Here is a 54,803-nt window from a genome sequence, read left to right as displayed (position 1 = left end):
TGGAAGCGCCGCGCGAGCGCCGCGTCCTTCTCGAAGTATTTCTTGTACTCGCCCCAGGTGGTGGCAGCGATCGTGCGCAGCTCGCCGCGTGCGAGTGCAGGCTTCAAGAGGTTGGCCGCATCGCTCTGCCCGGCCTGGCCGCCCGCGCCGATCATGGTGTGGGCCTCGTCGATGAAGAGCACGATCGGATGCGGGCTCTTCTTCACTTCGGCAATCACGTTCTTCAGGCGGTTCTCGAACTCGCCCTTCACGCTCGCACCGGCCTGCAGGAGGCCCATGTCGAGCGTGTGCAGCGCCACCGCGCGCAGCGACTCCGGCACGTCCTGCGCGGCGATGCGCAGCGCCAGCCCCTCGACCACCGCCGTCTTGCCGACGCCGGCCTCGCCGGTGAGGATGGGGTTGTTCTGGCGACGGCGCATCAGGATGTCGATGACCTGGCGGATCTCGGTGTCGCGGCCGATCACCGGGTCGAGCGCGCCGTCCTTGGCGCGCTGCGTGAGGTTGGTGGTGAACTGGTCGAGCGCGGGTGTTTTGCCTGGAACGCCCGCTGCCAGCGCATCGGCCGGCGCTTGCTGCGCGTCACCTTCCGTGGCCGCACCGCCCGATGCACCGGCCTCTGCCGCTTCGCTCGAGCCGTCGGTGAGCTTGTCGAAGTCGTGCTTCAGGTCTTCGAGGCGGATCTTTGCGAAGAGCGGCGAGCCGCGCTGCGCGAGTTGCGCGAGGTCGGGCTCGGTCAGGAGCGCCAGCAGCAGGTGGCCCGAGCGGATCTGCGCCACGTGCGCATCGAGCGAGGCGAGCAGCCAGGCCTGCTGGAACAGCTGCTGCAGGTGCTGCGAGAACACGGGCGTGCGCGTATTCCCGTTCTTGAAGGTCTGGATCTCGCGCTCCAGGTCCGACTGGATCGCCGTTGCGCTGATGCGGTTGGCGCGCAGCACGCGCGCGAGGTCGTTGTCGGTCTGCTCGAGCAGGGCCAGGAACAGGTGCTCCAGATCCACTTCGTAGTGGCCGTTGGCAAGGCACAGGTTGGCGGCGCGCTGCGTGGCCATGCGTGCGCTCGCATTGAGCTTGGTGATCAGTGTTTTCAGCGATGTGCTCATGAACGGTGGTTGTCTTCTGTCGGTCTTCTTCGTTGAAAGGTCGCTGCCAATTGCTGCTGAACTACTGCAGGGGCTGGAGTTCGTACTGGGTGTCGCTGCGGTCGCTCTCGGCCTCGCCGGTGGCGATGAAGCTGTCCCACCCGAGGTGGCTGCCGCCGCCGTCGCTCAGCTGCACGGCCGCGACTTCCTCGCGCGCGAGGATCAGGCGCACCTCGTATTCGCAGGTCACGCCGGCCAGCAGCGCCAGCATTTTTTCGAGCGCCTTCGCATGCGCGCGGCCCGGGAAGAACTCGCGCAGCGCGCTGCGCTTGAGCGGGCCGATCCACAGGCGGATGCGCAGGTCGCGCTGCCAGATGCGCTCGCCCGCCATCGCGTTCTGCCCGAGGCTCACGTTGCCTTCGCCAAGGCGAGAGCGCTGCTGCACCGGCATGTCGTACCACTTGCCCAGGAACTGCTCGATGCGGATGTTGCTGCGAAAGTAATCGGACAGCACGCGCTGCAGGTAGGCCGCCGACATCGGCCGGTGGCGCACCGCCGCCGCATAGCCGGCCACGGTTTCGTCGAACACCGTGCCGGTGCCGTCGGTGAGCGGATCGCGCTGCGCCGTGTGCTCCAGCCCCGCCATTGACAGCAGCACCGGCAGGTAGGCGCGGCTGCGTTCGTGCTCGTAGTGCAGCGGCAGCCGGTACTTGCGCCAGGCCGCGTAGAAGAGCGCGGTGGCGCGGTTGGTGAACACGTCGAGGAACGCGCGCGCCGAGCTGTCGCGCAGGTGCTGCTCACGGCGCATCAGCATCTCGGTGTAGACGATCGGCAAGGCGCCCGACACGCCCAGCATGCCGAAGGAAGCGGGGGTCAGCTCGATGCGGCCGAGGCCATCACCGTCGTCTCCCACGGTGGGCTCGCACAGCTCGGCGCTCGACACCAACTGGCCCACCGCATCGCGCACCGCCAGCGCCTCGATCTCGCTGGGCGGAAACGTGAGGCTCATCGAGCTGCGAAAGCGCAGCCAGCGCGGCACCATGCGCTCGCCGGGCACGAGGCGCTGGTGCACGTCGCGCTCCTGCCGGCGCAGCAGCACGAGCTCGATCAGCCGCACCGCCTGGAAGAACTCGAAGCGGTACGGTTCGCGCAGCAGCCGATCGGCTACAGAAGGATCGATTCGCCGCTGCGGGGTTTGCATCGCACCAGCTCCTCCTTGTCGCGCGCCGAAACGATCACCAGCTGGGTGAAGCTGTTCAGGTGCACATAGAGACCGAAGAAATGATCCATCACGCGCGCGAAGGCCTGCAGGCTGCTGCCCACGAAGCCGGCCTCGTCGACCGTGAGCTTGAGCTCGATGCCGCGCACGAAGGTCGCAAAGGGCTTGCCAGGCAGCCACTGCGTGGTGGCCTGCTGCTCGATGCCGGTGATGGCCTCGATCTGCCGCGCCGACACGGCCGAGCGGCCGAGGTCGTACAGCCGCAGCATCTCCTTCAACGCCGGCAGCCCGCTGGTGGCCAGCGACAAATGGTTGAGCGACAGGTGCGACACCAGCCGCCACTGCACGCCCTTGCCGCGCGGCATGCGCAGCGTCTGCGTCGGGCGGCGCAGCATGCGGATCGAACGCGCCACCGAGTTGCCCTCGATGAAGAGGTCGCCGCCCGGCAGGCCGAAGGTCAGCGAATGCGGCAGGTCGCGGTTGGTGCAGGTGAGGTCGATGCTCAGGGTTTCGGTTTGCGGCAGCGAGGGCTGGAAGTCGATGTCCACGATCGAGAGTTCGGTCTCGTAGCCCGGGCTGCGCTGCGCGACGAGCTCGTTGCGCCTCGCGAACCAGTAATGCTCGGCCTCCTTCGGATGCTCGCCGTGGTGCAGCGAATAGAAGGGCCGGAACTCGATGTAGGCGTCGCCCTCGGCGGTCTGCTTCACGAGCTTGACCGAGTCGATGCTGTAGACCTCGAAGCCGAAGGCCCGGCGCGCATCGGCCACCACCGGATAGGCGGCGGCGGCATGCGTGACGCGAATGGGGTCGCTGCGCTGCTTGAAGAGGTTGATGACGGGGGTGCAACCCAGGCGCAGGTTGCGGCTGGAGACGCCTTCGAGCAGCCGCGCCGCGGGTGAGTCGGCGCGCACGCCGGTCATCACCAGGTGCAGCGTGATCGAGCGGCACGAGCCGATGTGGCGCAGCGCGTTGGCCAGGTCGATGTCGACGAAGTTGAATTTCTCGGGGAACGCGAAGTACTCGCTCAAGAGGCGGTAAGCGGGGTGCGAACGCGCCGGCAGTTCGATGAGCGCATCGGCCTCGTCGAAGCCGACGGGGTGCAGCGTCTCGCCCTGCACCAGCGTCCACTTGCCGCTGCGCTCGGGCTCCACGAACACGGCGGCCGTCTTCAGGAAGATGGCGTCGGCCAGCGCGGTGGCGAGCGAAGGCTCGGCGTCGATGAAGGTGCGAAGGCGCGCCATCGTGAGCGCGAGCGTGCCAAGTGATTTCTGCTCGCCGGTGGCTTCGAGCGTGACCGAGAGGCATCCGGTGGCGTTGCGCGGCAGCGAAGCATGCGCCGGCGCGTTGACCACCGAATGGAACACCACGTTGGACACCTGCACGGCTGCCAGCGTCACGTCGTAGACGCTGCGAAAGCGGCACGCGCCGCCGCGCACCGGTTGCGAGGTGAGCTCGGTGCCGCGCGAAATGGTGACGGGCTTGCTCAGCTTGGCGAGCGCCGCGCCGCCGGCATCGAACTGCGCGATGGAGCACGAGGGAAAGGGCCGCAGGTAGTGCGGATAGAGCACCTCCAGCAGCGCTTCGGTGAGCTCGGGGTAGTCGTCGTCCAGCTTCTTGCTGATGCGCGCGGTGAGCAGCGCGAACGACTGGATCATCCGCTCGACGTGCGGGTCTTCGCTGCTGTCGGCGGAGATGGCCAGGCGCGCGGCGATCTTCGGGTAGCCCTTGGCGAACTCCTGCGAGTAGCTGCGCAGGAAGGCGAGCTCGCGTTCGTAGAAGGGCAGCAATTCGTCCATGGTGTCCTAGGCGGGGAAGCGGCTCTTGCCGGTGCCGCGCGTGATCGAGTACTGCAGCGTCGTGGGCTGCAGCATGGCATCGAAGTTCACCGGCTCGGCGAGCTCGGGCAGCACGAGCAGGGCGGTGATTCCGAAATAGAGCATGTTGGTGCTGGTCTGGCCGTCGACCTCCAACGTCACCGCGACATCGCGCAGCCGCGACTCGTGGCGGGCAATGGCCTGCTCCAGCGAGCGGCAGATGAACGAGCGGTCGTAGTGGCTCGCCAGGCTCAGGCCCGAGAAATCGCTCAGGCCGTAGGTCATGACGGAACGCCTGCACTCGGGAAACGCGGCGAGCTTGGCGTCATCGAAGACCATGCGCGTGTTGAGCAGGGATTCGAGGTCGCGCGCGACCATGTTCTTGACCTCTTCGAGCGACAGGTGGCGAAGCACCGGCGAAGCCGGTCCGCGCCAGTCGTCATCGAAGAGTTTGTCGAGCAAGCCCGGTTCGAATCCATTCATGGGTCTGCCGCCTCGTGCTTTGGATATCGGGCAAGGGGCGGCGCGCGTGGGCGCGGCGCCAAAAAGAAACCGCGGCCTCCCGCCGCGGTCGACATTGCCCGAAGGGCGTCAGACCGAGTAGGTCTTGTCGTTCTTGGTCAGGCTCCAGGCGCCTTGCGAGTTGCCGCCCTGGTTGCCGCCGATCTTCTGTTGCGTGTACTTCCACTGCACGGCTGCGTACTTCAGCGAGAAGGTCTCGCTCGGCACGCTGGCCACGTCGGTGCTCATGACCTTGGGGTTCACGCTGGCGATCAGCACGTACTTGAGCTTGATCTCCATGTACTGCACGCGCTTGCCTTCGCCGTCGGCGCGATAGAACTGCACCGTCACCTCGTCGAACGTCGTGCCGCCCGAGGCGTGCTGGTAGAGCAGCGGGCTGACCACGTCCATGTCCTTGGTGAAGATCATTTCGCCGTGCTCGCAGCGCTCGGCGGTATGGCCGCCGGCGGTCGATGCGGTGGCCGAGCGCGGCTGCACGATGCTGTGCTGCCAGGAGCTCACTTCGACCCAGTCCTTGTGGTCCTTGTCCTGCGACTCGCCATTGATGGCCGGGCTACCGAACTTGACGTAGATATCTTTCATGTTTCTTCCCCTTCTTGATTGATTGAATTGACAGTTAACGTGTTGATGCGCGGCCCCTCGGCCGCGCTTCCGATCCGCCTTCTTCTTACTTATTCACTGACTTCGGCAGATCGGCGACCAAGCGCAGTGAAATCGACAGCTCATCCAGTTGAAAGTGCGGACGGAGAAAGGCGACCGCACGGTAGACACCAGGCCGGCCGGGCACTTCGCCCACTTGGATGGACGCTTCCCGCAGGGGGAATTGCGCCTTCTGTTCCTGCGTCGCGTTGTCGTCGAGCAGCACGTACTGCGCGATCCAGCGGTTGAGGAACTGTTCAACGTTGTGTGCCGAGGCAAAGCTGCCGATCTTGTCGCGCATCATGGCCTTGAGGTAGTGCGCGATCCGGGACACGGAGAAGATGTACTGCAGCTGCGCCGAGAGCACCGCATTGGCGTTGGCGCTGTCGGTGTTGTACTTCTTGGGCTTTTGCAGCGACTGCGCGCCGAAGAAGGCCGCGTAGTCGGAGTTCTTGCAATGCACGAGCGGAATGAAGCCCAGGTCGCTCAGTTCCTTCTCGCGCCGGTCGGTGATGGCGATCTCGGTCGGGCACTTCAGGGCGATCTCGCCCTCGTCGGTCTTGAAGGTGTGCGTGGGCAGGTCTTCGACCAGGCCGCCGCCCTCCACGCCGCGGATCGCGGCGCACCAGCCGAAGTCGTCGAACGCGGCCGTCAGGCGCGTGGCGAACGCCCAGGCGGCGTTGCACCAGAGGTACTTGGAGTGGTCGGTGCCGTCGACGTCTTCCACGAAGTTGAAGCTGTCGACCACCGTTCCTTCGCGCGGGTGATACGGCAGGCGGCCGAGGAAGCGCGGCAGCGTGAGGCCCACGTAGCGCGAGTCTTCGGAGTCGCGGAACGACTTCCACTTGGCGTATTCGACGGTGTCGAACACCTTGGCCATGTCGCGCGGCTTGCCCAGGTCGTCGAAGCTCTCCAGGCCCAGCAGCTCGGGCGATGCGGCGCCGATGAAGGGCGCGTGCGCGGCAGCGGCCACGTGCGCCATCTGGTCCAGGAAATACATGTCTTCGGGCTGGCGCGTGACGGCGAAGTCGCCGACCAGCGCGCCGAACGGCGCACCGCCGAAGGTGCCGAATTCTTCTTCGTAGACCTTCTTGAACATCGCGCTCTGGTCGAACTCGACGGCGGCCTTGAAGTCGCGGATCAGGTCGCGCTTGGTGGCGTTGATGACCTTGATCTTGAGCATCGTGCCGGTCGGCGTTTCCTTCACGAGGTATTCGAGGCCGCGCCAGGTGCTCTCCAGCTTCTGGAACTCGGGCGCATGCATCACGGCGCTCAGCTGCGCGGAGATGAGGGCATCCAGGTCGGCCACGCGGGCGTCGATCATGGCGGAGACGTTGTCCGAGACGATCACCGAGCCTTCGAGCACCTGGCTGACCAGTTCGCCAATGAGGTCCTTGGCGCGCGTGTGCTCGGCGTCGGACTTGGCGACCTTGCTCTTCTCGACGATCTGGTCGAGCAGGTCGACCGAGGCCTCGGGCGAGGCGGCACCGCTCGATGCCGAAAGTGCTTGCGCAGTCATGTTCAGCTTTCGTCCTTCTTGCCGGCGCCGTTGCCCAGGCGCTGGAGTTGCTCGGTGTTGTTCAGCACGTCGGCCAGCAGGTCTTCCAGCTTGCTGTTGCCGGCCATCTTGTTGCGCAGGTCCGCCAGCTTGGTGCGCGCGTCGAGCAGGCGCTTGAGCGGCTCGATCTGGTCGACCACGGCCTCGGGCGAGAAGGCGTCCATCGAGTTGAAGGTCAGGTCCACGGCGAAGGTGCCGCCGCGCTGGTCCAGCTTGTTTTCCACCTGGTAGGCCGCGCGCGGGGCCAGGCCCTTCATCACGTCGTCCAGGTTGTCGCGGTCGACATTGACGAACTTGCGGTCCTTCAGCTTGGGCTGCTCCACCTCGGACTGGCCGGCCAGGTCGGCGACCACGCCGACGACGAACGGCAATTCCTTTTTCTCGATGGCGTCACCGAGTTCGACGTCATATGTGAGCTGCACGCGCGGCGGGCGCACTTTCTGGAGGCGCTTTTGCACGCTCTGTCTTTTGGTCGCCATGGCTTCGATACCTTCCGAATAAGACTGCAAGACGAATTAATACTTTGTGCGTCCGATAAAAGAACGCACGCATTCAAATTAATACTTTGGTTTATTGAACCAATTCAATGCGCCAAAGAATTACTTGAGCGCATCGAATGGATTGGCGCTTCCACCTGCGCGCGGAGCCGGCGCGGGTGCCGGGCGAGCCGCGGGTGCGGGCGCCGGACGCACGGCAGCGACCGGGGTCGGCTGCGATGCGCTGGAAGTCGATGGCGACGGCGCGGGCGACGGACTGGACGCCACGGGCCGGCGCGCAGGCGGTTTGGCATCGGAGCCGGCCGGCACCAACACCGACAGACCCAGGGTTTCGCGCAGCAGTGCGGCGAGGCGGTAGGCGTCGGCATTGGCATCGCCGCTCAGGGTGCTGTCCTTGCCCAGGTCCTCGATGGAGCGGGCTGCCAGGCGCAGGCCGCCGACGGCGGTGATGCTCTTGGCCTGACGGCTCGCGGGGTCGCGGCGCAGCGTTTCCTCGGCGGCCGAAATGGCCAGGCTGTAGCGGCCTTCGTTGAAGTAGATCTGCGCGATGCGCGACCACGGCTCACCGCGGGTCGGGTTGTCGGTGGCGATCTTCTGGTACTGGCGGATGGCGGCGGACTTGTCGCCGGTGGCAGCGGCGGCGGCTGCATCGGCTTCCGCCAGGCTCTTGTTGAATGCGTCGGTGGACTGCGCGACGGCCGCGTCCGGGGTGGTGGTGCAGCCCGACAGAAAGGTGGTGGCCGCAATGGCACCAGCAATCATCGTGCAAGTCATGTACTTTCGAATCAACACAATCCCTCCGCTTGGATCTGACTTTTTTTTGGCAGGCCGCAATCATTCATTAACTTGCGACCAATGACAATACACGATACTACATATTCGCTTACGTTCAATAACGAAAGTCATGTAATGCGAACTGCTTAATCGCCAAATTCCACGGCTAATTATTTAAGCCTAATGACAACTCTTTGAATTCGGCTCCATCCGCTGTCCCAATGAAAATACCAATCACAATTAGCGCCTTGCTGATGACGCTGTTGCTGGGCGGATGCAGTTCTCCGGCCCTGACGATCGCCAACATCGCGCTCGAGGCGAGCGGCCTGAAGAAGCCCGAGCTGCCCGAGTCGCAGAAGCCGCCGCGCAAGGTGTCGATGTCCATCGCGGCGGGCAAGAACCTCAACGCCGACAGCCGCAACCGCCCGCTCGCCGTGGTGGTGCGCATCTACAAGCTGAAGGAAACGACGGCCTTCTACCAGTCGTCGTTCGATGCCTTCGTCACGCCCGGGCGCGACAAGACGCAGCTGGGCGACGACCTCGTCGAAAGCCGCGAGATCACGCTGATTCCCGACCAGCAATACACCTGGACCGAAACCGTGCCGCGCACCGCCAATGCGGTGGGCGTGGTGGTGCTGTTCCACTCGCCCGACGCGCAGCGCTGGCGCTTCGCCTTCAACGCCGTGGACGCGGAGAAAACCGGCATCGTGATGGGCGCGCATGCCTGCGCCCTCACGGTGACGCAGGGCGCGGTGGTCGGACAGCAGAACGCGCAGGGCGGCGCCTCGGGCAGCGGTGCGCTCAACCTGCTGGGCCCGGTGACCTGCCGGCCTTCGCCCGCCTGACGCGCTTGTCCGTCAGCAAACTACGATGCGATACTGCCGAAAAATTAAGGGGAGCTGATCCGACGTGAGCTATGCCGCCAAGGTCCTCTGGGGAGAGGGCTTGTTTCTACGCCCCCAGCATTTCCAGCGCCAGGACGCGTATCACGAGGCACGCCTGCGTGCCACGGCGCAGACGCTGCATCCGTACTTCTGGGGCGTGCGCTCCATCAGCTTCGACCTGGACGCGCTCGCCAGCGGCATGCTCCGCGCCTCGCAGCTGTCGCTGGTGTTCCCCGACGGCGAGCCCTACTCGGCGCCGCAGGCCGATGCGCTGCCCCCGCCGATTTCGCTCGACACGCTCAACCCGGGCCAGAACGAGATCACCTTCTATCTGGTGCTGCACCCGGTGAAGGAACTGGGCAAGAACTACACCGACCCCAACGAAGAAGGCTTTGCCGCGCGCTACACCAGCGACGCAACGCAGTCGCTCGACCTCTACACGAATGCGGTGAGCGCCGAAGTGGTGTTCCTGCGCAAGAGCGTCAAGCTCCTGGCCGACACCGAGCCGCGCGAGCAGTTCGTGTCGATCCCGGTGATCCGCATCCGCCGCACAGCCGCGGGCGGCTTCGAGATCGACCGCAGCTTCGTGCCGCCTTGCACCTCCATCGATGCCTCGCCCACGATCTTCCAGCAGCTGCGGCGGCTGCTCGACGTGCTGCAGGCCAAGGTCAACTCGCTCTACGGCATCCACCGCGAGCCCAGCAAGAACATCATCGAGTTCCGCTCGGGCGACATCGCCTCGTTCTGGCTGCTGCACACGGCCAACTCGGCCTTTGCCTCGCTCTCGCATTTGTTCCATCACCCGTCGCTGCACCCTGAGCGGCTGTTCCAGGAACTGCTGAGCCTGGCCGGCGCGTTGATGACCTTCGCCAAGACCTATTCGCTCAACGACCTGCCGGTGTACGACCACGAGAAGCCGGGTCCTGCCTTCGCCGAGCTCGACCGCATCGTGCGCGACCTGCTCGACACGGTGATCTCCACGCGCTACTTCGCGATCGCGCTCACCGAGACGCGCAACTCCTTCTACCTCGGGCGCCTGGATTCCGGAAAGATCGACGAGAAGACCGTTTTCTACATGTCGGTCACCGCCAGCATGCCGGCCGCCGAGCTCGCCGAAGCGGTGCCGCAGCGCTTCAAGATCGGCGCCCCGGAAGACGTCGACAAGCTGGTGCTCTCGGCCATGCCGGGCGTGCGCATCGTCTACGCGCCGCAGGTGCCGCCGGCCATTCCGATCCGCGCGGGCGCCTGCTACTTCTCCATCGACAGCAAGAGCCAGCTGTACGACCGCATGCTGCAGGCGCAGAGCGTCACCATCTATGCGCCGGCCGGCATTCCCGACATGCAGCTCGAACTGATTGCCGTGACCGGCTGATCACCTGATCGCTATGAACACCACCATCAACAAGGCGCCTTCCCTGCTGGGCGCCGACGCGCCCCCCGCGTCGTTCACGCCCACGGGCGTGGCTCCCGATTCCGACTCGAGCCTGCTCGATCTGCTGTACGACGGCTTCGTGATGCTGTTCCTGCTGAAGAAGAAGCAGCAGCCCGCCACCACCGAGCAGTTCCTGGCCGGCATCCGCAACTACCTGGGCGAATTCGAGCGCAACGCGCGCAAGCTGGATGCATCGGCCGAGCAGATCCACGCGGCCAAGTACGCCTTCTGCGCGACCATCGACGAGTTCGTGCTCTCGGCGCCCGAGTTCGCCATCCGCTCCGAGTGGGAGCGCAGGCCGCTGCAGCTCACGCTCTTCGGCGACCAGCTGGCCGGCGAGAACTTCTTCAGCATGCTCGAGGTCGAGCGGGCGCACGGCGCCACGCGCATCCAGACGCTCGAGGTGTTCTACATGTGCCTCTTGCTGGGCTTCCAGGGCAAGTACGCCATCGATGGCACCGAGAAGCTGGCCTACCTCACCGCGCGCGTGGGCGACGAGATTGCCAATGCCCGCGGCAAGCGCACGCCGTTCGCGCCGCACTGGCCGCTGCCCGACCTGATCTCGCACTCGCTCAAGCGCGAGGCGCCGCAGTGGGTGGTGGCGGCGCTGTTCGCGCTCATCGGACTGCTCGGCTTCATCGGCCTCTCGGCGCACCTGGGCAGCACGACGCAGGGCACGCTCGCGAGCTACCAGGACATCGTGAAGCTCGGCCCGCGCCAGGCCAACCTGACCATCTCCCTGCCATGACGACGCGGCTCGACCTGCCGGCCCTGCTGGCGCCGATCTCGGAAGCTTCGCCCTGCGGCGAAGACATGCTGTTCTCGCGCCAGTTCGACGCCATCCAGGAAGCGCGCAAGCACGACGACCCGTCGCTCGAGCAGGGCGAATGGGTCATCGAGCTGAAGGAGGCCAACTGGCCCTTCGTGATTTCCGAGTGCGAGAAGCTGCTGCGCGAATCCACCAAGGACCTGCGCCTGGCCGTGTGGCTCACCGATGCGGCGGCCAGCCAGCGCGGCTTCGAGGGCCTGGCCGACGGCTACCGCCTGCTCACCGGCCTTTGCCAGCAGTACTGGGACGATCTGCATCCGCTGCCCGAGGGCGGCGACATCGAGATGCGCGTGGGCAACGTCGCGTGGCTGATCTCGCGATCGGTCGAGCTGCTGCAGCGCGCACCGATCGTGAGCGATGCCAACACCGGCTACAGCGCGCTGGTCTGGGAGACCGCGCTCGCGCTCGACCAGAGCATCCGCCGCACGCCCGCGCAGGCCGACGAGCTGCAGCGCAACAAGGTGACGGTCGAGCAGTTCGACCGCATCCGCCGCGCGACGCCGGCAAAATTTCTGCAGAAGACGCACCGCGACGTGCAAGCGTGCGAGCAGGCGCTGGCCGAGTTCGAAGCCGTGTTCGACGAGCGCACCGCCTCCAACGGCCCGAGCTTTCGTGCCGCCAAGGATGCGGCCGCGGCCATCCGCCAGACGGTCGAGCGCTTCGCGCGCGAGGCCGGCGTGCCGATGGACAACGGCGCACCGCCCGCCTCCACGGCCGCGCCGGCCGCAGCAGGCGTGCCCACGCCCTCCCGCATCGAGCCAGTTTTCGATGCCGTGATGCCACATCCACACCACGCCCCTTCGACGGCGCCCGCCGCGCTGCCGCCCGGCATCCACAGCCGCGCGCAGGCCATCGCCCAGCTCAAGGAAGTGGCGGCGTATTTCGAGAAGACCGAGCCGTCGAGCCCCGCCGCCTACATGGCGAACAAGGCCGCGCGCTGGGCCGACATGCCGCTGCATGCATGGCTGCGCAACGTGATCAAGAACGAGCAGGAACTGGCCCAGCTGGTGGACCTGCTCGACCTGCCCAAGAACGACGACGAGTCGCGCTGAGCGCCCCGCGCATGCGGGCCGCCCGGCGCTGGCTCAGGTGCGCCCGACGCGGAACTCGATGCGCCGATTGCGCGAGCGGCCATCGTCGGTCGCGTTGCTCGCCACCGGCTGGTCCGGGCCGACGCCCGACGTCGTGAGCGTCATCGGATCGATGCCCTTGCCCACCAGGTAGCCCTTGACCGCTTCCGCGCGCGACTGGCTCAGCGCCAGGTTCGACGCCCGGCTGCCCGCGTTGTCGGTGTGGCCGACCACGGCCACCGACTTGTTCGTGAGCTTCTGCAGGATCGGCGCCATCTCGTCCAGGATGTCGCGGCCCTTGCGCGTGAGCGTGGCGCTGCCCAGTTCGAACTCGATGGTGCGGTTGGCCAGCGCCTGGTCGACGGCGATCTGCTCCGACACAGGCACGCGCAGGCTGTTCTTGATGGTGTAGGTCGGGTTGAGCGAATTGGCCATGTCGCTCACGATCTTCTGGCGCAGCGCCTCGTTGCCCACTTCGCCGCTCAGGGCCATCTGCGTGCCCTCGATCTGGAACTGGCCGCGATGGATGTCCTTGAGCGACGGCGTGATCAGCCGCTGCACGTTGGCCGCCCAGTTGGCCGGCATGCTCACGGTGTTCACCACCTCGATCTTGTCGACCACGTTGGCCGCGCCGTAGATGCGGCGCAGCGCCTCGATGACGGCGACGCGCGTGGCCTCGTCGGGCACCTGCCCGCCGGCCACGACCTGCTCGCCCTTGGCGTTGGCCGCCGGCGTGGTTTCGACCAGGGCGCCCGGAGCGCCCGCCGTCTGTGCGTTCGCGGCACCGGCGAATGCGAACGCAACGGCCAGGGCCAGGGCCAGCGACTTGACGCGCAAAGAACTTTTCATGACCGTGTCATTCCCCGATGAAGACTTCGCGAAAGGCGGAAAGCACGATGTCCAGCGGCAGCTGCGGCTGGTCGAGATAACTCACCAGCTTGAACATCGCGTAGTTGCTGTGGATGGTGTCCTCGACCCACTCCGGGTTGTCGATGTCGATGTTGTGCTCGGTGTAGACCTGCGGGTGCAGCACGCTCTGCAGGCTGCGCGGCGACAGGCCGTTGAAACCGATCACCAGTCGCGAGCGGCCGTCGATCTCGGTGGCCATCAGCACGAGTTCGAAGTCGGCCTTGGCGAGGAACTGCGACACCAATTCGAGCCAGAAGGTGGCGATCAGCGAGCGGTCGATCGGGTCGCGCGGCAGCGGCAGCGTGAGCCCCTTCTCCAGGTGCGACACCGCGCTGGCCATCACCGGCTGAAGCAGGAGGCCCAGCGCCAGGATGGCGCGGCGCAGCGACACCTTGTGACCGTCGAAGTTGAGCATCTGCTCGATGCGCAGCAAGCTCGTGTCGCGCGTGAAGGCCGCATAGGTGGCGCGCGAGGCGGACTTCCTGAAGCCCGTCTCGATGGCCGGATCGAGCGCCTCGAAGCGCTTCAACTCGCTGTCCAGATCGGTGCCTTCGGCCAGCGCATTGACCTGCACCGCCATGCGGTCCCAGTAGGGGCCGATCAGCATCGGCGCGCCGCGCATGAAGTCGAGCGCTTCGTCGACTTCCACCGAGGTGGCCGCCAGGAACGGATAGCGGCGCGACGACTCGTCGCGGCTGGCCTTCAGGTGTCCCGCGATGGCCACGCGGCTGCGCGAGCCCAGGCACACGAAATGGATCGGCGCCGCGTTGTCGTAGATGATCTTCCAGCGCGGGTCTTCCGACAGCATCTCCATGGTCTGCGACAGCCAGTTGTCGAACACCTTGATGAGCTGCGGGTTGTAGAGCCCCTTCACGAAGTCGCCGCGGCCGGGCAACTTGCCGAAGTAGCACAGCTGTTGTGGCTGCAGCGCGCTCATTTGCCGACTCCCTGTGCCGTTGCTGCCGGTGCCCCCGGTGCCGTTGCTGCCGGCACTGCGCGCGATGCCGCGGGCACGCCGATCTCTGCCACCGACGAAGGCAGCACGGTGCCGCGCAGCCCCTTGCCCTGCGGCGAATCGCCGCCCGAGCCGCCCGACTGGGTGTTCTGGATCACGCGCAGCTTCACGGTCACGCTCGCGTTGTCGCGCGCCCAGGTGAGCTCGAAGCTGCCGTCGGGCAGCCGCGTGCGCTGGGCCGTGCTGAGCAGGCGCTCCAGCCCGAAGTTGCCCGGCTCGTTGATGAGTTCGACGGTGCGTCCGTCGAAGGTCACCGCCGTGATCCGCGCGCCCGGCGTGCCCTGCGCGTTGGGCCAGACGAAGTTGGACCACTGCGGCGGCGTGTTGCGGTAGCGCAGTTGCTGGCCGTCGATTTCGACCATGTATTCCGTCAGGCCCGAGACGGGCTGCGGCAGGATCTGGAACAGCGTCTGCGGCTGCGCGGCACCGCCGCCGCCGCTGGCCGCCGCGCCCGACAGCGGCGCCACCCATTGCGAGAAGCCGTTGACGAAATCGGGGCTCAGCGTAAGGCCTTGGTCTCCCCAGGCGCGAGGCGACAACAGGTCGCCGCGGCGGATGACCAGCGAGCCGAGCGTGGTCGTCACGAACTTGCCGATGGCGCCTTCGGGTCCGAAGTACTGCGCGATCTCCGCGGGCGAGGCTTCGATCTTCGCGCCTGCGGCGAACGGGTACTTGGTCGCGAGCGATTGCTGGAACGGCTGGTGCACCTGCGCGCTCCAGATCTTGTTGACCTCCACCGCCGTCGGCTGGATCGTCACCGCATAGGCCTGCAGCAACGGGCGCACCAGCAGCGGCCGCAGGGCCTGGCGCTGCGACGCATCCATGCCCGTGAGCATCTGCTCGTCGACGTACTTGAGCGCATCGGCCAGCTCGGAGCCGTTGCCCTCCAGCGTCTGCTGCATGAGCTGGCGCGCGCCCGGCCCGGGGTCGCCCTGGTTCTTGATCTGGTTGAAGCGCCCGCGCAGCTTGGACAGCGTGGCGAGATAGCCGCGCAGCAGCGACGCGTTGTCGCGCTCGACCACCAGGCGCGCGACGCCCGCGAACTCGCGGCCGATCGGGCCCATCGGAATCTCGGTGCGGTTGCCGCTCGCGTCGATGTTCACGTTGACCTGCGACGGCGTCGCGCGGCTGAAGAGATTCTTGAACCAGTTGAGCGCCCCGGTGCGCGCCTGTTGCAGCCCGGCATTGACGAGCGAGGGGTTGTCCCACGAGGTCTGGTCGTAGACCGTGTCGAAGACCTTGCGGATCGGCGAATTCTGCGGATCGCCCAGGAGGTTCATCGCCACCACGGCCTGCTCGAAGCTGCCCATGTCCTTGACCGCGATGCCCTGCAGGAAGCGCTGCCACTCCTTGGCGTACTCCAGCTTGTACATGGTGGCCAGCGTCTTGCGGATCTGCTCGGGGCTGCCCTCGAGCGTGAGGTCGTCGTTGCCCGCGACGTTGAGCACCCAGTCCTTGCTCGACGTTTCCTTGTTGGCGGCGTCGCGGATCGCATCGTCCACGTACTGCTGCCACGCCTCGCGCGTGAAGGCGCCCGAGATCGCGACGCTGCCGGCGATGGTGCCTTCGCTCTCGGCGCCGGCCGTGGCGCCCAGGATGCGCGCCACCGTCATCGGCGCGAAGCGCGTGGAGGCGCGCGCCTTGATCTCGGCGTAGACGCGCTCCCGCGCCGGCATGCCGCGCACCACGCGGCGCAGGTTGTCGCGCGTCTGCTCGACCAGCGCGAGGTTGGTGTCGGCGAGCGCGGGCCAGTTGTCGTCGCCCACGCGGCGCAGGTAGAAGGTGATCATCCGCTCGGCATCGCGGATGACCGCCGCGCGCGGCATGTCGCCGCGGTTGCTTTCGAGCCAGCCGCGCCAGAAGCGCGAGATCTGGTCCGTGAGGTGCGCCGTTTCCACCTGCCGCTTGTCGGACAGCATGAGATAGGTCTTGAGCGCGTTGTAGGCGTCCTGCACATCGGCCGGCGACGAGCCCGCATACAGGCCGCCGCTCTCCGCAGCCGGCGCTGCCGGCGTGGCGGTCGAGACCGCGACCGGCGCGGCCGGGTTGCCCGCCGCGTCCGCGCGCTTCAGGCGCTCCGGATGCGCGTTGACCTCGCGCAGGAACGCCTGCAGGTTGTCGGACACCGGCGCCAGCATCAGCTGCTTGACGCCGCCGTAGTACTCGGCCACGAGCTTGTCTTCGAGCTGGTTGCCCTGGTAGAGGCCCAGCGAGAGCGACAGCGGCCGGTCGTTGCGGAATTTCTCGAGTTGCTCGATGCGGTCCTGCAGGATGCCCAGCGCCTCGAAACGCGTGCGCAAGCCGTTGTCGCTCGCCTGCAGCTTGACCACCTTGTCCAGGTCGGCCTGCACGTTCTCCACCAGCTGCCGGTTGCCCAGGTAAGACCAGGTCCATCCGCCCAGCAGGAGCCCCAGCACCGCGACGAAGGCAAAGAAGCTCACGTAGCGCACGCGCGCCTTCACCGGGCTGGAGAACTGCCGCACCGTCTTCTTGTCGGCAAAGATCACCTTGGAGAACAGGTCGCGCAGGAAGAACCCGTTCTGCGAATAGATTTCCTTGGACTTGGTGGCCGCGTTGTTCAGCGTGAGTCCGAAGCGCTTGGCGATGCGCTCGGTCGACAGGCTGCGCATCGTGCCCTCTTGCAGCGCGCTGGTGAAGTAGAAGCCGCGGAACACCGGCTTGTGCTGGAACGGATTGCTCTCGAACAGCGTGGCCAGGAACGCGCGCAGCGCAGGCTTGATGGCTGCGAACTCGAGCGGAAAGATCAGCAGCTCGGGCGACGGATCGCTGCTGCGGTGGTTCGCGAAGTGCGAGACGCTGATTTCCTTCAGCCCCATGTAGAGCTCGTCGAAGCGCTTGTCGAACTGGGCGACGGCGTCCTGCTTCTCGTCGCCGTCGTAGGGCAGCGACGCGCCCCACACCCGGTCGCGCTCCATCTTGTCGCTGTCGCCGAAGAACTCGGCAAAGCCGGTGATCAGGTCGGCCTTGGTGAACATCACGTAGACCGGCGCGAACACCTCCAGCCGCTCGGTCAGCTCCTGCATGCGCTGGCGCAGGTTCTTGGCCAGCTGGATCGCAAAATCGGGCCGGCTGCCGATCAGCTCGGGAATGCTCGCGGTGATGATGATCCCGTTGATCGGCGCCTTCGGCCGGTACTTCTTGAGCAGGTCGAGAAAGCCGAACCATTCCTTGCGGTCTTCCTGGTGAATGGAATAGCGGCCCGCGGTATCGAGCACGATGCCTTCGGTAGTGAAGAACCAGTCGCAGTTGCGCGTGCCGCCGATGCCCTGGATCACCGCGTTGCCCTTGTCCGCGAACGGGAACTGCAGGCCCGAGTTCAGGATGGCGCTGCTCTTGCCCGCCGCCGGGTTGCCGATAACCATATACCAAGGCAGCTCGTACAGCGCTTCGCTGCCCGACATCTGGCCGATCTTTGACGTCTTGATGGTCTTGACGGCCTCGACCATGCGTCCGCGCAGCTCGTCGATCTCGGCCTTGCGCTCGGGGTCGCTGTCGCGCACGGCGGCATCGGCCTGGTCTTCGAGCATGTCGCCCAGCTTGCGGTTGGCCGAGCGTGTGCGCATGCGCCGCACGAACCACACGAGCAGCCACAGGAGCAGCAGCACCGCGAAGATGCCGACGGCCCAGATCGCGCCGATCTCCAGCGTCTGCGCGCCGATCAAAAGGAACGCGCCGAGCGCGATGGCGCCGATCACCGAGAGGGTGCGCGGATCGGCCAGGAAACTGAAGAATCGCCGCATAGATGTTTCTGGAATCGGTCCGGTTTTAAGTGGCTTGTGGCACAGGGCTCGGGGGGATCGCGGGGCCGGCAAGCATGGCTGTCCGGGCGCGCGCGTCCTGCACGGAAAGCGCGAGCACGTGCCGTGAATCTCGCACGGCCAGGTGACACGCGAGTGCCACGGCAGTCATGTCGGCCGCGGCGCCCAGGTGGCCCAGGCTCGCGCAGACGGAAAGGTTGTTTTCGAAAGGCAGGTGCGGCAGCCGCTCCTGCACGAGTTGGGCCACTTCGGTAACGCGGCTCGTGCGGTGGTCGGCATCGCTCACGACCCAGTCGACCGCTTCGGGCTGCAGTGCCGAAGCCGCCATCAGGCGCTGGGCGAAGAGGTCGAGCAGGCTGGCATTGGGCACGCGGGCGGTGTCGGCAGACCCATCGCGCTGGCCGCTCGCGCTGCGCGAGAGCAGCACGCCGTGGGGCTGCGCGAACAGCGCATCGCCGGCTCGAGCCAGGAGCAGGCCTGCGGCTGCTTCGCCGGGCACGCGGCCGTTGCGGCGGGCGGATGAATACAAGAGGCCTTCTGCGTCCCAGCGCGCAACGCACTCGTTGGAAATCGCGGAATCGGCGGCCAGCGCCATCCACAGCGCGGGCCTCTGTTCGCGATGAAGCGAGACACTGATGCGGTCGAGCAGCGCCATCGCGGAGACGCCGGCCTCGCTCTTGAAGCAATCGACGCTCCAGTGCTGCGAGGGGTCGGCCTCGCGCGCCAGCTGCTGCACCCATTGCGTGGCGACCGCGCGCTCGCTCTCACTCCAGGCACCGGGCAACAGCAGCGAGATGCACAGCTGCGGCGCCGACGCGGAACCAGGAACGATCGCGCCGCTCGAGACGAAGCGCCCGGGCGCGCGCACCGAAAGCGCATCGCCGGCATTGAGCAATGCATCGCTCGCCGAAGCGAGCAACTCCTGCAGCACGTCGGACATCAGGTGGATGGCGCGCAGCCGGTCGTCGGCCAGCGCATCGGCATTGAAGCGCTCCGGCGCGGGCCGCAGCGATTCGCGCAGGCGTTCGCGAAGCTCGTTCGGATCGATGCCGTCGACACAGCCCGCGAGCATGGGAAAGCCTGCGCCGTCCCGCAGCTCAGGAACGAGGTCGGGCGCCTGCGCCTGGCCGACGGCGGTGGCCACCGCATCGGCATCGTTGCCGCGCGGCGTGCGAAGCGCGAATGCGAGCACCGACATCTGCATGCGCTCTTGCGGCGCATCGGCCGTAGCGCCGGTCGATGCGGCACCACCGGTTGCAGCGGTTGAAACGCCCGCAGCCGAAGGCAATGCGGCGGTGGGCGATACGCCCGCGAAGATCCGCCGCAGCAGGAGATAGAACACCACCAGCGCCAGCGGCAGCACGACGAGGTAGAGCGCGATGTCGCTCGTGCTCGGCATGCGCGCCGTGTAATTCCAGTAAACGACCACGATCACCCACACCGTGATGAACACGGCGGAGAACATGAGGGTGGGCTTGACCAGTCGCGCGAGCATCAGCAGTTCGTCGATGCCTTCGTCATGCGACGGCGCACGCGGCCGCCGTGCCGCATGCCGTGCCTGCAGCCGATCGGGTGGCCGTCGTCATTCGGATGCGGAAGCGATCTGGCTCGACAGCAAGGTACAGCCGCAGCGGGCCTTGTCACCGTGCCGCGCAACATACCGGCCATCGAGCATGACGTAGCGGCTGCCGGTCACGATCGGGTTGATGCCGTGGCCGACCCGCGGGCACGACACTAGGTCACCGACACGCGCCACGCGGCGCTCGTCGATGCTCGTGTTCTCGGACGCGGTGATCACGCGGCCGCCATGGTCGGTCTTGTCGTGCAGGACGATCCACGGACGATCGTCGTCCGCGGCGGGTTGATCCTCTTCCATTCGAACTCCCCCTTGCTTGCCTCGTTGGTTTGTCGATGCGACAGATGCCCTGTGGGCATTCAGTCGCGTGGCAATTTGAAACCGGGCTTGCGGTACTCCACGTGGCCGTAGTCCTTGATTGAGGACCATCGACCACCCCACACCAGCCCCACGGACTCGGCCACTTCGCCATAAAGACGGTAGCCTTCCATGGCCCACGGGTCTCTTTCCGAGATCACCAGCTTGCCATTGCGAAAGAACGCGTTGTCTGCCGCAAGTCCGTACTGATGATAGCTTTGATTGGCCTTGGCGAGCGTCACCGTGTTGCCCAACGCGGCGAGTTTGGCCTGGCGTTCGGGACTGCGATAACCCTCGAGCAACGCAAGGTCGTAGCCGTGTTTCTCTTTCATGATCTTGTAGACCAGAAGCAGCCGATTGCGGAAGTCCGCATCGAGCACGGCCCAGTCGCGACTGCCTTCCTTCGTGAGCGGACGGACCTGTTCCACCTCTGCCGTCGCGAAGATTTCAGGAGGCAATGCAGGCGGCGGCACGAGCTGCTCGCCCTTCAACAGCGCCTCGATTTTCGGATCGCTCGTCGTAGCCCAGTCGTCGAAAAAAAGAACGCGGCCGGTTCCGAACGCCACGCTCAGCATCACCGGGATCACGAGCAAGCCCATGCCCGACAACAACAGATAGCGATGCCGTACGGCGAAAGTACGCACGCCCGATCCACCGTCGCGCACCAACTGAAAACTTGCTTCGGACACCAGGCCGAAACGATGGCCGATCTTGATGAAAAAGACTGCAGTTGCAGTCGTCAAAGCGATCGTGGTTCGCAACACACGCTCGCGAAAAGAAGGGAACAAGAAGATGGCAAGCGCGGCCACCATCAAGGCAAAATAACAAAAGAGAGCGAAGAAGATCAACGGTGTTCGAAGAGTGCAATTCATTGTATGAGTCGCACAACAATTCGAGCCGCTCGCACGCAACAACTGCATCCAGGTTGCAACGTTGCGTCGGTCACACCATAAAGCCGCGGGGAGAAAAAACATGCCTGCTTTCGGGACGACCCATCCATGATGGGCGCGCCAGATGCCAACAAGGGACGGCCGAGCCTGCTCGGTTCGAGCGCATCCGACGCAGCTGCGTCGCCCGCTGCGGCCGGCAGCGAATCCACGCGCGTGCTTGCACAGTTCGGCGGCCGCGACAACGGCAAGCGGTCTTTCATCAAGAAGCCCGGCGTGTGGGCCGCGCTGGCATTGCTGATCGGCGTTGCGGGTGCCACGACCTACCAGATGCAAGCCCGGCGCGCCGATGCATCGGTGAACGTCGCAGCCGCTGCACCCGAGAAACCCGCACCCGCCGCTGCGCCGGCCGCATCGCCGGTGCCCGCGACACCGGCTCCGGCCATCGCACCAGCGCCTGCCGCGCCCGAGCCTGCAGCCGCGCGCATCGTCGAAGGCGACACGTCCTCGCCCGCTCCACAGCAATCCACGCCGTTCGCCGCTATCGGTGCGCAGCCCATGGCCGTGCCGCCCGCTGCCAAGCCGGCGCGCGTCGCGGCTGCGAAGCCACCACGCGCCGAGAAGACGACAACGACTGCCGCCGCGAAGAAGCCGGAGCAGGTCGCGTCGTCCAGGCAACCCGCACGTGCAGCGAACAGCAAGCCCGTGAAGACTGCCGCCAACACAACGGCGAAGACGCCGCGGCGCGCCAACGACGGCACGCAAACGGCAGCGCGCTCGGGCAAGCCCGATCCCGACACCGACCTGCTCACTGCGCTCCTGCGCCGCAGCAAGGCACCCGACCCCGCACCGCAACCTTCGGCGCTGGCCGAGGTCTCGGCGGACTGCAAGTCCGGCCAGCGATGCAAACCATGAGCCCCCGTGCCGACGCGAATCACGATGCCATCCGCTGACCGCAGCACGCTCTGGGCCGAGCTCAGCCAGACCAACCGGCTCTACCGTCTCGAGACCCCCGGCACATCGGCCAACCCCAGCATCGACGCCCTGCGCGTTGAAGGCTGGGTGCAGCGCGAAGCCGTGTCGCAACTCTTCGAGATGCGCATCGTCTGCCTGAGCCTGCGCGCCGACCTTGCGCTCTCGTCGATGATCGATCAGCCCCTCACGCTGGTCACCGTGCTGGCCAACGGCTCGAGAGGCAAACGCACGGGCCTCATCCGCGCGGTGGAGTCGCTCGGCTCCGACGGCGGCCTCGCGCGCTATCGCCTCACGCTCGTGCCGTGGCTCTGGCTCGCCACGCAGCAGGGGCGGAGCCAAGTGTTCCAGCAACGCTCGGTGGCCGACATCATCGAGCGTGTGCTCGCGCCGTATGCCGATGCGGGCAACTGGGCTTTTTCTTCCGAGGTGAGCGGCTTCCTGGCCGATGCGCCCGTTCGCACCTACTGCACGCAGTACCGCGAGAGCGACTTCGATTTCTTCTCGCGCCTGCTCGCCGAAGAAGGCCTGGCCTGGCGCATCGAGGAAGACGAGACCGCCCCCATGGGACACAAGCTCGTGATCTTCTCGGCGAACGATGCGCAGCCCGTGGACCCGGGCTCGCCCATCCGCTTTCATCGCAAGAGTTCGCAGGAGCGCAGCGATGCCGTGCAGGCGCTGGTGCGCCGCATGCGGCAGTCGGTGGCGCAGGTGCATCTGAGCGCATGGAACGTCGACGGCAAGCGCCAGCTCGCGGGCAACGCCGCCGCGCGATTCGCGGTGGGCGGCAAGAACGCGCCGCGCATCGAGTACGACGACGTGCTCGGCCTGAACGACCGCAGCCGCGGCTGGGACAGCAACCGCACGCTCGAGCGCTATGCCGGGCTGATGATGGAAGCGGCCGAATGCCGCGCCGATGTGATGCTTGGCCACAGCACCGTGCGCACGCTGCGCGCGGGCACCCGCATCGATGTGGACGACGCGCCCGCGCTTGGCTTGCAGGCCAAGCCCGCGCTGCTGCTGGACACCATCGAGCATGTGGGCATCAACAATCTGCCGAAGGACACGGCGGCGTCGATTGCCGCGCAGCTGGGCGACCTGTCGGAGCACCTTGTGTTCGACAGGCCCTGTGCATCCGTCACCTCCGAAGACGATGTGTTCGGCCTTGTGCCGACGGGCGCGGGTTCGCACGACGGCGTGAACGGCGTTCGACCGCAGGCGCAGAGCCTTGCCGCGGCAAAGACGCTGGGGTATGCCAACAGTTTTTCGGCCGTGCACGTGGATCGTCCGTGGCGTCCCGTGCTCGCAGCCGCCGATGGCGCGCGGCTGCATGCGAAGCCGACGGCCAGCGGCGTGCACAGCGCGATCGTCGTCGGCCCCTCGGGCGAGACTTCGCCGAACGGCGCGGACGAGCTGTATTGCAACGACCGCGGCGACGTGCGCGTGCGGTTCCACTGGCAGACCGAATCGGCCGGCGGCGATGCGCAGAACAACAATGGCGGTGGCGACGCGAAGGACAACAACAGCACGCGATGGATTCGCGTGGCCCAGCGCCAGGCGGGACCCGGCATGGGCTGGCAGTGGCTGCCGCGCATCGGGCAGGAAGTGCTGGTGAAGTTCGCCGACCTCGACGTCGACCAGCCGGTGATCGTCGGTGCGCTGTACAACGGGCGCGGCGATGGCGGCATCGAGCCTACGCCTGGGGGCGCATCGCGCAAGCAGGAAGGCTCGACAAGCCAGGGGCAGGAGAGCGATGTCTTTGCACAGGCGCGCAACGGGTCGCCGAGCGCGCAGGCCAATCTCGCTGCGGGCCACGCACCGGCTTGGCACGGTGCCAGTGCGGATGACAAGGGCCATCGCAATGCGGCGGCGCTGAGTGGCTTCAAGACGAAGGAGTTCGGCGGCGAAGGCTTCAGCCAACTGGTGTTCGACGATTCGAACCAACAGCTGCGTGTGCAGCTGCATGCGAGCACCGCGCACAGCCAGTTGAACCTGGGGCATCTGATTCATCAGGCAGACAACTTCCGCGGCAGCTTTCGGGGGCAAGGACTGGAGCTGCGCACCGATGGCTATGCGGCGTTGCGTGGCGGCAAGGGCGTGCTGTTGAGCACGTACCACGGGGCGGGTGGAAAGCAGCTCGAACCGGTCGGCGACTTTGCCGCAGGCATGGCTCTTCTCAAGCAAGTGCAGCAGTTGGGGCAGGCGCTGAGCGAGGCTGCGATGAAGCACGAGACCGTGCAGCTCGCTGGGCACATCGGCGCTGACAAGGCCAACGCTTCACAGCTCGACAAGGAGCGCGCGCCGTACGCGGCAATGGAGCACGCGGCGAGCGGCATGGTGACGGGCGATGTGCTGGAGACGGCTTACTCGGATGCGTCGGACAAATCGATTGCGACCGGCGATGGCAAGGTGCCGCACACGACCGATGCGGTCGTTGCGCTGGCCGCGCGCGGCGGCCTCGCGATGGTCGCGGGCCAGCAATTGCAGATCGTGGCGGGTGAGACAGCGACGCTGGCCAGTGGCGGGGATATCAACCTTGCGTTGGCGGATGTGCTGAGGGTGCACAGCGGACAGGCTATTGGTCTGCTGGCTGGGGCGCAGAAGGCGGATGCCGAGTCGGGCCTGTCGATCATTGCGGGCTGCGACGACCTGGACTTTCAGGCGCAGCACGATGAGCTGCGGGTGCAGGCCAAGGATGCGCTGAAGATCGCGAGTACGGACAAGACGGTGGAGTTTGCGGCGAAGAAGAAGATCCGCATTGCGACTGCGCAAGGGGCGTCGATCACGCTGCAGAACGGGGACATTACGTTTGAATGTCCGGGGAAGATTACTTATCACGCGGTGCAGCGGAAGCTGGCGGGGCCGGTCCAACAGAGCTATCCACTTCCACAGTTCCCGAGCAGCGTGTGCGTGCCGTGTCTATTGAAAGCGTTGAAGTCAGGCAGTGCCTTGGCAGCGGTCCGCGTATGAGCGAGGGGGCATTTGCGCAGAATCCAACTGATATGGCGGCCTTCGACGCTGATGTAGGTGCGCTGTTCAGAGGCGACCCGGATGTAATGAATTGGTCCATCCTCATCGACGATGCGTTCGATCATGACAGGCGTCGATTTCCGTCAATAGCCGGACAAATCAACCTCTACCAGACCCCTTCCCTGGAAGGCCTTGTTTCAGCCGCTCCTCGACTGATACCGCTGCAGGTCAGCGACTCTGGACAAGCCCTGCTGCGCCGCGCGCTTCAGCACTGCAGTGGTCGGCCCATGTTAAGCGTCGTTGGAAGCCGGTCTCCTATGCACGAAGTGAAAACTCATTGGGAATCTGTGCATTGGATTTCAACGGAAGACGGGCAAGAGCTATTGCTCCGTTTCGCTGATACGCGCGTCCTTTCGATTTTGCCGCGCGTACTGCGACCAGACCAGTGGGCTGTTCTGGTCGAACCATTGCAGCGATGGGTCTACGTGGATCGAAGCGGACGTCTAAGGCTGTGCGGCGCGGCGCCAATCATCGAAAAAGTAGAGCAAACGATCTCGCTCACGAATGACCAAGTCGACGCGTTTTTGGCGGCGGCTCAGCCCGACGCGATGCTGGACTACGTGCTCGAATATCTGTCTGATGCAATACCCGAAGGTACCGAACCGCTGCAGTGCTACCACTGGGCTCAGGAGACCTGCCGACTTGCGGATGTCCACGGCATCGAGGCGTGGTCCGACCGGATTGCGCTTTTCTGCGGTCAGGCGTTGACACGCGGAGAACTGCACGGCGCCCCAATACTTGAGGGACTGTTGGCGGCGCAAGATTGGCCCAAGGGAAAGCTAGGTCAAGCGCTTGTTGTCAATGGACTGATTTGAAGAATGATGCGAACCCCATGAATGTCCGTGCCTCCGGTTTCTTGTCGATCATCCTGGCCGCGATGATGATCCTTGCCTTGCCGGCTTGCGCCGAAAAATCAGTTCCCGCCAGTGTGCGCGGCTACAGCCATCACATCGAAAACTCCATCTATAACTTCACGGTCGATGGCGCAATGGGCTCCAACCTCGGGACCAATGGAGGCGGAAGCGCATCGTCCTGCTGTGTCATGCTCCCGGCGCGTTGGAGGCCCGGATTGATGGCCACCGTGGATGTGGAGTACAGCACCCCGCAAGGTGGGCCGCCGCCACCGCCGCCGCGCACTTTCAAAGTGCTGATCGAGGAATACACCGAACAGAACAGTGGTGCACTGCAAGTTCACTTCTATCCGCACGGAAAGGTGCGAATCGTGGTGTCCAAATACTCCCCTGGTCATCCTAAATATCCACCATTGGAAGACATTGAGCCCAATTGGGATTGGTACCGCAATTACTGCACTTTCGATGTGCCATCCGACCCTGTGTGCAAGGCCGTTCCTAAGGAGAAAAAGCAATGACGGCAATCTCACAAAAATCCGACGTCGCTCAGAATCCCGATGTGTTCGCGACTCGAGGAAAAACACGCCCCCTAACGAATAAGGAAATGATGCAGCGCACCGCCGCTTTATGCGCAGCGACGGGTGACCCGACCACACCGACCTGTTCAGGGCAGGTATTCGTGGGGCTGTTTTTCGACGGCACTGGCAACAACGAAGAAGACGACTACAGGTCGCCCAAGATCAAGGTCAATGGCGAAAAGAAAGAGGGCACAGCTGCAGATCGCAAGCACAGCAATGTGGTGCGGCTCTATCAGGCGTTTCCCGAGTCCAGTCGTCAGGGTACGACCGGCTATTACCGTTACTACATTCCTGGTGTTGGCACTCCCTTTCCCCAGATCGGTGATTCGGGCGGCATGCTTGGCTCCGGATTCGCATGGGACGGCGAGCCACGGGTGATCTGGGGCCTCATCCAGATTTTTAATGCGGTACACCAGTACGCCACAGGTGCTGACCTGATTCCTGAGAGCCGCGCCGGTAACATTTCCAATGTACTCGGTGGATTCGGTTCTCCAGCGTGGCAGCGCGGCATGGCACTCGGTGATACCTGGCAACGCAACCTCAAATCTGCAATCAAAGGGCGAAAGCCTGAGGTGGAGCAACTCAACATCTCGGTGTTCGGTTTTTCGCGCGGCGCAGCTGAAGCGCGAGCATGCGTGAACTGGCTGTTTCAGATATGCGAGAAAAAAGACGGCGGCTATCTTTTCGCCGGCATTCCCTTGCGGGTGCAGTTCATGGGCCTTTTGGACACCGTCGCTTCAGTGGGTATTGCTGGCATGTATTCGATGGCAGAAGGTCGTCAGTCCTGGGCCGATGACAACATGCAGATTCACCCGGGCGTGGAGCAGTGCCTTCATTTCGTAGCAGGCCATGAAGTGCGGAGCTGTTTTCCCTCGGATTCGGTACGCATCGGCCATCTCTATCCGGCCAATACGAAAGAGTATGTCTATCCGGGTGCGCATTCAGACGTGGGGGGCGGCTACCATCCACTGGCGCAGGGTAAATCCGTGGACCTCGCGCGAGTTCCGGGTTTTGACATGTATCTCGGGGCGTTGGCGGCGGGAGTGCCAATGATCGCATTTGGCAAACTCGAGAAGCCCATTGCCGATTCTCTCCAGCCAAACGAAGAAGCGTTGAAAGCCATACGCGACTACTTCGCCTCCGCAAAAATTCGCCCCGGCCCCGTCGAAGAAATGTTGCGCCAGCACATGGGGTGCTACTTCAGCTATCGCTGGCAAATGACGCAGCAGGTGTATCAGCAGCAGACTTTCTTTGTTCGCGCAAGCAAGAGCAATCTATTCACAAAGGACGCCATCACTCTCCTGGATACACAGCAGGCTCTGATGAATGTGATTGCCGGTGTCAAGCGTGAATTGGACAGCCGTGTCGACGACTCTTTCTTTTCCCGGAGAAGCGATGATGCATTGCTTGACTCGCCATACGCTTTCAATGGGTCAGCGGGACGCATTTCGGTACTGATCGGCGCGGGCCTGACAGGTGGCTCCAGAGGCGCGGCACTGACCGATTCGATGCAGGATGGAGTCGATGAAATGGCCAGGGGAGTAAAGCCGTCGCTCAAAAAATGGCGGCAGTGGCTTGGCGACAAGAACCAGGCGGAGGTACACGACTCCGATGCCCCCGAGCGCGACATGCTGAACCTTGTAGATGCATTGAGCGAAGAAACCACGTCACCGCAGATCGTGAGATTCTTCAATGACTATGTGCATGACTCCATGGCAGGCTTTGCAAGCAGCGACAAGGTCAACGAGTTCCTTTTCAACGGCTTTGGCATCGCCAAATTCCGTCGGGTCTACTTTGGAGATCGCGGCGACGAAGTAGTGCGCAAAGCGGTGGAAGCTCTCAACAAACAGCAGGTTGGTGCAGCAAAAGCCAAACGTGCTCAAAGGGCGCAATGGGACCTTGAGTCAGCGAACTTCCAACGAGCCAGTCCCCATCCTTGGTAGGGCTGCAAGAGTTGTTAGCTGTGCGCACGATCGCAAATTCGTAGGTGGCGTTGGACGCTGTGAACCGAACCGTCAACTTTGCACCTTGGCGCTGGCCGCTTGCAGCACCAAAGAGCGCGCACCGGAAAGCTACAGCGCCAACATCAGCCCGTACAACCACACCGGCGACTACATCCATCAGTTCTACGTGGACGGAGGCGGCGGCGGCAACTCGCGGCCCTACGGTGGCGACGGCAGTTTTGTCAGCTGCATTTCCTTTCCAACTGAACGGCGGCCCGGTCTCAGTGCACATGTGAAATGGACGACATCCAGCGGGAGCCCCAAAGACACGAGCCCGGAAGCGGCAGTTCAACATTGGCACGAGAAAACCGTTGGCCATCGACAAATACTACGTCCCGGGCGGGACGCTCAACGTGCATTTCCTTATCGGGGGCGAGATTCGCCTGATCATCTCCAATAAGGGTGCCGGTGCGAAGGCCTACCCCGGTCCCGCCTACCCGATGAAGCCATCGAATCGAAGATAAACCACCCGAGACACACGGGACCTTTTCAAGGAAAGCCAGTCCACGGTGAGTCATATAGAAAAAGCGACCGAGTCTCCCCAAACAGGCACGGGCGCCGATGAAGCAACGAGAAGCCGGACTCTGAACGGTCTTGCAACTTCCGCCTTGAAGTTCCGCCGCAGCGGATTTTGGCCATGTGCGTTGGCAATTGCTTCTTGCCCACTGCTGGCCAGTTGCCAAGAAAAAATGGTGCCTGCATCGGTCGGGGGGTACAACCACATGAGCGACTGGAGCATCCTCACCTTCACGGTCGACGGTGCTGGCGGCCCCAACTTGAGCCCAGGAGGTGGAGGAGGAAGTTTCTCCTGCTGCGCGAAGATTCCAAAACACTGGCGACCAGGCATGAAGGTCAAGGTGGAGTGGACCTACACCACCAAAAGAGGCGGCCTTCCCCCTCCTCCGGCCCAAGAAGCTCTGGTTGAAATCCCGGAGTACTCCGACCGCACGGGAGACATCCGTGTGCATTTCTACCCGAACCACAAAGTCAGGGTGATCGTCTCCAACTACGGCATCGAACATCCGCGCTATCCCATGGCCGCGCAAGACAAGCTACCTTGGGAGACAAGCAACCAGTTGATCGAGGATCAAAACAAGCGTGCTCAGCGCGCCAATCCGAATCCGTGGTGAGGATGCCTCGAGAAACGGGCATCTGGTCGTCCTCCCTCACCCTCGCGTCGCGTTCTCCTTCATCTTCGCCAACGCAATCGCCAACACCGCCCCACCCAGCGTCTTCACCAATCCCGAGTGCTGCGCATAGAACCGGCTCACTTCGTCGATCACCCCCGCATGCTGCTCTTGCGCATGCGCCGCAATCTCCGTCACCTGCGCGGGTGACAGCTGCGAGGCCTGCTCCGGCGTGAGTTGAGTCTGGCCGGGCTGCAGCATCCGCCCCAGCACCCCGCCCGCCAGCATCGATGCCGCGGCCGGGCCCAGCGTTGCCAGGATCTGGTTGAGCACGCCGGCCTGCTGCATCGGCGAAGACTGGCCGAACAAGCGCCCCACCGTGTCGCCGAACGACGGGGTCTGGTCCGAGCGCATCGCCGCCGCGAGCCCCGCGCCGATCGCGTCGGGCGAGGCATGCTGCGTGATCGGGTCCACATGCGCACCGGCATCGCCGCCGATGGCCTCTTGAAGAATGTCGAGCAGTCCCATGTCGGAGCTCCTTCCTGGATGGAGAAGAAACGCCGATCCTCGACCTGCACCCCTGAGCGGCGGCTGACCGAATGACTGACTGACGACTGCGCCCGGCCGTCGCGCGCGGCTCACTGGTCGGCTGGCTTCTTCGCTATCCTGCCGGCTGGCCAGACGAAGGATTCGATTTTGCAAACGCACCCCGCCATTCAAGCTGCGATGGAACGCGATTTCGGCGCCATTGCCGACCTGGTTCGCCTCCACGCCCAACACACGCCCGATCGCCCTGCGCTCGCGGACGCGCAATCCGCGCTGAACTACGGCGCGCTCGACGCGCTGATGGACCGCATCGCCACCAGCCTGCAGCGCGACGGCCTCAAGGCCGGCGACGCCATCGCGGTCTGCGCCACGTCGTCAGTGAACTACGCGGCAGTATTCCTCGGCGCATTGCGCGCGGGTGTCGCCGTTGCCCCGCTCGCGCCCGGCTCCACGCCCGCGAGCCTCGCGCGCATGATCCAGGACGCCGATGCGCGCATCCTCTTCACCGATGCCTCGGCCGCCGACGTGGTCGGCCCCGCCAAGGAAGGCGGCATTGCACGGGTCGCGCTCGACGGCTCTTCGGCGGGACGAGACTTCGCCGCGTGGCTTGCACCGGTCGGGGCAAAGCCCGAGGCAGTCGAGGTGCAGCCCTCGTGGGCCTTCAACATCATCTATTCCTCGGGCACCACCGGCGAGCCCAAGGGCATCGTGCAGGGGCACGGCATGCGCTGGGCGCACGTGCAGCGCGGCGCGAAGTACGAGTACAGCGCGGACACGGTCACGCTGCTGTCGACGCCGCTCTACTCCAACACCACGCTGGTGGTGTTCTTCCCCACCATCGCCTTCGGCGGCTGCGTGGTGCTGATGCCCAAGTTCGACGCCGCGGGCTACCTGCAGCTGTCCGAGGCGCGCCGAGTGACGCACACGATGCTCGTGCCGGTGCAGTACCAGCGGCTGATGGCGCACCCGCGCTTCGACGCGCACGATCTCTCGTCGTTCCAGTTCAAGTTCAGCACGAGCGCCCCCTTCAACGCCGCGCTCAAGGCCGATGTGTTGAAGCGCTGGCCCGGCGGGCTGATCGAGTTCTACGGCATGACCGAAGGCGGCGGCACCTGCATCCTGGAGGCGCACCTGCACCCGACCAAGCTGCACACGGTGGGCCAGCCGGCGCCGGGCAGCGACATCCGCCTGATCGACGAAGAAGGCAACGAGCTGCCGCAGGGCAACACCGAGGTGGCCGGCGAAGTGGTGGGCCACTCGGCCGGCATGATGACCGGCTACCACCGCCAGCCCGAGAAGACGCGAGAGGCCGAGTGGTTCGACGCCACGGGCAAGCGCTTCATCCGCACGGGCGACGTGGGCCGCTTCGATGCCGACGGCTTTCTCACGCTCTTCGACCGCAAGAAGGACATGATCATCAGCGGCGGCTTCAACATCTACCCGAGCGACCTCGAAGCCGTGCTGCGTGGCCATGCGGCGGTGGCCGACGTGGCGGTGGTGGGCGTGCCGTCCGAGCAATGGGGCGAGACGCCGGTGGCCTTCGTGGTGCGCCGCGAGGGTGACGCCACCACCGAAGACGCGCTGCTGCAATGGACCAACGAGCAGCTCGGAAAGACCCAGCGCCTGGCGCGGCTGCAGTTCATCGACGAGCTGCCGCGCAGCGCGATCGGCAAGGTGCTCAAGCGGGAATTGCGTGACCTTGTCGGCCGCTGAAGCCACACCTTCGCCGGCCGAAGAACAGGGCGGCGGCAACGGCCTGCTATGGGTGCTGGTCGCCGTCGCGGTGCTGTTCGCGTTCCTGCGTCCGCGCGCGCCGATGGAGTGGCTCAAGCTCGTCGACTGGCAGACGGTGGGCGCGCTCGCGGGCCTGCTGGCCATCACACAGGGCGTGGAGAAGAGCGGCATGCTGCAGGCCGCTGCGCAGCGCCTGCTCGCGCGCACGCACAACCAGCGCAGCCTGGCGATGCTGCTGACCGCAAGCGCGGCGTTGCTCTCCGCACTGGTGACCAACGACGTGAGCCTGTTCCTCCTCGTGCCGCTCACGCGCGTGCTCGCAACCCAGGCGCACCTGCCGCTCGCGCGGCTCGTGGTGCTGGAGGCGCTGGCGGTGAATGCGGGCTCGGCCCTCACGCCGATCGGCAATCCGCAGAACCTCTACCTCTGGCACCGCTCGGGCGAGAGCTTCTTCGCGTTCATGGCAATGATGGGACCGACGGTGGCGGTGATGCTGTTCTGGCTCTTCGTCGCAGTGTGGCTGCTGGTGCCGCGCACGCCCATCGCGCTCAAGCCTGCGGCCGAGGCGGCACCGGTTCAGCCGCGGCTCCTGGCGCTGGCGGGCGTGCTCTTCATCGGCTTCGTGGTCGCGCTCGACCGGCACTGGCTGCTGGCCGGACTGGGCGTGGTGCTCGGCGTGTTCCTGGTGACCTACCCGCGCGTGCTGCGCGGCATCGACTGGGCGCTGCTCGCGATCATCGCGCTGATGTTCGTGGACCTGCGCCAGCTTGCCGAGTTGCCGACCATCACCGCCCTGCTCGGGTACTGGCCGATCACCGAGGGATGGCGCGCCTACCTCGCGGCCATCGTCACCTCGCAGTTCATCAGCAACGTGCCGGCGGCAATCCTGCTGGACAGCCATGTGCGCGACCTGCCCGCGCTGGCAGCCGGTGTGAGCGTGGGCGGCTTCGGCTGCGTGCTGGGCTCGCTGGCCAACCTGATCGCGCTGCGGCTCGCGAAGCTGCCGAACGGCATGCGCGAATTCCACCGCATCAGCATTCCGTTCCTTTTGGTGTGCGCGGCCTCGGCGCTGTTGCTGCGGCTTGCGTGACAGGCGGACAATCGCGCCTTCCCGCCATGCACGCATCCGCCATCCAAGCCCTTTCGCTGCGCGACTACGGCACGTCGCGTGGCAGCCATGCGCACGACCACTTCCAGGTGCTGATCGGCCTCGACGGCGTGCTCGACATCGAGGTCGAAGGCCGGGGCGCGGGCATCGGCGTCGGCCAGGCGCAGGTGGTCGCGCCCGGCGATCGCCACGACTTCGGGGCACGCGGCCAGGGCAGCGTGTGCCTGGTGCTCGACACCACGCAGGCGCCATGGGCCCGCTGCGCCGAACGCGCACCGTCTGACGTGCCGCAGCTGCACGCGCTGGCGCGCTACCTGGCGCTTTGCATGAAGCAGCCGCAGCACGCCGCGCTCGCCCTGCAGCATGGCCCCGCGCTGCTGCTGGAAGCCTGGAGCCCCCTGCCTTCGTCCTTGCCGGACACGCGCCGCCGCCGCATCGATTGGCAGGCGCTCGCGGCCTGGGCCCGGATGCGGTGGCACGAGCCGCTGGGCGTTGCCGACCTCGCCGAGGTCGCCTGCCTGAGCCCCAGCCAGTTCGCGCAGCGCTGCCGCGAGGAGCAAGGCACGAGCGCGATGCAGTGGCTCCGCGGATTGCGGCTGGCGCATGCGCGCGAGTTGCGTCTGGACGGCCTGAGCGTCGCTCAAACGGCGCGGCGCACGGGCTACCGCTCTCCATCGGCGCTCACCGCCGCGCTGCGCCGCCGGGGCGTCTGACAAGACCGTCGTCGCGCGACGACCGGCCGGCGTTGCGCGACGACGCCATCGCTTAGCCTTGCCGGTCATGTCTTCCACCGCCTACGCCCTGCTCGCCATCGCGCTCTGGACCAGCCTGGCCTCGCTCGGCACCGCCCTGTCGCACCTGCCGCCGTTCCTGCTCACGGGGCTCGCGCTCATCATCGGCAGCGTGCCCAGCTGGCCGCTCGCGCTGCGCGACCGCCGCGCATGGAAAGTGCCGCCGCGCACCCTGGCCCTGGGCATCTACGGCCTCTTCGGCTATCACTTCCTGCTGTTCATCGCACTGCGGTATGCGCCGCCGGTCGAAGCCAATCTCGTCAACTACCTGTGGCCGCTGCTCATGGTCGTGCTGGCGCCGGTGCTGCTGCCGCGCATGTCGCTGCGGCCGCTGCACGTGATCGCGGCGCTGCTGGGGTTCGCGGGCGCGGCAGTGGCGATCCTGAGTGCGCGCGGCGGTGCGGCACCAGCCGCCGGGGCGTCCGCAACCTATTGGGGCTTCGTGCCTGCGGCGGGCTCGGCCTTCATCTGGGCGAGCTATTCCCTTTGGACAAAGCGCGTGCCGGCGTTTCCCACCTCAGCGATCGGGCTCTTCGGGCTGGTATCGGGAGCGCTGTCGCTGGCGTGCCACGGGCTGCTCGAACCCTCCGTCGCGCTGTTGGCCAGGGACTGGCTGCTGCTCGCGCTCTGCGGCCTCGGCCCGCTGGGCGCGGCGTTCTTCTTCTGGGACATGGCGCTCAAGCGCGGCGATGCGCGGCAGATCGGCATCCTGAGCTACATCACGCCGCTCGCCTCGACGGCGCTGCTGCTGACCGTGACGGGCCGCCCGCTCACCGCGAGCATCGCGCTCGCGGCCGCGCTGATCATTGCGGCCGCCGTCATGGGCACTCGTGCGCGCTGACAGCGCGAATCACGCCCATGTCCGACGAACGGGCGCAAAATTTCTGGCTAGAGTGGAGGCTCAGAAAAAAGGAGCCGAACCCATGGACGACAAGAAAAACAATGACGACTTCGAAATCACGCCCAAGCTGGTGTTCGACCTGAACCTGGCGCTGTACCTGGACCTGGTGGCCGCGCTCGAAGGCGCCGGCGCCATCACCTACCGCCAGATGGCGGCCCGGGTGCTCAACATCAGCATGGATGCCCGCGCTGACGGGGAAGCAGGCCTCTCGACGGTGCTGGAGGGCATCGCCAAGGGCTTTGCAGGCCACGGCGACGGCCTCTCGATCGAACTGCTCAAGGCCGCGCGGGGCCTGCGCGAGGACGATGCGATGGGCGACATCCCGATGCGCCCCAGCGAATCCTGAGCCGCCTCAGTCCTGGGCGACCTCCAGGACCAGCTTGCCGAAATTCTCCCCGGCGAACAGCTTGTTGAGCGATTCGGGGAAGGTGTCCAGCCCCTTCACGATGTCTTCCTTGCTCTTCATGCGGCCATCCTTCAGGTAGCCGGCGAGCTCGGCGATGGCGATGGGGTAGCGGTCGGCATAGTCGAACACCACGATGCCCTCCATCCGGGCACGGTTCACCAGCAGGCTCAGGTAGTTCTTCGGACCGGCGCCGGGCATGCTGTTGGCGTTGTTGTACTGGCTGATGGCGCCGCAGATGATCACCCGGGCCTTGCGCGCGAGCCGCGCCAGCACCGCATCGAGGATCTCGCCGCCGACGTTGTCGAAATAGATGTCCACGCCCTTCGGGCAATGCGCCTTGAGACCCTCGCGCACCGCACCTGCGCCGGCCTTGTAGTCGATGCAGGCGTCGAAGCCCAGCTCCTTGACCACCCAGTCGCACTTGGCCGCGCCGCCGGCGATGCCGACCACGCGGCAGCCCTTGATCCTGGCCAGCTGGCCCACCGTCTGCCCCACTGCACCGGCCGCGCCGGAGACGACGACCGTCTCGCCCGCCTTGGGCTGGCCCACGTCCATGAGGCCGAAGTAGCCGGTCATGCCCGGCATGCCCAGCACGTTGAGCCACTGCGTGATCGTGCCCACGCGCAGGTCGATCTTGACCAGGCCGTTGCGCTTGAGCTGGTCTTCGGGGATCAACATGTATTCCTGCACGCCCAGCGTGCCGTAGACCGTGTCGCCCACCGCGAACTGCGGGTTCTTCGAGGCGATGACGCGCCCGACGCCGCCCGCGCGCATCACTTCGTCGATGGCCACGGGCGCGATGTAGCTCTTGGCGTCGTTGAGCCAGCCGCGCATCGCGGGGTCCAGCGACAGCGACAGCGTCTTGACCAGCACCCCGCCCTCAGCCGGCTCGCCGACCAGCTCGGTGGTGAACTTCCAGTTCTCGCGGGTGGCCGTGCCCTCGGGGCGCTTGGCGAGGCGGACCTGGTGGTTGGTGAGTGAGCTGCTCATGGTGTCTCCTTGATTGATGGACGCGGCGGACCTGGGTTGGAGGCGCATCCTAGCCGCGCCCATCGCGCCCGCTGGTAGCGCAGGCGACAGGCCCGCACCAAGGGGGAACTCGGTGTTTCACCACGCTATCGCGCGATCCGTGGCACATGAAACTGCTGCGCTCCAGTCGGAGACACCGCGGAACCGGCTTTGCCGGGCCGCTCGTGTCGCCCCCTGAAAGGAGGTTGGCGAAGCGACACGAAGTGCGCGAAGACCGGGGGTAAGTCTTGTCTCAGAACCGCACGACGATCTGCAACCCCGGGTTCGCGTTGCGCACGGTCAGCGAGCCGCCATGCGCCTCGGCGACCAGCCGGCACAGGTACATGCCCAGGCCGACCCCACCGGTGGCGCGCGCGCGAGCACCGTCGGTGCGATAGAAGGGTTCGGTCAGCCGCCCGAGCTGCGCTTCGTCGACGCCCGGGCCGAAGTCGCGCATCTCGAGCTCGACGCCCTGCACCCGGCCGTCCAGTACCGCGCGCAGCGACACGCACGGCGGCCGGGGCGCCTCGATGCTGTAGCGCATGGCGTTGTCCAGCAGGTTGCGCACCAAAAGGCGGATGCGCATGCGGTCGATCGAATGCGGCGGCAGGCCTTCGGCCAGGTCGAGGTGCACCATCTCGGCGCCGGGCATCTCGGCCACGATCTGGCGCACGAGCACCGCAAGGTCGACCGGCTCGCGCTGCAGCGCCGCATGCGGGCTCGCGAGACGTTCGCTCTCGAGCAGGTCGCTGATCAGGTCGCGCATCTCGTTCAAGTCGCGCAGCAGGGCCTCGCGCTCGGCCTGGCCCTCGGGCGTGGCGGGCAGAAGTTCGGCGTTGAGCCGGGCGCGGGTGAGTGGCGAGCGCAGCTCGTGGCTCAGCGCCAGCAGCAGGCCGCGCTTGGCATCGAGCATCGCCTGGATGTCGTCGGCCATGGTGTTGATGCGCTGCGCCAGGTCGCCCAGGTCGTCGTTGCGGCGCACTGGAATCGGCTCGGTGAACTCACCCCGGCCGAAGCGCTGCGCGCCTTCGCGGATGTCGATCAGCGGCCGCAGCAGGCGGCTTACGTAGGCATAGCCCAGCAGCACGCACGACAGCAGCAGGCCCAGCGTGGCCCAGCCGGTCGCGCGCGGCGCGAGCTGCCAGAGCTTGGGTGCCCAGCCGAAGATCACGCGGTGGCCGTCGGACGTCGGGCGGATGAACCACTTGTCGTTCCAGAGCGCCTCGTCGCGGTCGTGCATCCAGCCGCCGGGGCTGCTGTTGCCGCCGGGGTTGGAGTCCCAGTTGACCGTGGGGCCGACGATGCGGATGGTGATCGGGAGGCGCGCCACCAGCGCCTGCGCGCGCGCCACGTCGGGCGGCGTGCCGATCTCGGCGACGAGGCGGTCGGCGTAGTCCACCAGCATCGGCTTGGCGGCTTCGGCCCAGCCGGTGGAAAACGCCTTCTTCATACCGCCCATGAAAACACCGGCCATCACCAGCGCGAGCAGCACGAACATCATCACGAGGCGAATGCGCAGCGACCGGCGCCAGCGGCGCTTGCCCTGCACCTTCTCGTGCCACTGGGCGTGCCATTGCCTGCGCATTTCGGCGCGGCGGCAGGCCATCTGGCGCCACGCTTCGCGGTGGTCTCTTGCGCCAAACCTCATGCAGGCTCGCTGCGTGCGACGGCCAGCGCGTAGCCGGCATTGCGCAGCGTCTTGATGCAGTCCAGCGGCTCCAGCTTCTTGCGCAGGCGACTCACCACGATGTCGACCGCCCGGGTGTAGAGCTCGGCCTCGTGGCCGCGCAGGCGGTTCAGGATGTCGTCGCGGCTGAAGACCTTGCCGGGCTCGGCCGCCAGCAGCGCGAGCAGTTCGAACTCGGTGCCGGTGAGCTCGATGCGTTCGCCATGGCGCAGCACCTGGCGCCGGTCGAGATCGATCGAGAGGCCGTCGAACACGCGCAGTTGCGTGCCGTTGCTGCCGTTGCCGTTCGCCGCCGCCGGCGTGCTGCGCTGGCGCCGCAGGATGGTCTGCACCCGCGCCACCAGCTCGCGCGGCTCGAAGGGCTTGGGCACGTAGTCGTCGGCGCCGAGTTCCAGGCCCACCACGCGGTCCATCACCTCGCCGCGGGCGGTGAGCATCACGATGGGGATGTCGCTCTCCTTGCGGATCTCGCGGCACAGCGCGAAGCCGTCCATCTCGGGCAGCATCACATCGAGGATGGCCGCGTCGTACTGGCCGGCGCGCAGCTTGGCCAGGCCTTCGCTCGGGCGCACGGCGCTCTCCAGCGTGCAGCCGAAGCGTGCGAAGTAGGTGGTCAGCGGCGCGGCGAGGTGTTCGTCGTCGTCGATCAGCAGGATGCGCGGCATGGCGGGATTGTGCCTCCTGGCAAACATGTGGCGAATGACTTCGCTGGCCATCAGACCGGTCGGCATCGCACCGCCAAGGTCAGGCCCGTCGCGAGCATGGCGAGCAGCAGCGCGTGATAGACGACATCGGGCACCGTGCGCGGGCCGATGCCGAGCACGATGGTGAAAAGGCCGACCAGCGTGCCGGCGAGCGCAAAGCCCTGGCCGAAGATCGCGGCCGGCCGCGCGTGCGCGGGGCGCAGCCAGGTCTCGACCGAAGCGAGCACCAGCACGGTGGCGATCACCGCCTCGGCGATGCGGGCCTGCGGATGCGCGTGGCCCGCAACGAGGCGGCCTGCATGCACGATCGAGGCGACACCGAGCGTGAGCGCCTCGACCAGCATCCAGGCGCGCGCGACATGCGGGCGCATCACGGGGGCCGTGTCTTTCATCGTCACCATGGATCGGCGCGGCCGATGCGGCCCAGGTGCGTGAGGCCGAAGCCCGAGGCGTACTTCAGGCCGTAGCCCAGGGCACGGTCCAGGCCGAGGTGCGTGAACCAGATCAGCGCGCCAGCCACGGCCCACGGCATTGCCGCCAGCACGCCGAGCACGAGCAGCGCGACGGGACCGATGTACGAATGCGTCGCGTTGTAGAGCGCCGCGCCCACGCGCGGGCCCGCGAGGTAGCCGAGCAGCGACAGGTCGGGCACGAGGAGCCAGAGCGCGAACACGCCCCATCCGAGGCCGAACTGCGTGTAGGCGGCCAGCGCCGCGACCAGCACAACGGCGCCTTCGAGGCGCAGCAGCGTGCGAACGCCGCCCACGACCGCCTGCTCCCGAGACACCGTGGAACCGGCTTCGCCGGGCCACTGGTGTCGCCCCCTGGCAGGGGATTGGCGCAGCGACACGAAGTGCGCGAAGCCTGGGGGTGAGTCAAGCTCAGCCATGACGGCTCCAGCGACGTCCACCACGGTCCATGAAGTCGCGAACCTTTTGCTGTTGCGCGGCGTTCAGGCTGTCGAAGAAGTCTGCAGCGGCAGCGATGATTTCCGGACTGCCATTGCGCACCGCGGTGGTCTTTTCTTCGACGAGCCGCGTGGCACCCGCCTGGTCGAGCTTGTTGCCCGCGAACAGTGCCTTGAACTGCGAACGCGGATCGCCCGCGCCGCCCGCACCGCGCATCGCTTCGCGCTGCGCCTGCAGCTTCTCGGCCAGCACGGTGAGCTTCTGCTTTTGCGAGGCGTCGAGTTCGAGCTTGCTGCCCACGCGCTCGACCATCTTGCTGCGGAACTCGGCGCTGTCGCCGCCCCAGCCGTGACGTTGACCTGCACAGCCGGCAATGCTGCCAGCCACCATCGCCGCGCCGGCGAAACCGAAGAGAGTGCGCTTGATCCAGTGTTTCATGATGTTCCTTGCTCGCCCCCAGGCTTGCCCACTTCGTGTGGCCGCCAACCCCCTGCCGGGGGCGACACCGGTGGCCCGGCGAAGCCGGTTCCTCGGTGTCCCTGAAAAGGGGCATGGTTGATTAAAGTTTGCTGCTGTTGCTGCGCGCGGCTTCGGCGCGTGCGTCGACGGGGTTCTGCATGGTCGAGATGACCTTGCTGTTCACGCGCGAGCCCGAGGACACGTTCTGGTCGGGTGCCGCGGCGGTGCGCACGGCTTCGGCCACGACGCGGGCGCGATCGGTCGAAGCGGCCATGGTTTCGGCGCCGCGCGAGCCGCGCACGACGTTCTGGTTCGGGGCCGATGCGGTGCGCACGGCTTCGGCGCTGACTTCGGCGCGGCTCTTGGCCGACACGGCCGACTGCACGCCGTTGTAGCTCTCGGCCTTGGCGCCGGCGGCGGCGAGCATGACGAACGAGCCGACGGTGATGACTTGGGTCAGGGAGAGGGACTTCATGATGCAGGCCTTTCAGGGGTTGTTGAGGAGCCCTGATCGTGCTTGCGATGACGCAGCAAGTCCTTTCGCCGCGGTTTCGGCGTGTTTCGTTTTATTGCGGTGAGGCTTCTCGCTCGCCCCCAGTCTTCGCGCACTTGGTGTCGCTTCGCCAACCCCTGCCGGGGGCAACACCTGAGGGCCCGGCAAAGCCGGTTCCTCGGTGTTTCGCGAAGGGGCGGGCTCGCTGCGCTGCGCCGCCGCGGCCGTCAGCCCGTGAGCGCAGCCGCGGGGTCGTCCGACTCGAGTACTCCGCGCGCCCAGGGCTCCAGCTTGCTGGTGTCCGCGCGCAGCACTTCCTGCTTCACGGCCAGGATGCGCGAGGGATGCATCGAGAAGCTGCGCAGGCCCAGGCCAAGCAAGAGGCGGGTGAAGGCCACGTCTCCCGCCATTTCGCCGCACACCGCCACGCCCTTGCCCTGGCGGCGGCACTCGGCGATGGTGTCGGCCACGAGCTTGAGCACCGCGGGGTGCGCGGGGTCGTAGAGGTGCGCGACCGACTCGTCGGCGCGGTCGATGGCCAGCGTGTACTGGATCAGGTCGTTGGTGCCGATCGACAGGAAATCGAAGTGCTTGAGAAAGGTCTTGAGCGTGAGCGCGGCGGCCGGAATTTCGATCATGGCGCCCAGCTTCACGCTCCCGTACACGGCGCCGCGGTTGTCCAGCTCGGCGCGCGCGAAGTCGATCAGCGAGAGCGTTTGGCGGATTTCGCTCGCGTGCGCGAGCATGGGAATCAGCAGGTGGATCTCGCCGTGCGCTGCGGCGCGCAGGATGGCGCGCAGCTGCGTGAGGAACATCGCCGGATCGGCCAGGCTCCAGCGGATGGCGCGCAGGCCGAGCGCGGGGTTCAGGTGCTCCTGCTTGCTGCCGGACTTGTTCTCCAGCTGCTTGTCGGCGCCCACGTCGATCGTGCGGATGGTGACCGGCATGCCCTGCATGCCCTCGACCGCGCGCTTGTAGGCCTGGTACTGCTCTTCCTCGTCGGGCAGGCGGGTCTGGCGCGCCGACGATTCGCGGCCCATGAAGAGGAATTCGCTGCGAAAGAGGCCCACGCCCACCGCGCCCGCCTTGACGGCGCCCACGGTGTCCTCGGGCATCTCGATGTTGGCGAGCAGCTCGACGCGCTGGCCGTCGAGCGTCACGGCGGGCTTGTGGCGCAGGCGGGCAAGGCGACCGCGTTCGAGGTCCCCCTGGCGCTGCTTGAAGCCGTACTCGGCCAGGATGATCGGCGAGGGGTCGATGATCATCACGCCGGCGTCGCCGTCGATGATGACCCAGTCGTCCTGGCGCACCAGCTGGCTCGCGGTGCGCGCACCGACGATCGCGGGGATGTCCATGCTGCGCGCGACGATCGCGGTGTGCGAGGTGCGCCCGCCCACGTCTGTCACGAAGCCCGCGAACACGCTCTTCTTGAACTGGAGCATGTCGGCCGGCGAGAGGTCGTGCGCGATCAGCACGAGCGGCACATCGATGCCGTCGCCCGCGGTGGGATCGTCATCGTCGTCGTGCGTGGCGGCGCGCTTGCGGCGCGGCGGGCTGGGCGCGAGCACGGCGGCGGTGCCCTTCATGCGGTGCAGGAGGCGCTCGACCACCTGCTCGAGGTCGGCCTTGCGCTCGCGCAGGTACTCGTCCTCCATCTCGTCGAACTGGCGCGCGATGATCTCCAGCTGCGTGGTCAGCGCCCATTCGGCGTTGTAGAGCCGGTCGGTGATCCAGTGCTTGACGCCGCCGGTGAGGGCCTCGTCCTGCAGCAGCATCTGATGCACTTCGAGCAGCGCGGCGAGCTCGTGCGGCGCGTCGTTCGGGCCCATCTGCGCGACGCTGGTCTGCAGCTTGGCGAGCTCGTCGGCGACGGCGTTGCGCGCGGTGCGCACGCGGTCGATCTCGGTCTCGATCTCCTCGGGCTTGATGAAGTAGTGGGCGACGTCGATGCGGCTCGACACCACCAGCACCGCGCGGCCGATGGCAATGCCACGGGCGACAGGGAGGCCGTGGACTGCGAAGGTCATGGCTTCACCCCCCCCCGTCCGCCGCGAGCGCGAAGCGAAAGCGAATTCGGGAGATGCCGTCGAACCGGCTTCGCCGGGCGACTGGCATCGCCCCCTGGAAGGGGGTTGGCGTTTACACGAAGTGAAAAAGCCTGGGGGTGAGCCATTTCATTCGCCTTCGCCGAACTTGTCGTCCATCAACTGGACGATGGCGTTCATCGCTTCCTCTTCCTGCTGGCCGTTGGTCTCGAGCTCGACGGTGGAGCCCAGGCCCGCGGCCAGCATCATGACGCCCATGATGCTCTTGGCATTGATGCGGCGGTCGCCGCGCGAGAGCCACACCTCGCAGGGGTAGCTGCCTGCGAGCTTGGTCAGCTTGGCCGATGCGCGTGCGTGCAGGCCCAGCTTATTGCTGATGGTCACGGATTTCTTGATCACTGTGCTTTCTTTTTGCCTGGTTCTGGGGAGCCGCTACCGCCACTTGCATGACGCCCGCGGTCCCACCCGCAATGGCGCGCTGCACGAGGGTGTCGAGCGGTTCGTGGCGATAGGTGACGGCGCGCAGCAGCATCGGCAGGTTGACGCCCGCCACGAGCTTCGAATGAACGCCATCCACCAGCTTCTGCGCCACGTTGCAGGGCGTGGCGCCGAACACGTCGGCCAGCACCAGCACCTGCGAACGCGGGGCATGCAGTTGCTGCTGGAGCGTGATGCGGGCGGCGGCCAGCGTTTCCTCGGGCGACACGTTGGGCAGCACGTCGAGCGCGACGACGGCCTGCTCGCAATCGGGAAACACATGCAGCGCGCACTGCCGCAGCGCCTGCGCGAACGGGGAGTGGGCGATGATGAGGATGCTGTTCATGCGGCTCGGAGGACGACGCTTCGATTATGCGGGGCCGCCCAGGGGAAGTAGAGATACGACACAACGCGGCAGTCCACGAAATGGGACAGTGCGGCGTGGAGATCAGTTGCGGCCTCGGCTATCAGAACGATAGCAACCGCCACCGCCTTGGCTGGCAGGGCCCGCGTCATGGAAGGCGCAGGCCTTCGAAGAACGTCTTTGGCGCCTCGGGGGACGAGGGCTTGCCGAACACGGTGGCCTGGTAAAGCGCCACGGTGCCGTTTTTCTGCGATTGGGCGAACCAGAGCACCTGGACCGGCGCTGCGCCTTGCTTCGCCGGTTGGGCATCGAGCCGCACCGGGGCGGGCGTCGCCGTCGCCCGCTGCAGGGTGGCCGGGGCTTCCATCACCTTCGCCTCGCCCAATTGGCTGCGCGTGGCCGCGCGCCAGGCGTTGAGCCAGGCCTCGGCCTGCACCGGGCCGTCGGCGGAGGCGTGGGCGATGGCAAACGTCGCGCCGCCGGTCTCGCAGCCGGCCATGTCGACCTGCACGGATTCGGCGCCCAGCGGCAGCGCCCGGTTCGCGCGGTCGGGCTTGCACGGCAGGAGCGCGACCAGGCCCGCATCGGCGACCTGCACCTCGCGCCAGTTGAAGGTGGGGCTGCAGGCGGCGAGGAAGGCGGCGGCGGCAGTCAGCGCAAGCCAGGGGCGGGGAGCGAACGGTGGCATGGGGGAGCGATTATCGAGCCACGGGATACCCGGAAGGGCCCTCGCCAGCACGGTCGCGCGGGCAGAACTAGAATCGCGCCGCCTCACCCCCTCTCCCTCTTTCAGTCGCTGCCATGAAAAAATACATCGCTGCCGCCGCCGTCGCTCTTGCATTGGCCGTCGGCGTGGGCGTGTACCTCGGCTCCGGCAACACGGCGGCCCCGGCCTCCACCTTCGTGCTGCTGGACGGCAGCCAGAAAACAACCGCCGACCTGAAGGGCAAGGTCACCCTGGTCAACTTCTGGGCCACGAGCTGCGTGACGTGCGTCGGCGAGATGCCCAAGGTCATCGCGACCTACGACAAGTACAAGTCCAAGGGTTACGACACGCTGGCGGTGGCCATGAGCTACGACCCGCCGAGCTACGTGGTCAACTTCGCCGAAACCCGCAAGCTGCCGTTCAAGGTGGCGATCGACAACACCGGGAGCGTCGCGCAGGCCTGGGGCGACGTGAAGCTCACGCCGACCACCTACCTGGTCAACAAGCAGGGCGAGATCGTGAAGCGCTACGTCGGCGAACCCGATTTCGCCGAGCTGCACAAGCTCATCGAGAAGCTGCTCGCCGAGGCCTGAAGCTTCTTCTCCCCCATGAAAAAAGGCGCTACCAGGTAGCGCCTTTTGTTTTCTGCAACCGCTCTTACTGGTTGCGGAAGCTGTCGTGGCAGGCCTTGCAGCTCGCGCCGGTCGGGCCGAACTGGGCCTTGAGCGCGTCGATGTTGCCGGCCTTGGCCGCGACCACGAGCTTGCCGGTTTCCTCGATCAGCTTCTGCTGGCGTTCCTTGAACTTGGCGTCTTCCTTCCAGACTTCGGGCTTGGCCTTGCCGCCCTCGGTGCCAGGGCCGAAGGCGGCCCAGGGGAGCTTGGCCATCTCGGCCACGACTTCGGCGTTGGCTGCGGCAGCCGCTGCGTCGTAGGGAACCCGGCCATTGGCCATGGCGCCCAGTCGGCCGAAGTGCTGGCCCATCACGAACAGCGCGCTCTGCCGGTACTTGATGGCGTCCTCGGGCTTGGCGAACTGGGCTGCGGCGGGCAGGGACGTCGCAGCGCAGGCGGCTGCAAGGGCGAACGAGGCAAGTCGGGTCATCGTGGGTCCTTGTGTGGGTGGGCGACGCCGTCGAACGCGGCGCTGCGGCCGAGTGTAGGGGCAGCCCATGGCAGGCGTATAGCAACAACCCGAAGCAGCCTCGCGCCCGGACTTTGCTAATCTGCGCCTTCCGCAGCCTCGCGCATCCGCGCCCCCATCGATGACCGACACCTCCGTGGCCGCCCTCCAGGCGACCGCCAGCACCGCGGCCCGCACGCGTGTCTGGGACCTGCCGACGCGTCTTTTTCACTGGGCGCTGGCCGTCGCCGTGCTCGGCCTGATCGGAACCGGCCTCGGCGGCATCATGGAATGGCATTTCCGCCTCGGGTACACGGTGCTTGCGCTGCTGCTGTTCCGGCTTCTCTGGGGCTTCGTGGGCGGGCGCTGGTCGCGCTTTGCGGCGTTCATCTACGCGCCGGGCTCGATCGTCAATTACCTGCGTGGGCGGGCGCATCCGGACCACCTGATCGGGCACACGCCGCTGGGGGCGTTGTCGGTGTTCGCGGTGCTGGCGATCCTGGCCTTCCAGGTCGCCACCGGACTGATGGCCGACGACGAGATCTCCGCTTCCGGGCCCCTCACCCGCTTCGTCTCGGGGGCGGTCGTGAGCTTCTCCACGGGCTGGCACAAGGCGCAGGGCAAGTGGATCGTGATCGCGCTCGTGAGCCTGCACGTGCTGGCGGTGCTGTTCTACGTGCTGGTCAAGCGCCATCGCCTGCTGCGGCCGATGGTCTCCGGCGACAAGCTGGTCTCGAGCGCCAACGGCCAAGTCGCCGAAAGCCGCGACGATGCGGCCTCGCGAGGGCTGGCGCTGGTGCTGTTCGCGCTGTGCGCGGGCGTGGCGTACTGGGTGGCGTCGCTGCGCGTATGAGCTCTTCGGTTTCACGCCCCCTGCCGCTGGCGGACACGCCGGTCGTCGTGCTGCTCACCCCCGATGAAGCCCATGAGATCGATGCGACGCGCGCGATCTTTCGCGACTACGCCGCCTCGCTGAACATCGACCTGGACTTCCAGGATTTCGACGGCGAGCTGGCCGACCTGCCCGGCGAATACGCCGAGCCGCGCGGCACGCTGGTGCTGGCGCTCGTGGACCCGGCGAACGTCAAGGAAAATGCGGGCCGGCAGGCTCCGACGTTGCAGCGCGCCGATGGCACCGTGGCGCACGTGGCAGGCTGCTGCGCCCTGCGCCCGCTCGACAACGCGGACTATGCAAATGCGGCGGAGATGAAGCGGCTGTTCGTGCGGCCCGGCTTCCGGGGGCTCGGCTTGGGCCGGCAGCTCGCCGAGGCGATCCTGGACGCCGCGCGTGCCGCAGGCTACGGCTGCGTGCTGCTCGATACGCTCGACGACATGGAATCGGCGCGGGCACTCTACGAAGACCTGGGCTTCGTGGAGGTGCCGCCCTACTATCACAACCCCATCGCCGGGGCGCACTACCTCAAGGCAGATCTCTGACCGGTCAGCCGCGGGCTTGCGCGAGCAGCGTGTCCGCGTCGCTGACTTCGAACTTGCCCGGTGCCTCGACGTTGAGCGTCGCGACCTTGCCGTCCTTCACGAGCATCGAATAGCGGTTGCTGCGCAGGCCCATGCCGCGGCCCGCAAGGTCGAGCGTGAGACCGGTGGCCTTGGCGAAATCGGCGCTACCGTCGGCGAGCATGCGCACCTTGGCGCCGGTCTTCTGGTCGCGCGCCCAGGCGCCCATCACGAAGGCGTCGTTCACGCTCACGCACCAGATTTCGTCCACGCCGGCGGCCTTGAAGTCGTCGAAGTGCTGCACGTAACCCGGCACGTGCTTGGCCGAGCAGGTGGGCGTGAAGGCGCCGGGCAATGCGAACAAGGCGATGGTCTTGCCGGCCGAGGCCTTGCTCACGTCGACGGCGTTCGGGCCGATGCTGCAGCCTTCGCCTTCCACTTCGGAATATTCCTGCAGGGTTGCCGAAGGAAGGGTGTCACCGACTTTGATCATTGAATGCTCCTGAAAAAGAAAAACGGCCCACATTGTGGGCCGTTTCCGGTTGAGTCGTTCGACTCGGCGATCAGACCAGCACGGCCTTCTCGACCAGGCGGGTCACGACCCAGTTCTTGGTCTTCGAGATCGGACGGCTTTCCGTGATCTCGATGGTGTCGCCCAGCTTGTACTCGCCCTTTTCGTCATGGGCGTGGTACTTGCTCGTCTTGGCCACGATCTTGCCGTAGAGCTCGTGCTTCACACGGCGCTCGACCAGCACGGTCACGGTCTTGGCACGCTTGTCGCTGACCACCTTGCCGATCAAGGTGCGCTTGAGGGATTTTTTAGCTTCCGTCATGTTCACTCCTTACTTGGCGGCTTGGGTTTCTTGCTGCTTCTGCGCAAGAATGGTCTTGGCGCGCGCGATGTCGCGGCGCGTCACGCGCAGCGTCGAGGTGTTCGACAGCTGTTGCGTGGCTTTCTGCATGCGCAGACCGAAATGGGCCTTCTGCAGGTCCTTGATTTCGGCTTCGAGGCCTGCGACGTCCTTCGTGCGCAGGGTTGCAGCCTTGGTCACCTTGGCCGGAGCCGCGGTTTCTTTTTTCTTACGTGTTGCCATGGATGTTCTCCTCTCAGGCGCCGAGCTGGCGAGCGACGAACGTCGTGCGCAGCGGAAGCTTGGCGGCGGCCAGGCGGAACGCTTCGCGGGCGAGTTCTTCGGGCACGCCGACGATCTCGAACACGATCTTGCCAGGCTGGATTTCAGCGACGTAGTACTCGGGGTTGCCCTTACCGTTACCCATCCGCACTTCGGCGGGCTTGGTAGAGATCGGCTTGTCCGGGAACACGCGGATCCAGATACGGCCACCGCGCTTCACGTGACGCGAAATGGCGCGACGAGCGGCTTCGATCTGGCGTGCCGTCAGGCGGCCGCGGTCGGTGCATTTGAGACCGAAGTCACCGAAGGCAACCGAGTTGCCCCGGGTTGCGATGCCGGTGTTGCGGCCCTTTTGTTCCTTGCGGAACTTTCTGCGTGCAGGTTGCAGCATTTTTAATACTCCGTAGTTCTAAGACCGATCACTCGGTCTTGGCACCGTCAGCTGCTGCAGCTGGCGCGGCTTTGCGGACGCGCTTAACGGCGGGTTTCGAGTCTGCACCCGGGGCAGCGGGAGCTGCCCCAGTGGCTTCTGCGGGCTTGTCGCTGCCATCGGCCGGCGCGGTGTTGCCACCGATCGGGCCACGGCCACCGGCGCGGGGGCCGGGACCACGACGGTCGCCACCCGGACGGTCGCCAGGGCGACCATCACGGCGGGGACCACGCGGGCGGCGCTCTTCGTCCGGACGCGGCGTCTCGACGGCCGGCAGGTCGTTGCGACCCAGCGTGTCGCCCTTGTAGACCCAGACCTTGACGCCGATGACGCCGTAGGTGGTCTTGGCTTCCGAGGTGCCGTAGTCGATGTCGGCGCGCAGGGTGTGAAGCGGCACGCGGCCTTCGCGGTACCACTCGGTACGTGCGATTTCGATGCCGTTCAGGCGGCCAGCCGACATGATCTTGATGCCCAGGGCACCCAGACGCATGGCGTTCTGCATGGCGCGCTTCATGGCGCGGCGGAACATGATCCGCTTCTCGAGCTGCTGCGTGATGCTGTCGGCGATCAGCTGCGCATCGATTTCGGGCTTGCGCACTTCTTCGATGTTGACCGCAACCGGCACGCCGAGCTGCTTGCCCAGTTCGCGCTTGAGGTTCTCGATGTCTTCGCCCTTCTTGCCGATCACGACGCCCGGACGTGCCGAGTAGATCGTGATGCGAGCGTTCTTGGCGGGACGTTCGATCATGACGCGCGAGACCGAAGCGTTCTTCAGCTTCTTCTTCAGGTATTCGCGAACCTTGATGTCTTCGGCCAGCATGCCCGCGAAATCGCGGTCGCTTGCGTACCAGCGGCTGGACCAGTTACGGGTGACCGCAAGGCGGAACCCGGTTGGGTGGATTTTCTGTCCCATATTTCTTCCAGGCCTTCTTAGTTGCCAACCGTCACGTACACATGGCACGTGGGCTTGCTGATGCGATTGCCGCGACCCTTGGCCCGCGCCGTGAAGCGCTTGAGCGTTGCACCTTGCTCGACGTAGATGGTCTTGACCTTCAGCTCGTCGATGTCGGCACCGTCGTTATGCTCGGCGTTGGCGATTGCCGACTCGAGCACCTTCTTGATGATCACAGCGGCCTTTTTCTGCGTGAACTGCAGAACGTTGAGCGCTTGATCGACCTTCTTGCCGCGGATGAGGTCCGCGACCAGACGGCCCTTGTCGACCGAGAGGCGGACACCGCGGAGGACTGCACGTGTTTCAGACATGGTCGTTCCTTACTTCTTCTGGACTTTTTTGTCCGCGGGGTGCCCCTTGAACGTGCGCGTGAGCGCAAATTCGCCGAGCTTGTGGCCAACCATCTGGTCGGTGATGTACACAGGCACGTGTTGCTTGCCGTTGTGCACGGCGATGGTCAGACCGATGAACTCGGGCAGAACCATCGAACGACGCGACCAGGTCTTGATCGGCTTCTTGTCCTTGGTCGTCACGGCCTTGTCGGCCTTGGCCACCAGGTGGTGGTCGACGAAAGGACCCTTTTTGAGAGAGCGAGTCATGGGCTATCCCTTACTTCTTGCGACGCGACACGATGAAGACCTGCGTGCGCTTGTTGTTACGGGTGCGATAGCCCTTGGTCAGGTTGCCCCATGGGTCGACAGGGTGGCGGCCTTCGCCAGTCTTGCCTTCGCCACCACCGTGCGGGTGGTCGACCGGGTTCATCACCACACCGCGAACGGTCGGGCGAATACCCATATGACGCTTCACGCCGGCCTTGCCGAGTTGGCGCAGGCTGTGCTCTTCGTTGGCCACTTCGCCGATGGTTGCGCGGCATTCGATGTGGATGCGACGCACCTCACCCGAACGCATGCGGACCTGGGCGTAGACGCCTTCGCGAGCCAGCAGCGTGGCCGACGTACCGGCCGAACGCGCGATCTGCGCGCCCTTGCCGGGTTGCAGTTCGATGCAGTGGATCGTCGAGCCGACCGGGATGTTGCGGATCGGCAGGGTGTTGCCGGCGCGGATCGGGGCTTCGGCGCCCGACAGCAGCGTTGCACCGGCTTCAAGACCGCGCGGGGCGATGATGTAGCGGCGCTCGCCGTCGGCGTAGCAGACCAGAGCGATGTGGGCGGTACGGTTCGGGTCGTATTCGATGCGTTCGACCTTGGCCGGGATGCCGTCCTTGTTGCGCACGAAGTCGACAACGCGGTAGTGGTGCTTGGCACCGCCGCCACGATGACGGATCGTGATGTGACCGTTGTTGTTACGGCCGGCCTTCTGGAACTGGGGTTCCAGCAGGGCTGCGTGAGGAGCACCCTTGTGCAGGTGGTCACGCGAAATCTTCACCGCGCCGCGTTGGCCCGGCGAAGTGGGTTTCATCTTGATGACGGCCATGATTAAGCGCCTTCCCCGACGAGGTTGAGCTCTTGACCGGGCTTGAGCGTCACATAGGCCTTGCGAACGTTGTCGCGGCGGCCGATGGACTTGCCAAAGCGCTTGGTCTTGCCCTTGGTGTTGAGCACCGACACGCCCTGGACTTCGACCTTGAACATCAGTTCGACAGCGGCCTTGATCTCGGGCTTGGTGGCGTCTTGCAGCACCTTGAAAGTGACAGCGTTCGACTTCTCGCCGACCATCGTTGCCTTTTCGGACACGATCGGGGCGACCAGCACCGCCATCAGGCGGCCTTCTTCGAACGTACGTTCAGCGGCGGTAGGGTTCACGCGGCTCATGCGAACATCTCCTTGAGCTTGTCGACGGCACCCTTGGTGACCAGCACCTTCTTGTAGTGAACCAGCGACACCGGATCGGCGTAACGGGGTTCGACCACGAGGATGTTGACCAGATTGCGCGAGGCAAGGTACAGGTTTTCGTCGACTTCTTCGGCGATCACGAGCACGGACTCGAGATTCATTGCCTTGAAACGGGCTGCCAGCGGCTTCGTCTTGGGCGAATCCACGGTCAGCGAATCCACCACGGCCAGACGGCCTTCGCGAGCGAGCTGCGAGAAGATGGCGGCCATGCCGGCGCGATACATCTTCTTGTTGATCTTCTGCGAGAAGTTTTCGTCAGGCATGTTCGGGAAAATCCGGCCACCCCCGCGCCACAGCGGCGAGGACGTCATACCGGCACGGGCGCGGCCCGTTCCCTTTTGCTTGAAAGGCTTCTTGGTCGAGTGCTTGACCTGTTCGCGGTCCTTCTGGGCGCGCGTGCCTTGGCGGGCGTTGGCCTGGAATGCAACGACGATCTGGTGGACCAGGTCTTCGTTGTAGTCACGGCCGAACACGGTCTCGGGGGCGTCGTACTTCGACGCAGCCTGGCCTTGTTCGTTCAGGAGTTCGAGTTGCATTACTTCGCTCCTTCAGCCGCTTGCGGCTTGGCCTTGATGGCGGGACGCACGGTGACGAAGCCACCCTTCGAACCCGGGATCGCGCCCTTGATGAGCAGCAGTTGACGCGCTTCGTCGATGCGGAACACGTCGAGGTTTTGCGTGGTCTTGGTCACATCGCCGAGGTGACCCGTCATGCGCTTGCCGGGGAACACGCGACCGGGGTCTTGTGCCATGCCGATCGAGCCGGGAACGTTGTGCGAACGGCTGTTACCGTGCGAGGCGCGTTGCGAGCTCATGTTGTGGCGCTTGATCGTGCCTGCGAAGCCCTTGCCGATGGAAGTGCCTTGCACGTCCACCTTCTGGCCCACGGAAAACACGCTGCCCGCTGCGATCACGCCGCCAGCCTTGTGCTGACCTGCGGTTTCTGCGGTAACGCGGAATTCCTGGATGATTTCGCCTGCTTCGACACCTGCCTTGGCAAGGTGGCCGGCTTCGGGCTTGGTCACGCGCGATGCTTTGCGCGAACCGAACGTCACCTGCAAGGCGACGTAGCCATCGGTCTCTTGGGACTTGATCTGGGTCACACGGTTGTTGGACACATCCACCACCGTGACAGGAACTGCGTCCCCGTCATCGGTGAAGAGACGCATCATCCCCACCTTGCGGCCCAGCAACCCGAGGGAGTTGCTCAGACTCATTTGTTTTCTCCAAAAAATGGAAGCTCCCTTCGCCGCTGCCACTTCAATTGGCGACAGCGTTTGGCTGGTTGCCCAGCCTGCGGAAGGAGGTTGATAAATCTCTGCTCGAACTACATCCCTACGGACGCACCAAGGGCAGAGCCAGCGATTATAGCCCGCGATGCGGGCGCCGTGCAAGCGGTGTTCGGGGCTGGATTTTGAGGCGCGATCCAGCTCGTTTCGACCGCTTTCTGCCTATTTGGCAGGCATCGTGATGATGTTTTCCCCATCCGGCGTGGATTTCAGCTCGCCCGAGGACTTCAGCGCCGGGGCTGCCGCGCCCGTCTGGATGGGAATGGAAACGGCGCTCGTGGCGCCCTTTTGCGTGATGAAGACATTCAGGTACGCGAGGCCTTCGCGCTCGCTCACGACGGTGACGGTCGCGGAGGTGCGCCTCGCCACCGGCAGCGCCAGCGTGTCGCTGCCCGAGATCGTCAGGCCGGCATCGGCGCTGAAACGCACCGTTGCACCGTCCGGATCGGTCACACCGCCGAACTGCAGCACGACGGGCGTGCCGCGGCCCAGCTGAGGCACGGCATCAAGGCGGAACTGCAGCGTCACGCCAGAGTCATTCGGCTTCCGCGCGGCGGTCGTCATGGGCGCCTCACGATGCACGGTGGATTTGCCATGACGCACACCTGGCACGCCGTCGGCCATGGCCGGTGCCGACAACGTGACGAGGGCGAGGCAAGCCATGGAGATCATCGGGCCTGATCGGATGTTCATGACGGCCTTCCCTACTGAATGGTGACGTTGAAGCATGTCGATGCCCCGGAATTGTTGAGATCGCTGACCGCCAGAACGTACTCGCCGGCACCCAGACTGACCTTGTTGCTCGACCGGGAGACCAGGCCGCCCCGGAAGATATCGAAGTCTGGATTTGCACCTGCGGGGCCGCCGTTGACAGTGAATTGGTAGTCGCGATTGGCAGGCGCGTTGAATCGAAGGTAGGCGAAGCTGCCGAGCTTGTTGTCGTCGCCCTCGATGTTGGACACGCAAGCCTGGCTCGGCGCACCGCCCACCGTCGCGAGTCGGTACATCGGCTGCACCACGTTCGGAATCGCCGGCAAGCCCCCGCTGTTCGTCTCGCTCTCGCCATAGGGGTCATTGGCGGCCGTGCTGATGTTCTGGCCACTCAGCAACCCGGCCAGCGCCGAAGCGCTCCCTGGCGACGTCGAATTGAACGCCGCAGTGAATGGATGGATCGACGAAACAGGTGCGCCGCTGCGGAACAGGATGCCCGTCATCGCGTCGTGGATCGGCTTGAAGCCGACCTGCTGGTTCAGATTCCAGAAGATGGACTGGATCGAGCCCTCCCGGTACCAGCCCGGATTGGTCGCCGGGCCCACCGCGAGATTCACGTTTCCGCCCCTGGCCTGTTGGGCGCCCACCGAATCCACATAGTTGTTGCGGCCGAGCGCAATGCCTGACCAGCCGTTGCCCCAACCCTCCGAAAACGCGAGTCGCCGGTCGACCCGTTCGTCCAGCGAGTGGGAGCCACCGGGCGAGTCGTCGCGGCTGAAAGCCGACTGGTAGTAGTGCCCCCATTCATGCGCAATCACGGGCGAATCGTATTCGTCGGTGTCGACGTTCTCCTTGCCCAGCACGTAGATCTCGCGACCGGTGCTCCGATTGATGAAGAACGTGCTGCCGATCTGGCCTGCAGCGACGCTGCCGCCGGCCGGCGCGTTGTTGGGACTCCAGAACACGCGCAAGACAGGGAATGCGGTAGCCGGTGCCACCGACAACACTTTCTGCATCGCCGTATAGACGGTGTCGAGCACCGCGAACGGTGCAGCCACGCGCTGGCTGGTGTAGCTGGAGCCACCCCAGCCGGACCCGGCGCGCAGATCGCGCGTCGATGCAGCGGCACCGGAGGAAAAGGCCGACGACTGCATGGAGTACAAGGCACTGCTCTGCGTGTTGTCGCGCACGCTCACGTCCCAACTTGGTCCGGCGCCAGTACGTGTCAGCTGCGCCCTTACGCGCACGACGATCGATGTGTTTGCAGGCACGGAGACCGAATACGCGCCACTGTCGTCGGTGGTGCTCACCGCGAGTTGCGCGGACGAGGTCGCGTCGAGCACCTCGAGCATTGCGCCACGCACCGGCTTGGCTGTCGTCGATGCGTAGACAAGAGGGCCGCTCGTGTTCGGAACGGATTCATACGTTGCCGTGCCAGTCAGGGTGACCGAACTTCCCAGCGGCGGCAGGATGGGAAATCCTCCTCCTCCTCCGCCGCCTCCTCCCCCACCACCGCAGCCCGCCAGCAGTACGGCGGCAATGCATGACGCGCCCAACGCAAAAGAGAACTTGTGACTCATAGCTTGTGCTGCCCTCGTTTCAGCCGCGGCCGATGCTTGAAAGAATTAGCGGTGCGTGAGGATGCCATAGCCGCACCACAAAAAACAAAGCCCGCCTGCATTTCTGCAGGCGGGCTTTGTCAAAACGCGACGCTAGGAGTTCTTACTGTTTACTGCAGCTTGATCTCGACGTCCACGCCAGCCGGCAGGTCGAGCTTCATCAGCGCGTCCACGGTCTTGTCGGTCGGGTCGACGATGTCCATCAGGCGCTGGTGCGTGCGGATCTCGAGCTGGTCGCGCGACGTCTTGTTGACGTGCGGCGAACGCAGGATGTCGAAACGCTTCATGCGGGTCGGCAGGGGCACGGGGCCCTTGACGATCGCGCCGGTGCGCTTGGCGGTGTCAACGATTTCGGCAGCCGATTGATCGATCAGCTTGTAGTCGAACGCCTTGAGGCGGATGCGGATTTTTTGCTTGGTAGCCATGATGTTTCCTTTGCGTCCGGCTTAGATGTCGAGGATCTTTGCCACGACGCCCGAACCCACGGTGCGGCCGCCTTCACGGA

General features: G+C 65.7%; 60 protein-coding genes (1 of these 60 running past the window's edge). 19 read left to right on the top strand and 41 right to left on the bottom strand.

Annotated elements, in window-relative coordinates:
- From tssH to RT97_RS10620, 8 genes are all read right to left on the bottom strand, one after another.
- Positions 1-1,097, bottom strand: partial view of a type VI secretion system ATPase TssH gene (gene tssH / locus RT97_RS10655; protein WP_042578749.1) — the beginning only. The gene continues 1,636 nt to the left of window position 1, outside the view; the window shows 1,097 of its 2,733 coding nt (coding positions 1-1,097); the start codon lies at positions 1,095-1,097; its stop codon lies off the left edge, out of view.
- 61 nt (positions 1,098-1,158) lie between these two features.
- Positions 1,159-2,277: a type VI secretion system baseplate subunit TssG gene (gene tssG, locus RT97_RS10650; RefSeq protein ID WP_042578748.1), complete on the bottom strand. Its 1,119-nt coding sequence runs from the start codon at positions 2,275-2,277 to the stop codon at positions 1,159-1,161.
- A complete protein-coding gene (gene tssF, locus RT97_RS10645) occupies positions 2,241-4,091 on the bottom strand; it encodes a type VI secretion system baseplate subunit TssF (protein WP_042578747.1) in 1,851 nt (616 codons plus the stop codon). Before tssF ends, tssG begins: the two co-directional genes overlap by 37 nt.
- 6 nt (positions 4,092-4,097) lie before the next feature.
- Complete coding sequence (gene tssE, locus RT97_RS10640) at positions 4,098-4,592, bottom strand: type VI secretion system baseplate subunit TssE (protein WP_042578746.1); 495 nt, start codon at positions 4,590-4,592, stop codon at positions 4,098-4,100.
- Between the two features lie 108 nt (positions 4,593-4,700).
- Positions 4,701-5,213, bottom strand: a complete 513-nt coding sequence (locus tag RT97_RS10635; RefSeq protein ID WP_042578745.1) for an Hcp family type VI secretion system effector — start codon at positions 5,211-5,213, stop codon at positions 4,701-4,703.
- Positions 5,214-5,298: 85 nt separating this feature from the next.
- Positions 5,299-6,789: a type VI secretion system contractile sheath large subunit gene (tssC, locus tag RT97_RS10630; RefSeq protein ID WP_013543889.1), complete on the bottom strand. Its 1,491-nt coding sequence runs from the start codon at positions 6,787-6,789 to the stop codon at positions 5,299-5,301.
- Positions 6,790-6,791: 2 nt separating this feature from the next.
- The gene (gene tssB / locus RT97_RS10625) at positions 6,792-7,307 is read right to left on the bottom strand and encodes a type VI secretion system contractile sheath small subunit (RefSeq protein WP_042578744.1); all 516 of its coding nucleotides are present in this window, start codon (positions 7,305-7,307) and stop codon (positions 6,792-6,794) included.
- 120 nt (positions 7,308-7,427) lie between these two features.
- Positions 7,428-8,087 carry a tetratricopeptide repeat protein gene (locus tag RT97_RS10620; RefSeq protein WP_042578743.1) on the bottom strand — a complete coding sequence of 220 codons (660 nt, stop codon included), beginning with the start codon at positions 8,085-8,087 and terminating at the stop codon, positions 7,428-7,430.
- 260 nt (positions 8,088-8,347) lie between these two features.
- Between RT97_RS10620 and tssJ the strand changes: the two genes are divergently transcribed.
- From tssJ to tssA, 4 genes are all read left to right on the top strand, one after another.
- Entirely contained in the window at positions 8,348-8,944 is a 597-nt protein-coding gene (gene tssJ, locus RT97_RS10615) for a type VI secretion system lipoprotein TssJ (protein WP_437184095.1), read from the top strand.
- A 64-nt stretch (positions 8,945-9,008) separates the two neighbouring features.
- Positions 9,009-10,355, top strand: a complete 1,347-nt coding sequence (gene tssK / locus RT97_RS10610) for a type VI secretion system baseplate subunit TssK (protein ID WP_042578741.1) — start codon at positions 9,009-9,011, stop codon at positions 10,353-10,355.
- 13 nt (positions 10,356-10,368) lie between these two features.
- A complete protein-coding gene (gene icmH, locus RT97_RS10605) occupies positions 10,369-11,163 on the top strand; it encodes a type IVB secretion system protein IcmH/DotU (RefSeq protein ID WP_155403780.1) in 795 nt (264 codons plus the stop codon).
- The gene (gene tssA, locus RT97_RS10600) at positions 11,160-12,296 is read left to right on the top strand and encodes a type VI secretion system protein TssA (protein ID WP_042578740.1); all 1,137 of its coding nucleotides are present in this window, start codon (positions 11,160-11,162) and stop codon (positions 12,294-12,296) included. The genes icmH and tssA overlap by 4 nt, the downstream gene beginning before the upstream one ends.
- A 33-nt stretch (positions 12,297-12,329) precedes the next feature.
- Here tssA and RT97_RS10595 read toward each other — a convergent pair whose 3' ends face one another.
- The 6 genes from RT97_RS10595 to RT97_RS10570 all read right to left on the bottom strand — a co-directional run bounded on the left by RT97_RS10595 (position 12,330) and on the right by RT97_RS10570 (position 20,798).
- A complete protein-coding gene (locus RT97_RS10595; protein ID WP_042578739.1) occupies positions 12,330-13,163 on the bottom strand; it encodes an OmpA family protein in 834 nt (277 codons plus the stop codon).
- 7 nt (positions 13,164-13,170) lie between these two features.
- Complete coding sequence (tagF, locus tag RT97_RS10590; protein ID WP_042578738.1) at positions 13,171-14,160, bottom strand: type VI secretion system-associated protein TagF; 990 nt, start codon at positions 14,158-14,160, stop codon at positions 13,171-13,173.
- On the bottom strand, positions 14,157-17,999 hold the full coding sequence (gene tssM, locus RT97_RS10585; protein WP_042578737.1) for a type VI secretion system membrane subunit TssM: 3,843 nt from the start codon (positions 17,997-17,999) through the stop codon (positions 14,157-14,159). Before tssM ends, tagF begins: the two co-directional genes overlap by 4 nt.
- Before the next feature lie 25 nt (positions 18,000-18,024).
- Positions 18,025-19,512, bottom strand: coding sequence for a hypothetical protein (locus RT97_RS10580; RefSeq protein ID WP_042578736.1), 1,488 nt, complete (start codon positions 19,510-19,512; stop codon positions 18,025-18,027).
- A gap of 87 nt (positions 19,513-19,599) precedes the next feature.
- Positions 19,600-19,893 carry a PAAR domain-containing protein gene (locus RT97_RS10575; RefSeq protein ID WP_042578735.1) on the bottom strand — a complete coding sequence of 98 codons (294 nt, stop codon included), beginning with the start codon at positions 19,891-19,893 and terminating at the stop codon, positions 19,600-19,602.
- A gap of 59 nt (positions 19,894-19,952) precedes the next feature.
- Positions 19,953-20,798, bottom strand: coding sequence for a M15 family metallopeptidase (locus RT97_RS10570; protein WP_042578734.1), 846 nt, complete (start codon positions 20,796-20,798; stop codon positions 19,953-19,955).
- Positions 20,799-20,948: 150 nt separating this feature from the next.
- On the opposite strand from RT97_RS10570, the gene RT97_RS10565 reads away from it, so the two are divergent.
- The 7 genes from RT97_RS10565 (at position 20,949) to RT97_RS32455 (ending at position 29,401) form a co-directional block, all read left to right on the top strand.
- The gene (locus RT97_RS10565; protein WP_042578733.1) at positions 20,949-21,752 is read left to right on the top strand and encodes a hypothetical protein; all 804 of its coding nucleotides are present in this window, start codon (positions 20,949-20,951) and stop codon (positions 21,750-21,752) included.
- A gap of 24 nt (positions 21,753-21,776) precedes the next feature.
- Positions 21,777-24,779 carry a type VI secretion system Vgr family protein gene (locus RT97_RS10560; protein WP_042578732.1) on the top strand — a complete coding sequence of 1,001 codons (3,003 nt, stop codon included), beginning with the start codon at positions 21,777-21,779 and terminating at the stop codon, positions 24,777-24,779.
- Positions 24,780-24,811: 32 nt separating this feature from the next.
- Positions 24,812-25,654 (top strand): DUF4123 domain-containing protein, encoded by an 843-nt coding sequence (locus RT97_RS32470; protein WP_172672186.1) that lies wholly within the window; start codon positions 24,812-24,814, stop codon positions 25,652-25,654.
- Between the two features lie 17 nt (positions 25,655-25,671).
- Positions 25,672-26,208, top strand: a complete 537-nt coding sequence (locus RT97_RS32465; RefSeq protein ID WP_080898250.1) for a DUF3304 domain-containing protein — start codon at positions 25,672-25,674, stop codon at positions 26,206-26,208.
- Positions 26,205-28,211 carry a T6SS phospholipase effector Tle1-like catalytic domain-containing protein gene (locus RT97_RS32075; RefSeq protein WP_080898249.1) on the top strand — a complete coding sequence of 669 codons (2,007 nt, stop codon included), beginning with the start codon at positions 26,205-26,207 and terminating at the stop codon, positions 28,209-28,211. The genes RT97_RS32465 and RT97_RS32075 overlap by 4 nt, the downstream gene beginning before the upstream one ends.
- Positions 28,126-28,671 carry a DUF3304 domain-containing protein gene (locus tag RT97_RS34115; RefSeq protein WP_367379261.1) on the top strand — a complete coding sequence of 182 codons (546 nt, stop codon included), beginning with the start codon at positions 28,126-28,128 and terminating at the stop codon, positions 28,669-28,671. Before RT97_RS32075 ends, RT97_RS34115 begins: the two co-directional genes overlap by 86 nt.
- Positions 28,672-28,780: 109 nt before the next feature.
- The gene (locus RT97_RS32455) at positions 28,781-29,401 is read left to right on the top strand and encodes a DUF3304 domain-containing protein (RefSeq protein WP_155403779.1); all 621 of its coding nucleotides are present in this window, start codon (positions 28,781-28,783) and stop codon (positions 29,399-29,401) included.
- 36 nt (positions 29,402-29,437) lie between these two features.
- On the opposite strand, the gene RT97_RS10535 is transcribed toward RT97_RS32455, so the two are convergent.
- Positions 29,438-29,926: a hypothetical protein gene (locus RT97_RS10535; protein ID WP_042578730.1), complete on the bottom strand. Its 489-nt coding sequence runs from the start codon at positions 29,924-29,926 to the stop codon at positions 29,438-29,440.
- A 198-nt stretch (positions 29,927-30,124) separates the two neighbouring features.
- Between RT97_RS10535 and RT97_RS10530 the strand changes: the two genes are divergently transcribed.
- The 5 genes from RT97_RS10530 to RT97_RS10510 all read left to right on the top strand — a co-directional run bounded on the left by RT97_RS10530 (position 30,125) and on the right by RT97_RS10510 (position 34,824).
- Positions 30,125-31,657, top strand: a complete 1,533-nt coding sequence (locus RT97_RS10530) for a class I adenylate-forming enzyme family protein (protein ID WP_042578729.1) — start codon at positions 30,125-30,127, stop codon at positions 31,655-31,657.
- On the top strand, positions 31,638-32,768 hold the full coding sequence (locus tag RT97_RS10525; protein ID WP_042578728.1) for an SLC13 family permease: 1,131 nt from the start codon (positions 31,638-31,640) through the stop codon (positions 32,766-32,768). Before RT97_RS10530 ends, RT97_RS10525 begins: the two co-directional genes overlap by 20 nt.
- A 26-nt stretch (positions 32,769-32,794) precedes the next feature.
- The gene (locus tag RT97_RS10520) at positions 32,795-33,499 is read left to right on the top strand and encodes a helix-turn-helix transcriptional regulator (protein WP_042578727.1); all 705 of its coding nucleotides are present in this window, start codon (positions 32,795-32,797) and stop codon (positions 33,497-33,499) included.
- A gap of 67 nt (positions 33,500-33,566) precedes the next feature.
- A complete protein-coding gene (locus RT97_RS10515) occupies positions 33,567-34,418 on the top strand; it encodes a DMT family transporter (protein ID WP_042578726.1) in 852 nt (283 codons plus the stop codon).
- 82 nt (positions 34,419-34,500) lie between these two features.
- Positions 34,501-34,824 (top strand): hypothetical protein, encoded by a 324-nt coding sequence (locus RT97_RS10510; protein ID WP_042578725.1) that lies wholly within the window; start codon positions 34,501-34,503, stop codon positions 34,822-34,824.
- 6 nt (positions 34,825-34,830) lie between these two features.
- Here RT97_RS10510 and RT97_RS10505 read toward each other — a convergent pair whose 3' ends face one another.
- From RT97_RS10505 to RT97_RS10455, 11 genes are all read right to left on the bottom strand, one after another.
- Positions 34,831-35,874 (bottom strand): NADP-dependent oxidoreductase, encoded by a 1,044-nt coding sequence (locus RT97_RS10505; protein WP_042578724.1) that lies wholly within the window; start codon positions 35,872-35,874, stop codon positions 34,831-34,833.
- Positions 35,875-36,145: 271 nt separating this feature from the next.
- The gene (locus tag RT97_RS10500; protein WP_042578723.1) at positions 36,146-37,540 is read right to left on the bottom strand and encodes a HAMP domain-containing sensor histidine kinase; all 1,395 of its coding nucleotides are present in this window, start codon (positions 37,538-37,540) and stop codon (positions 36,146-36,148) included.
- Complete coding sequence (locus RT97_RS10495; RefSeq protein WP_042578722.1) at positions 37,537-38,244, bottom strand: response regulator transcription factor; 708 nt, start codon at positions 38,242-38,244, stop codon at positions 37,537-37,539. Before RT97_RS10495 ends, RT97_RS10500 begins: the two co-directional genes overlap by 4 nt.
- Before the next feature lie 50 nt (positions 38,245-38,294).
- Positions 38,295-38,675, bottom strand: a complete 381-nt coding sequence (locus RT97_RS10490) for a hypothetical protein (protein WP_253278203.1) — start codon at positions 38,673-38,675, stop codon at positions 38,295-38,297.
- 2 nt (positions 38,676-38,677) lie between these two features.
- Entirely contained in the window at positions 38,678-39,172 is a 495-nt protein-coding gene (locus RT97_RS10485) for a DUF4260 domain-containing protein (protein ID WP_042578721.1), read from the bottom strand.
- Positions 39,165-39,629, bottom strand: a complete 465-nt coding sequence (locus RT97_RS10480; RefSeq protein ID WP_042578720.1) for a Spy/CpxP family protein refolding chaperone — start codon at positions 39,627-39,629, stop codon at positions 39,165-39,167. Before RT97_RS10480 ends, RT97_RS10485 begins: the two co-directional genes overlap by 8 nt.
- Positions 39,630-39,750: 121 nt before the next feature.
- A complete protein-coding gene (locus RT97_RS10475) occupies positions 39,751-40,125 on the bottom strand; it encodes a hypothetical protein (RefSeq protein ID WP_042578719.1) in 375 nt (124 codons plus the stop codon).
- Between the two features lie 245 nt (positions 40,126-40,370).
- Complete coding sequence (gene ptsP, locus RT97_RS10470; protein WP_042578718.1) at positions 40,371-42,170, bottom strand: phosphoenolpyruvate--protein phosphotransferase; 1,800 nt, start codon at positions 42,168-42,170, stop codon at positions 40,371-40,373.
- Positions 42,171-42,317: 147 nt separating this feature from the next.
- A complete protein-coding gene (locus RT97_RS10465) occupies positions 42,318-42,587 on the bottom strand; it encodes an HPr family phosphocarrier protein (RefSeq protein ID WP_013543930.1) in 270 nt (89 codons plus the stop codon).
- Positions 42,556-43,011 (bottom strand): PTS sugar transporter subunit IIA, encoded by a 456-nt coding sequence (locus RT97_RS10460; RefSeq protein WP_042578717.1) that lies wholly within the window; start codon positions 43,009-43,011, stop codon positions 42,556-42,558. The genes RT97_RS10465 and RT97_RS10460 overlap by 32 nt, the downstream gene beginning before the upstream one ends.
- 166 nt (positions 43,012-43,177) lie before the next feature.
- Positions 43,178-43,717, bottom strand: a complete 540-nt coding sequence (locus RT97_RS10455) for a hypothetical protein (protein ID WP_042578716.1) — start codon at positions 43,715-43,717, stop codon at positions 43,178-43,180.
- A 113-nt stretch (positions 43,718-43,830) separates the two neighbouring features.
- Here RT97_RS10455 and RT97_RS10450 point away from each other — a divergent pair, with 113 nt between their 5' ends.
- The gene (locus RT97_RS10450) at positions 43,831-44,328 is read left to right on the top strand and encodes a TlpA disulfide reductase family protein (protein ID WP_042578715.1); all 498 of its coding nucleotides are present in this window, start codon (positions 43,831-43,833) and stop codon (positions 44,326-44,328) included.
- Between the two features lie 64 nt (positions 44,329-44,392).
- Here the strand turns inward: RT97_RS10450 and RT97_RS10445 are convergent, their stop codons facing one another.
- The gene (locus tag RT97_RS10445) at positions 44,393-44,839 is read right to left on the bottom strand and encodes a c-type cytochrome (RefSeq protein ID WP_042578714.1); all 447 of its coding nucleotides are present in this window, start codon (positions 44,837-44,839) and stop codon (positions 44,393-44,395) included.
- A 160-nt stretch (positions 44,840-44,999) separates the two neighbouring features.
- Between RT97_RS10445 and RT97_RS10440 the strand changes: the two genes are divergently transcribed.
- Complete coding sequence (locus RT97_RS10440) at positions 45,000-45,710, top strand: cytochrome b/b6 domain-containing protein (protein WP_042578713.1); 711 nt, start codon at positions 45,000-45,002, stop codon at positions 45,708-45,710.
- Positions 45,707-46,294: a GNAT family N-acetyltransferase gene (locus tag RT97_RS10435; protein ID WP_042578712.1), complete on the top strand. Its 588-nt coding sequence runs from the start codon at positions 45,707-45,709 to the stop codon at positions 46,292-46,294. The genes RT97_RS10440 and RT97_RS10435 overlap by 4 nt, the downstream gene beginning before the upstream one ends.
- Positions 46,295-46,298: 4 nt before the next feature.
- Here the strand turns inward: RT97_RS10435 and RT97_RS10430 are convergent, their stop codons facing one another.
- From RT97_RS10430 to rpsJ, 14 genes are all read right to left on the bottom strand, one after another.
- Positions 46,299-46,805 (bottom strand): peroxiredoxin, encoded by a 507-nt coding sequence (locus RT97_RS10430; protein WP_042578711.1) that lies wholly within the window; start codon positions 46,803-46,805, stop codon positions 46,299-46,301.
- 70 nt (positions 46,806-46,875) lie between these two features.
- Positions 46,876-47,145, bottom strand: coding sequence for a 30S ribosomal protein S17 (rpsQ, locus tag RT97_RS10425; RefSeq protein WP_015867662.1), 270 nt, complete (start codon positions 47,143-47,145; stop codon positions 46,876-46,878).
- A gap of 9 nt (positions 47,146-47,154) precedes the next feature.
- The gene (gene rpmC / locus RT97_RS10420; protein WP_042578710.1) at positions 47,155-47,364 is read right to left on the bottom strand and encodes a 50S ribosomal protein L29; all 210 of its coding nucleotides are present in this window, start codon (positions 47,362-47,364) and stop codon (positions 47,155-47,157) included.
- 55 nt (positions 47,365-47,419) lie between these two features.
- Positions 47,420-47,836, bottom strand: coding sequence for a 50S ribosomal protein L16 (rplP, locus tag RT97_RS10415; RefSeq protein WP_021012789.1), 417 nt, complete (start codon positions 47,834-47,836; stop codon positions 47,420-47,422).
- Between the two features lie 28 nt (positions 47,837-47,864).
- Positions 47,865-48,788 (bottom strand): 30S ribosomal protein S3, encoded by a 924-nt coding sequence (gene rpsC / locus RT97_RS10410; protein WP_042578709.1) that lies wholly within the window; start codon positions 48,786-48,788, stop codon positions 47,865-47,867.
- Positions 48,789-48,805: 17 nt separating this feature from the next.
- The gene (gene rplV, locus RT97_RS10405; RefSeq protein ID WP_007838134.1) at positions 48,806-49,138 is read right to left on the bottom strand and encodes a 50S ribosomal protein L22; all 333 of its coding nucleotides are present in this window, start codon (positions 49,136-49,138) and stop codon (positions 48,806-48,808) included.
- A 9-nt stretch (positions 49,139-49,147) separates the two neighbouring features.
- Complete coding sequence (rpsS, locus tag RT97_RS10400; protein ID WP_007838132.1) at positions 49,148-49,426, bottom strand: 30S ribosomal protein S19; 279 nt, start codon at positions 49,424-49,426, stop codon at positions 49,148-49,150.
- A 10-nt stretch (positions 49,427-49,436) separates the two neighbouring features.
- The gene (rplB, locus tag RT97_RS10395) at positions 49,437-50,261 is read right to left on the bottom strand and encodes a 50S ribosomal protein L2 (protein ID WP_042578708.1); all 825 of its coding nucleotides are present in this window, start codon (positions 50,259-50,261) and stop codon (positions 49,437-49,439) included.
- Between the two features lie 2 nt (positions 50,262-50,263).
- On the bottom strand, positions 50,264-50,599 hold the full coding sequence (gene rplW / locus RT97_RS10390; protein WP_007838129.1) for a 50S ribosomal protein L23: 336 nt from the start codon (positions 50,597-50,599) through the stop codon (positions 50,264-50,266).
- Positions 50,596-51,216, bottom strand: a complete 621-nt coding sequence (rplD, locus tag RT97_RS10385) for a 50S ribosomal protein L4 (RefSeq protein ID WP_013543942.1) — start codon at positions 51,214-51,216, stop codon at positions 50,596-50,598. The genes rplW and rplD overlap by 4 nt, the downstream gene beginning before the upstream one ends.
- Positions 51,216-51,896, bottom strand: coding sequence for a 50S ribosomal protein L3 (rplC, locus tag RT97_RS10380; protein ID WP_013543943.1), 681 nt, complete (start codon positions 51,894-51,896; stop codon positions 51,216-51,218). The genes rplD and rplC overlap by 1 nt, the downstream gene beginning before the upstream one ends.
- Positions 51,897-52,130: 234 nt before the next feature.
- On the bottom strand, positions 52,131-52,661 hold the full coding sequence (locus RT97_RS10375) for a hypothetical protein (RefSeq protein ID WP_042578707.1): 531 nt from the start codon (positions 52,659-52,661) through the stop codon (positions 52,131-52,133).
- 11 nt (positions 52,662-52,672) lie between these two features.
- Entirely contained in the window at positions 52,673-54,259 is a 1,587-nt protein-coding gene (locus RT97_RS10370) for a hypothetical protein (protein ID WP_042578706.1), read from the bottom strand.
- 149 nt (positions 54,260-54,408) lie between these two features.
- Positions 54,409-54,723, bottom strand: a complete 315-nt coding sequence (gene rpsJ / locus RT97_RS10365; RefSeq protein WP_007838118.1) for a 30S ribosomal protein S10 — start codon at positions 54,721-54,723, stop codon at positions 54,409-54,411.
- Positions 54,724-54,803 lie beyond the last annotated feature (80 nt).

This window comes from Variovorax paradoxus, assembly GCF_000834655.1.
In the GTDB taxonomy this organism is placed as follows: domain Bacteria; phylum Pseudomonadota; class Gammaproteobacteria; order Burkholderiales; family Burkholderiaceae_C; genus Variovorax; species Variovorax paradoxus_F.
This window is presented reverse-complemented; position numbering and strand designations above follow the sequence as displayed.

What these genes read in the sequence shown, in the direction of transcription:
- tssG (WP_042578748.1), bottom strand. Translation starts at nt 2,277, where the DNA reads ATGCAAACCCCGCAGCGGCGAATCGATCCTTCTGTAGCCGATCGGCTG.
- tssF (WP_042578747.1), bottom strand. Translation starts at nt 4,091, where the DNA reads ATGGACGAATTGCTGCCCTTCTACGAACGCGAGCTCGCCTTCCTGCGC.
- tssE (WP_042578746.1), bottom strand. Translation starts at nt 4,592, where the DNA reads ATGAATGGATTCGAACCGGGCTTGCTCGACAAACTCTTCGATGACGAC.
- RT97_RS10635 (WP_042578745.1), bottom strand. Translation starts at nt 5,213, where the DNA reads ATGAAAGATATCTACGTCAAGTTCGGTAGCCCGGCCATCAATGGCGAG.
- tssC (WP_013543889.1), bottom strand. Translation starts at nt 6,789, where the DNA reads ATGACTGCGCAAGCACTTTCGGCATCGAGCGGTGCCGCCTCGCCCGAG.
- tssB (WP_042578744.1), bottom strand. Translation starts at nt 7,307, where the DNA reads ATGGCGACCAAAAGACAGAGCGTGCAAAAGCGCCTCCAGAAAGTGCGC.
- RT97_RS10620 (WP_042578743.1), bottom strand. Translation starts at nt 8,087, where the DNA reads ATGATTGCTGGTGCCATTGCGGCCACCACCTTTCTGTCGGGCTGCACC.
- icmH (WP_155403780.1), top strand. Translation starts at nt 10,369, where the DNA reads ATGAACACCACCATCAACAAGGCGCCTTCCCTGCTGGGCGCCGACGCG.
- tssA (WP_042578740.1), top strand. Translation starts at nt 11,160, where the DNA reads ATGACGACGCGGCTCGACCTGCCGGCCCTGCTGGCGCCGATCTCGGAA.
- RT97_RS10595 (WP_042578739.1), bottom strand. Translation starts at nt 13,163, where the DNA reads ATGAAAAGTTCTTTGCGCGTCAAGTCGCTGGCCCTGGCCCTGGCCGTT.
- tagF (WP_042578738.1), bottom strand. Translation starts at nt 14,160, where the DNA reads ATGAGCGCGCTGCAGCCACAACAGCTGTGCTACTTCGGCAAGTTGCCC.
- tssM (WP_042578737.1), bottom strand. Translation starts at nt 17,999, where the DNA reads ATGCGGCGATTCTTCAGTTTCCTGGCCGATCCGCGCACCCTCTCGGTG.
- RT97_RS10580 (WP_042578736.1), bottom strand. Translation starts at nt 19,512, where the DNA reads ATGCTCGCGCGACTGGTCAAGCCCACCCTCATGTTCTCCGCCGTGTTC.
- RT97_RS10575 (WP_042578735.1), bottom strand. Translation starts at nt 19,893, where the DNA reads ATGGAAGAGGATCAACCCGCCGCGGACGACGATCGTCCGTGGATCGTC.
- RT97_RS10565 (WP_042578733.1), top strand. Translation starts at nt 20,949, where the DNA reads ATGATGGGCGCGCCAGATGCCAACAAGGGACGGCCGAGCCTGCTCGGT.
- RT97_RS10560 (WP_042578732.1), top strand. Translation starts at nt 21,777, where the DNA reads ATGCCATCCGCTGACCGCAGCACGCTCTGGGCCGAGCTCAGCCAGACC.
- RT97_RS32470 (WP_172672186.1), top strand. Translation starts at nt 24,812, where the DNA reads ATGGCGGCCTTCGACGCTGATGTAGGTGCGCTGTTCAGAGGCGACCCG.
- RT97_RS32465 (WP_080898250.1), top strand. Translation starts at nt 25,672, where the DNA reads ATGAATGTCCGTGCCTCCGGTTTCTTGTCGATCATCCTGGCCGCGATG.
- RT97_RS32075 (WP_080898249.1), top strand. Translation starts at nt 26,205, where the DNA reads ATGACGGCAATCTCACAAAAATCCGACGTCGCTCAGAATCCCGATGTG.
- RT97_RS10535 (WP_042578730.1), bottom strand. Translation starts at nt 29,926, where the DNA reads ATGGGACTGCTCGACATTCTTCAAGAGGCCATCGGCGGCGATGCCGGT.
- RT97_RS10530 (WP_042578729.1), top strand. Translation starts at nt 30,125, where the DNA reads ATGGAACGCGATTTCGGCGCCATTGCCGACCTGGTTCGCCTCCACGCC.
- RT97_RS10520 (WP_042578727.1), top strand. Translation starts at nt 32,795, where the DNA reads ATGCACGCATCCGCCATCCAAGCCCTTTCGCTGCGCGACTACGGCACG.
- RT97_RS10515 (WP_042578726.1), top strand. Translation starts at nt 33,567, where the DNA reads ATGTCTTCCACCGCCTACGCCCTGCTCGCCATCGCGCTCTGGACCAGC.
- RT97_RS10510 (WP_042578725.1), top strand. Translation starts at nt 34,501, where the DNA reads ATGGACGACAAGAAAAACAATGACGACTTCGAAATCACGCCCAAGCTG.
- RT97_RS10505 (WP_042578724.1), bottom strand. Translation starts at nt 35,874, where the DNA reads ATGAGCAGCTCACTCACCAACCACCAGGTCCGCCTCGCCAAGCGCCCC.
- RT97_RS10500 (WP_042578723.1), bottom strand. Translation starts at nt 37,540, where the DNA reads ATGAGGTTTGGCGCAAGAGACCACCGCGAAGCGTGGCGCCAGATGGCC.
- RT97_RS10495 (WP_042578722.1), bottom strand. Translation starts at nt 38,244, where the DNA reads ATGCCGCGCATCCTGCTGATCGACGACGACGAACACCTCGCCGCGCCG.
- RT97_RS10490 (WP_253278203.1), bottom strand. Translation starts at nt 38,675, where the DNA reads ATGAAAGACACGGCCCCCGTGATGCGCCCGCATGTCGCGCGCGCCTGG.
- RT97_RS10485 (WP_042578721.1), bottom strand. Translation starts at nt 39,172, where the DNA reads ATGGCTGAGCTTGACTCACCCCCAGGCTTCGCGCACTTCGTGTCGCTG.
- RT97_RS10480 (WP_042578720.1), bottom strand. Translation starts at nt 39,629, where the DNA reads ATGAAACACTGGATCAAGCGCACTCTCTTCGGTTTCGCCGGCGCGGCG.
- RT97_RS10475 (WP_042578719.1), bottom strand. Translation starts at nt 40,125, where the DNA reads ATGAAGTCCCTCTCCCTGACCCAAGTCATCACCGTCGGCTCGTTCGTC.
- ptsP (WP_042578718.1), bottom strand. Translation starts at nt 42,170, where the DNA reads ATGACCTTCGCAGTCCACGGCCTCCCTGTCGCCCGTGGCATTGCCATC.
- RT97_RS10460 (WP_042578717.1), bottom strand. Translation starts at nt 43,011, where the DNA reads ATGAACAGCATCCTCATCATCGCCCACTCCCCGTTCGCGCAGGCGCTG.
- RT97_RS10455 (WP_042578716.1), bottom strand. Translation starts at nt 43,717, where the DNA reads ATGCCACCGTTCGCTCCCCGCCCCTGGCTTGCGCTGACTGCCGCCGCC.
- RT97_RS10450 (WP_042578715.1), top strand. Translation starts at nt 43,831, where the DNA reads ATGAAAAAATACATCGCTGCCGCCGCCGTCGCTCTTGCATTGGCCGTC.
- RT97_RS10445 (WP_042578714.1), bottom strand. Translation starts at nt 44,839, where the DNA reads ATGACCCGACTTGCCTCGTTCGCCCTTGCAGCCGCCTGCGCTGCGACG.
- RT97_RS10440 (WP_042578713.1), top strand. Translation starts at nt 45,000, where the DNA reads ATGACCGACACCTCCGTGGCCGCCCTCCAGGCGACCGCCAGCACCGCG.
- RT97_RS10435 (WP_042578712.1), top strand. Translation starts at nt 45,707, where the DNA reads ATGAGCTCTTCGGTTTCACGCCCCCTGCCGCTGGCGGACACGCCGGTC.
- RT97_RS10430 (WP_042578711.1), bottom strand. Translation starts at nt 46,805, where the DNA reads ATGATCAAAGTCGGTGACACCCTTCCTTCGGCAACCCTGCAGGAATAT.
- rpsQ (WP_015867662.1), bottom strand. Translation starts at nt 47,145, where the DNA reads ATGACGGAAGCTAAAAAATCCCTCAAGCGCACCTTGATCGGCAAGGTG.
- rplP (WP_021012789.1), bottom strand. Translation starts at nt 47,836, where the DNA reads ATGCTGCAACCTGCACGCAGAAAGTTCCGCAAGGAACAAAAGGGCCGC.
- rpsC (WP_042578709.1), bottom strand. Translation starts at nt 48,788, where the DNA reads ATGGGACAGAAAATCCACCCAACCGGGTTCCGCCTTGCGGTCACCCGT.
- rplV (WP_007838134.1), bottom strand. Translation starts at nt 49,138, where the DNA reads ATGTCTGAAACACGTGCAGTCCTCCGCGGTGTCCGCCTCTCGGTCGAC.
- rpsS (WP_007838132.1), bottom strand. Translation starts at nt 49,426, where the DNA reads ATGACTCGCTCTCTCAAAAAGGGTCCTTTCGTCGACCACCACCTGGTG.
- rplB (WP_042578708.1), bottom strand. Translation starts at nt 50,261, where the DNA reads ATGGCCGTCATCAAGATGAAACCCACTTCGCCGGGCCAACGCGGCGCG.
- rplW (WP_007838129.1), bottom strand. Translation starts at nt 50,599, where the DNA reads ATGAGCCGCGTGAACCCTACCGCCGCTGAACGTACGTTCGAAGAAGGC.
- rplD (WP_013543942.1), bottom strand. Translation starts at nt 51,216, where the DNA reads ATGCAACTCGAACTCCTGAACGAACAAGGCCAGGCTGCGTCGAAGTAC.
- rplC (WP_013543943.1), bottom strand. Translation starts at nt 51,896, where the DNA reads ATGAGTCTGAGCAACTCCCTCGGGTTGCTGGGCCGCAAGGTGGGGATG.
- RT97_RS10375 (WP_042578707.1), bottom strand. Translation starts at nt 52,661, where the DNA reads ATGAACATCCGATCAGGCCCGATGATCTCCATGGCTTGCCTCGCCCTC.
- RT97_RS10370 (WP_042578706.1), bottom strand. Translation starts at nt 54,259, where the DNA reads ATGAGTCACAAGTTCTCTTTTGCGTTGGGCGCGTCATGCATTGCCGCC.
- rpsJ (WP_007838118.1), bottom strand. Translation starts at nt 54,723, where the DNA reads ATGGCTACCAAGCAAAAAATCCGCATCCGCCTCAAGGCGTTCGACTAC.